This window comes from Pseudomonas sp. AS2.8, assembly GCF_014190935.1.
Lineage (GTDB): Bacteria > Pseudomonadota > Gammaproteobacteria > Pseudomonadales > Pseudomonadaceae > Chryseomonas.
Map to the genome: position 1 here is coordinate 1,014,260 of NZ_JACHVV010000002.1, position 55,661 is coordinate 1,069,920.

Below are 55,661 nucleotides of genomic sequence, written 5' to 3' on the forward strand. Positions count from 1 at the left end.
CTGCCGGTGGGCCCGACGATGCCGAGGAAGGTGCCCGGAGGGATGTCCAGGTCGATGCCGTGCAGGGTGTCGTGGCCAGCGCCGGCATGGCGGAAGCGCACCGCATCGAGGTGGAAGTGCGCGGTCACGATGGGCCGGTCGTCTTCGCCACTCAACGCCGGCTTCTCTTCCAGCAGGTGCAGCAGGCGGGTACCGGCCACCGTGGCCTGCTGAAACAGGTTGAATCTCTGAGTGATGTCCATCAGCGGCTCGGTCACCCGGCCCAGGTAGGTGACGAAGGCGTAGAGCACGCCGATCTCGGCGCCGCCTTGCAGATGGCCCATCCCGTAGACCAGCAGCAGCACCGCCAGCACCGCCACGCTGACCAGGTCCAGCGCCGAACGCAGCAGCAACCCGGAGACGCGGATGGTGCGCATGCGAGCGCCGTACTGGGCCTGGTTGAGGCGCTGGAAATCCTGGCGGAAGCGCTCGGTCTGGTTGAAGGCCTGCAACAGGCCCATGCCGCCGATGGCCTCGCCCAGGCGGGCGCTCTGCTCGGCGCGCAGCATCCGCACCTCCATGGCCGCCGCCCCGCTGTATCGCTGATAGGCCCAGACGATCAGCACTGCCGCCGGGATCAGCAGCACGGCGATGGCCATCAGCCGTACGTCGAGCAGCGCCATGGCCACCAGGATGCCGATCAGCAGCACGATGTTGCCGACCATGTTGCCGAGAAAGGCCACATAGAGTTCGCGCAGGGCATCGGTGTCGTTGGTGACCCGCGCCACCAGTTCGCCGGTGGCGGTACGGTCGTGGAAGCTCTGCGGCAGGCTCAGCACGTGGCGGAACAGCCGGCGCCGCTGCAGGAGCACCACGTCCATGGCGATCTCGGCGAATCTCAGCGATTGCAGGTAGCGGCCGTAGGCGGCCAGGCCCTGGGAGACCACATAGGCCGCCACCAGGCCCACCAGCGGCCAGAGGCGCAGATCGTGGGGCACCAGGTAGTTGTCCAGGTAGTGCTTGGTCAGCCAGGGCCCCAGCACATCGAACAGGGTCGCCGTGACCAGGATCGCCAGGGTGCCGGCCAGCTTGCGCGGATTGGCCAGTACCGGCTTGAGCAGCAGCGAGAGTACGCGGGTCCTGGTCATTGGCTGGCCTCCTCCGCCTGTTGCAGATTCCACAGTCGGGCATAGAGGCCACCGGCGGCGAGCAGCTCGCCGTGACGGCCCCGCTCCACCAGGCTGCCCTGGTCGAGCACGATGATCTCGTCGGCGTGCTGCACGGCCGAGAGCCGGTGGCTGACGATCAGGGTGGTACGCCCCTGCAGCCCGGCCAGCGTCTTCAGCAGGCGGGCTTCGGTGGCGGTATCCACTGCCGAGAGGGTGTCGTCCAGCAGCAGGATGGGCGCCGGCGAGAGCAGCGCCCGCGCCAGGGCCACCCGCTGGCGCTGACCACCGGAGAGGGTCAGGCCGCGCTCCCCCACCGGCGTATCCAGCCCTTGCGGCAGGGCCGCCAGGTCGGTGGCGAAGGCGGCGGCGTCCAGGGCTTCGCGGATCTCCCCGGCGGTGGCATCGGGGCGACTGAGGGCGACGTTCTCGCCCAAGGTGCGGGCGAACAGGAAGGGATCCTGGGGCACATAGGCGAACTGGGCGCGCAGATCGCCCAGGCGATATTCCTCCAGCGGCACTCCGCCCAGGCGGATGCAGCCCTGCTCCAGCGGAAACTGGCGCAAGAGCAGGCGCAGCAGGGTGCTCTTGCCGCTGCCGGTGGCGCCGACGATGCCCAGGGTATCGCCAGCGGGTAGATCTATGACCACGTCCTGCAAGGCCGGTTGACGCGCCTGGGGATAGGTGAACGCCGGAATATAGACCGACAGATCGGCCTGGTCCGGTGGCGTCTGGGTGCCCTCGTCACGGATGCGCTCGGTGACGGCGAACACCTCTTCCAGCCGGCGGGCCCCGGCCTCGCCCCGCTGCAGCAGGTTGAAGCACCAGCCGATGGCGAACATCGGCCAGATCAGCTGCACCAGATAGAGGCTGAAGCTGGTCAGCTGGCCGAGGGTGATATGGCCGTCGAGATAGCGCCAGCTGCCCATGACCAGGGTCAGCAGGGTGGCGAGACTCAGGGCGACGAAGATGATCGGCTCGTAGCGCGCCTCGGTGCGCTGCACCTGGTAGTCGGCCTTGGCCACGCTGCGGGCGCGGGCGTCGAAGTCGTCCAGCTCGGCTTCGATCAGGGCGTGCTGGCGCAGCATGCGCAGGCCGCTCAAGGCTTCCTGGGTACGGTCGTTGAGCGCGGAAAAGCCGGCCAGCGCCAGGCCGAAGCGCTGCTGCACCCGCCGCGCCACCCGATAGAAGCCCCAGGCCATGAAGGGAAAGGGCAACAGCGCCAGGGCAGCCAGGGGCGCATCGATGCCGATGAACATGGCCAGCAGTACCAGCAGCAGGGTCAGCATGCCGTCGAAACTGGCCAGCACCCCTTCGCCGGCGGCGGTCTCCACGGCGTCGATGTCCTGGGTCGCGCGGGCCAGCAGGTCACCGGTGCGACTGGACTGGAAGAAGCCGGGGTCCAGCCGCGCCAGCTTGGCGAAGAAGGCGTCGCGCAACTCCACCCCGACCTGGTAGGAGGTGCCGAACAACCGCACCCGCCATTGATAGCGGAGCACATAGAGGCCACAGCCGACCGCCACGATCAGGGCGACGCGCCAGAGCAGGCCGGTCTGATCCAGCTCGCCGGCGCGCAGGGCGTCGATGGCCTTGCCGATCCACCAGGGCAGCGTCAGGTTGAGCAGGCCGACGCCCAGCAGGCAGAGGATGGCAGTCCCGTAGGCACTCCGTTGGCGCAGGAAGAAATCACGCAACAACCGCCACAACGCCATAGAACCGCCTTACCCGAGCAAAGGTGCAGTATATCGGCTACCCAACCGGCAGCGGAGTTCCTTCGTCCCGATCCGGGTCCCATGTCAACGGGTGGCGCAGGGCGCGAGGTCGTTGTAGGGTGCCACTCCCTGCGGCACCCGGCCGCTGCGCCCCTTTTCCCTTTGCTAGGCTGACGCCCATGACCCTCGAACCCCAACGTCCTGTCGTCCTCTGCCTGTCCGGCCACGATCCGAGTGGCGGCGCCGGTCTGCAGGCCGACATCGAAGCCCTGCTCGCCCAGGGCTGCCATGCCGCCCCGGCGGTCACTGCCCTGACCGTGCAGGACACCGTCGACGTGCGCGACTTCCGGGTGCTGGATCGCGAGTGGGTACTGGCCCAGGCCCGGGCGATCATCGCCGACCTGCCGGTGGCGGCGGTCAAGCTGGGCATGCTCGGTTCGGTGGAGATGGTCGAGACGGTTCTGGAGATCATGGAGTCTCTGCCGGGCGTACCCCTGGTCTGCGATCCGGTGCTGCGCGCCGGTGGCGGCGGCGCCCTGGGCAAGGACGAGGTCGGCTACGCCATCCGCGAACGGCTGCTGCCGCGCGCCACCATCGCCACCCCCAATCTGCCCGAGGCGCGCATCCTCGCCGAGTTGCCCGAAGGCACCCCGGAGCAGTGCGCCGAGCGCCTGCTGCCCTTCTGCGCCCACCTGCTGATCACCGGCGGCCATGGCGAGGAACACGAGGTGCACAACCGTCTCTATGACCGTGCCGGCGGCTGCGAGACCCATATTTGCCAACGCCTGCCCGGCAGCTATCACGGCTCCGGCTGCACCCTGGCCAGTACCCTGGCTGGGCGCCTGGCCCTCGGCGAAGCCCTGCCCAGCGCGGTGCGCAGCGCCCTGGACTATACCTGGCGCACCCTGAGGGACGCCGAGCGCCCCGGTCGCGGTCAGTACGTACCGCGCCGCCTGCCGCTGGACTTCTGCTCATGAGCCCCCTGCGCGGCCTCTATGCCATCACCGACAGCGCCCTGCTCGCCGAGGGTCGCCTGCTGCCCTATGTCGAAGCCGCGCTGCAAGGCGGCGCCCGGCTGGTGCAGTACCGCGACAAGTCAGGCGACGCCAGCCGCCGCCAGGACGAAGCCGCTGCCCTGGCCGAGCTCTGCCGCCAGCATGGCGCCCAGCTGATCATCAATGACGACCTCGCCCTGGCTCGCCAGCTGGGCGTCGGCCTGCACCTGGGCCAGGAAGACGGCTCCCTGGCCGCGGCCCGCGCCGAACTGGGGGCGGACGCGCTACTCGGCGGCACCTGCCACGCCAGCCTGGAACTGGCCGAGGCCGCGGCCCAGGCTGGCGTCAGCTATCTGGCCTTCGGTCGTTTCTTCGCCTCCAGCACCAAGCCGAATGCTCCGCCGGCGCCCCTGGAATTGCTCGACCAGGCCCGCAGCCGCTTCGCCCTGCCGGTCTGCGCCATCGGCGGTGTCACCCTGGACAACGCCCCGCACCTGCTCGACCACGGCGTCGATCTGCTCGCCGTCGTCCACAGCCTGTTTTCCGCCGCCAGCGCGGGCGAAGTGGAGCGCCGTGCGCGCGCCTTCGCCCAGCTGTTCGCGGCCTGATCCCGTTCAAGGAGACCCCTATGTCCCGCTCTGCACAACTCTTCGACCAAGCCCAGCGCCACATCCCCGGTGGCGTCAACTCGCCGGTCCGCGCCTTCAAGAGCGTCGGCGGCACGCCGCTGTTCTTCAAGCACGCCCAGGGCGCCTACATCGTCGACGAGGATGACAAGCGCTATGTCGACTACGTCGGTTCCTGGGGTCCGATGATCCTCGGCCACAGTCATCCGGACGTGCTCGACGCCGTGCGCCGCCAGCTGGAACACGGCCTCTCCTATGGCGCGCCGACCGCCCTGGAAACCACCATGGCCGACCTCATCTGCGAGATCGTGCCGTCCATGGAAATGGTGCGCATGGTCAGCTCCGGCACCGAGGCCACCATGAGCGCCATCCGCCTGGCGCGTGGCTACACCGGGCGCGACACCATCATCAAGTTCGAGGGCTGCTACCACGGCCACTCCGACAGCCTGCTGGTCAAGGCCGGCTCCGGCGCCCTGACCCTGGGCGTGCCCAGCTCCCCCGGCGTGCCGGCGGCCTTCGCCCAGCACACCCTGACCCTGGCCTACAACGACCTGGGCGAAGTGGAGGAAACCCTGGCGAACGTCGGCGACCAGATCGCCTGCATCATCGTCGAGCCGGTGGCCGGCAACATGAACTGCGTGCCGCCGGCGCCGGGTTTCCTGGAAGGACTGCGCAGCCTCTGTGATCGCTATGGCGTGGTGCTGATCTTCGATGAGGTCATGACCGGCTTCCGCGTCGCCCTGGGTGGCGCCCAGGCGCACTACGGCATCCGTCCGGACCTCACCACCTTCGGCAAGATCGTCGGTGGCGGCATGCCGGTGGGCTGCTTTGGCGGCAAGCGCGAGATCATGGAAAAGATCGCCCCGCTCGGCCCGGTCTACCAGGCCGGCACCCTCTCGGGCAATCCGCTGGCCATGGCCGCCGGCCTCACCACCCTGCAACTGATCCGCCGCCCCGGCTTCCACGCCGAGCTGACCGACTACACCACGCGCATGCTGCAGGGCCTGCAGGACCGCGCCGACGCCGCGGGCGTGCCCTTCGTCACCACCCAGGCGGGCGGGATGTTCGGTCTCTACTTCAGCGGCGCCGAAGACATCGTCACCTTCAGCGATGTCATGTCCAGCGACAGCGAGAGGTTCAAGCGCTTCTTCCACCTGATGCTGGACGGTGGCGTCTACCTGGCGCCCAGCGCCTTCGAGGCCGGCTTCACCTCCATCGCCCATGGCGACGAGGAATTGCGCATCACCCTGGACGCCGCCGAGCGCGCCTTCGCCACCTTCAAGGACTAGGTGTCATTCGTCTCGCTTGCGGAACCTCTCTGCCACGCCGGCCTCACACCTAGTTGAGTGGCCGGCGTCACAGGTAAAAAAGTTCCGCCGTTGCGCGTAAAGGTTTTGAAAGCGTGCGTCGGCTTGACCCATAATGAGATGTCGGCGCGTTTCGCCGACCGGGTTCTCTGAACCTGCCTCGCTTGTGGAGGCGCTTCATGCACCGCGCTGGCCGTACCCTGTGCGCAGCCCTGATTCTGATGCCCCTGGTCGCCCTGGCCGGAGGCAATTCGCTGCTCGTCCCCAGCACCAGCCGTTGCAACCTGAATCTGGCCAACGAAGCCCTGGCGCAGGCGATCGCCCGCTGCCAGCAGATCGCCCACGACGGCGATTCCCAGGCGCAGTACGAACTCGGCGACTTCTACTACGAAGGCAAGCAGACGCCCAAAGATCTCAACCAGGCGCGCCAGTGGTTCGAGCAGGCTTCGCTCAAGGGCAATGCCGATGCGCAGAATCGCCTCGGCAACATGTTCTTTCGTGGCGAGGGCGTACCGCCCAACAACATCCAGGCCTACATCGTGCTGAAGATGGCCGCCATCAATGGCAACGACGAAGCCATGGACACCGCCGATCTGGTCAGCGCCCAGATGCGCCGTGACGAGCTGGAGATGGCCACCCAGGTGCTGGGCCAGATCTTCCGCGACTATCTGCAGGACATGCAGACCGCGGGCAACCTCAATCCCTTCCAGCCGCCGCAGAACTGACGACGTACGCGGTCAGGGCTTGTCGGGCATCGGCATGGGAAACGGCATGACATTGGTGCCGCCCTTGGCCTCGCTGATCTTGGGCTGGCCCAGACGCTCCACCTCGTCGATGCGGATGATCGAATGCATGGGCACGAAGCTGCGCACCACGCCTTCGAATTGCGCCTTGAGCTTTTCCTCGCTCGGATCCACCACCACCTGGGTGCGCTCGCCGAACACCAGCTCCTCGATCTCCAGGAAGCCCCAGAGATCGCTCTGGAAGATCTGCTTGGCGTAGATCTCGAAGACCTGACCCTGGTTGACGAAGATGACCTTGTAGATGGCCGGCTTGCTGGGGGATGAGCTCATGGCGGAGGCGGGTTTCGACGGTGAAAAGAGGGCGGCGAGCATAGCATGCCGGCCGCGATTCCCGTCAGCCGTCGCCAGGGGTTTCCAGCCAGGCGCGCTCGGCGACCACCGCGCTCACCCAGTCGATGAAGACCCGCAACTTGGCGCTGACGTGACGGTTGGGCGCGAAGGCCAGATACAGCGGCATGGGTGCCACCTGCCAGTCCGCAAACAGCCTGACCAGTTCGCCACGGGCGATGGCCGCCACCGCGAGATAGTGCGGCAGGCAGACTACCCCGAGCCCGGCCTGCCCCGCCGCCAGGCAGGCGTTGCCGTCGTCCACCTCCAGGCTGTGCCGGCTCTGCAGTTCCAGGCGCTCGGCGCCGCGCTGCAGGGCATAGGGAAAGCCCTTGCCCGCCCCCCAGAGAAACCGCACCACCCGGTGCGGCGCCTCGGCCAGCTCGGCGGGATGAACCGGCGTGCCCTGGGCGGCGAGATAGGCCGGCGCGGCATAGCAGCCCAGCCGCAGCGCCCCCAATGGCCGAGCCACCAGATACTGCTCGCGGATGCGCCCGCCGCGGATCACGCAATCGACGTTGTCGCCGATCAGATCCACCTGGCGATCGCTGACGCCCAGCTCGAGCTGGATGTCCGGATAGCGCTGGAGAAAGTCCGGCAGGGCCGGGATCAGGATCAGCCGCGCCAGCGGACTGGGCACGTCCACCCGCAGGCGCCCGCGGGGCGTGCGGGTGGCCACCGAAAGCCCCGTCTCGGCATCGTCCACCGCCGCCAGCACGCCCAGGCACCGCTCGTAGTAGGCCGCACCGTCGGCGGTGACCTGCACCTGCCGGGTGGTGCGATTGAGCAGGCGCACCTGCAGGTGCGCTTCGAGCTGCTGCACCTGCTGGGTGACGCGGGTGCGGCTGCTGCCGAGGGTCTCGGCTGCGCGAGTGAAGCTGCCGGCTTCCACTACCCGCACGAAGGTCTGCATCGCGGCGAACAGATCCATGCCGATTCCTCCACAGGGGATTGTTTGGATTGTACAAACAATGCTGACCGCCGGACCGGGTTTATCCCCTGGCGGGCGACGCCTAAGGTGGCCCCACCCATTTCCACCGGAGCCCCACCATGACCCGCGACGTCGTCTTTCCCGCCCAGCGCCACGCCCTCTACGAACAGCACCGCTATTCGCCGGCCATCCGTTCCAACGGCTTTCTCTTCGTCTCCGGGCAGGTCGGCAGCCGCGCCGATGGCTCTCCCGAGCCGGAGTTGGAAAACCAGGTCCGCCTGGCCTTCGCCAACCTCGACGCCGTCCTCGCCGCGGCCGGCGCTTCCTTCGCCGACGTGGTGGACGTCACCCTGTTCATGGTCGATGCCGAAGCCAGCTTCGAACGCATCTGGCCGGTGCTGCTGGAGCACTGGGGCACGGCGCCCTACCCCACGGTAACCGCGGTCGGCGCCACCTGGCTGGCCGGCTTTCGCTTCGAGATCAAGGTCATCGCCCGGCTGCCGGAGGGCGCCGCCCAGGCCTAGACCGACCGCCTTCCGGGCGGCTCTTCCCCGTCCCGAAGGCCATCATTATAATGCGCGGTCCACTCGCCACCGACTCCCTGCCGCGCATGTCCAAGAAGCTCTATATCGAAACCCATGGCTGCCAGATGAACGAATACGATTCGTCGCGCATGGTCGACCTGCTCGGCGAACGGGAGCCGCTGGAAGTCACCCAGAATCCGGCCGAGGCCGATGTCATCCTGCTCAACACCTGCTCGATCCGCGAGAAGGCGCAGGAAAAGGTGTTTTCCCAGCTCGGTCGCTGGCGCGAACTCAAGCTGGAGAATCCCGACCTGGTGATCGGCGTCGGCGGTTGCGTGGCCAGCCAGGAAGGCGCCGCCATCCGTGACCGCGCGCCCTATGTCGACGTGGTCTTCGGGCCCCAGACCCTGCATCGCCTGCCGGAGATGATCGACGCCGCACGCACCACCCGGGCGCCCCAGGTGGACATCTCCTTCCCCGAGATCGAGAAGTTCGATCGCCTGCCCGAGCCGCGCATCGACGGTCCCAGCGCCTTCGTTTCCATCATGGAAGGCTGCAGCAAGTACTGCACCTTCTGCGTGGTGCCCTATACCCGTGGCGAAGAGGTCAGCCGGCCGCTGGACGACGTCCTCGCCGAGATCATCCACCTCGCCGAGCACGGCGTGCGCGAGGTGACCCTGCTGGGCCAGAACGTCAACGGCTATCGCGGCGCCACCGGCGACGGGCGCATCGCCGACTTCGCCGAACTGCTCTATGTGGTGGCGGCTGTGGATGGCATCGACCGCATCCGCTACACCACCTCGCACCCGCTGGAATTCTCCGACGCCCTGATCCAGGCCCACGCCGAGATCCCCGAGCTGGTGAAATTCGTCCACCTGCCGGTGCAGGCCGGTTCGGATCGCATCCTGGCGGCCATGAAGCGCAACCATACGGCGCTGGAATACAAGTCGCGCATCCGCAGGCTCAAGGCGGCGGTGCCCGACATCTGCATCAGCTCGGACTTCATCGTCGGCTTCCCCGGCGAGACCGAGAAGGACTTTGAGCAGACCATGAAGCTGATCGAGGACGTCGGTTTCGACTTTTCCTTCTCCTTCATCTACAGCGCCCGCCCCGGCACCCCGGCGGCGGACCTGGTCGACGACACCCCCGACGAGCTCAAGAAGCAGCGCCTGCAGATCCTGCAGACGCGCATCCACCAGCAGGGCTTCGAGATCAGCCGGCGCATGGCCGGCAGCATCCAGACCATCCTGGTCAGCGATTTCTCCAAGCGCGATCCCGGCATGCTGCAGGGCCGCACCGAGAACAACCGCATCGTCAACTTCCGCTGCAGCGATGCCAGCCTGATCGGCCAGTTCGTCCAGGTGCACATCGACGAGGCCCTGCCGCACTCCCTGCGCGGCACCCTGCTGGCCCCCGTCGCCAGCGGTGCGCGCCCGCCCGTCGCCGTCGCGCTGGCCTGATGGATGGTCGCACGCGCCCTTTGCCAAGGGCGCGACGCAGGTTACTCTCAAGCTACGTCAAGTTTTCGTAAAGCCAATCCAAAGGGTTTCCCAGCACACCTTGAATACCCCCCAGACGCTCCAGCACTTCACCCTCGAACCCTTCGATGCCGACCGTTTCGCCAACCTGTGCGGCCAGCTCGATGAAAATCTGCGCCAGCTCGAACGCCGTCTCGGCATCGAGATCCGCAATCGCGGCAACCAGTTCGAACTGGTCGGCGATCCCGAGCGCACCCGCGCGGCCCAGAACCTCCTGCAGCGCCTCTATCGCGAGACCGCCAGCGGTACCGCGGTGGCCCCGGAACTGGTCCACCTCTACCTGCAGGAATCCGGTCTGGAAGCCCTCCAGGAAGAGCACCGCAGCGGCGGCGACACCAGCGTGGCCCTGCGCACCAAGAAGGGCATGATCCGCCCGCGTGGCGCCAACCAGCAGCGCTACGTCAAGTCGATCCTCGATCACGACATCAACTTCGGCATCGGCCCGGCCGGTACCGGCAAAACCTATCTGGCCGTGGCCTGCGCCGTGGACGCCCTGGAGCGCGAGCAGATCCGCCGCATCCTGCTGGTGCGCCCGGCGGTGGAAGCCGGCGAGAAGCTCGGTTTCCTGCCCGGCGACCTGGCGCAGAAGATCGACCCCTATCTGCGCCCGCTGTACGACGCCCTCTACGAGATGCTCGGCTTCGAGCAGGTGGCCAAGCTCATCGAGCGCCAGGTCATCGAGGTCGCGCCGCTGGCCTACATGCGCGGCCGCACCCTCAACAATAGCTTCATCATTCTCGACGAGAGTCAGAACACCACCCTCGAGCAGATGAAGATGTTCCTGACCCGGATCGGTTTCGGCTCCACCGCGGTGATCACCGGCGACGTCACCCAGGTCGACCTGCCGCGCGGCACCAAGTCGGGCCTCAAGCACGTCATCGAGGTCCTGCGCGATGTGCCCGGCATCGGCTTCACCCACTTCGAATCCAAGGACGTGGTGCGCCACCCGCTGGTGCAGCGCATCGTCGAGGCCTACGACCGCTTCGAGGCGCTGCAGGACAAGCCGCGCGCTCAGGGAGAGGGTCGCCATGGCGATTGAACTGGACGTCCAGGTCGCCAGCGAGGCGGCCGACCTCCCCGAGGAGCCGGACTTACGCCGCTGGTGTGAACTGGCCCTGCGCGCCCGCCAGGGCGACTCGGAACTCACCATCCGCCTGGTGGACGAAGACGAAGGCCGCGAGCTGAATCGCACCTGGCGGCACAAGGACTACGCCACCAACGTGCTGTCCTTTCCGGCCGACGTGCCGGACGAATTCCTCGATATCCCCCTGCTCGGCGATCTGGTGATCTGCGCCCCCGTGGTGGCCCGCGAGGCCGCCGAGCAAGGCAAGCCCGCCGCGGCGCACTGGGCGCACCTGGTCATCCATGGCTGCCTGCACCTGCTCGGCTACGATCATCTGGAAGATGACGAAGCCGAGGAGATGGAAGACCTGGAACGCCAATTGCTCGCTGAACTGGGCTACCCCGATCCCTACGGTGAATGACAGACACATGAACGAAGATCGATCAGGCACTGGGCATCGTTCCTGGCTGGAACGCATCGTCCAGGCCTTTGCCCATGAACCCAAGAGTCGCCAGGAACTGCTGGAGCTGCTGCGCGAGGCGCACGAGAACAAGGTGCTCGACAGCGAGGTGCTGTCCATCGTCGAAGGCGCCATCTCCGTGGCCGACCTGCAGGTGCGCGACATCATGGTGCCGCGCTCGCAGATCATCAGCATCCGTGCCCACCAGACCCCGGCGGAATTCCTGCCGGCGGTGATCGAGGCGGCGCACTCCCGCTATCCAGTGATCGGCGAGGGCCCCGACGACGTGCTCGGCCTGCTGCTGGCCAAGGACCTGCTGCCGCTGCTGCTGGACTCTGCACGGGTCTTCGACTTCAAGACCGCCTTGCGCCCGGCCACCTTCGTGCCCGAGTCCAAGCGCCTCAACGTACTGCTGCGGGAATTTCGTTCGACCCACAGCCACATGGCCATCGTGGTGGACGAATACGGCGGCGTCGCCGGCCTGGTGACCATCGAGGACGTGCTGGAGCAGATCGTCGGCGAGATCGAGGACGAGCATGACGTGGAGGAAGAGAGCTTCATCAAGTCGTTGCCCAATGGCGACTTCGTGGTCAAGGCGCTCACCCCCATCGAGACGCTCAACGAGACCCTGGAAACCCGTTTCGCCGATGCCGAGGCCGACACGGCCGGTGGTCTGGTGATGAATCGCCTGGGCCATTTGCCCAAGCGCAACGAGGAAACGGTGATCGACGACTTCCGCTTCCGCGTGCTCAACGCCGACGGCCGCCGCATCCACCTGCTGCGCGTGACCCCGGTCAACCGCTAGCCGCTCTTGCCCCCTCTCCCTCCGGGAGAGGGCTGGGGTGAGGGTCGGTCTCAACCTACGGCCCCCCGTAGGCTCGGTTGAGCGCAGCGAAGCCCAACAGGCCTTGCTTCGAGGTCGATACTGTTGGGCTTCGACGAGGGAGCCGTCTCAACCCAACCTACGGGACGCTCGCACCGCGACACGCTCCATTCCCCTCTCCAACTGCGATCCAGCTCGCTCCCCCGCACGCGCCTTTGGCACTCCCTCGCGGCGACGAGTAAGCTTGCGCAGCCTCGATCGGACCAAGGATTTTCGATGCGCTGGATCTCTCAACCCGGCTGGAAGGGCAACCTTCTGGCGCTCTTCGCCGGTGCCCTCACGCCCCTGGCGCTGGCCCCCTTCAACATCTGGCCGCTGGCACTGCTGTCCGCCGGCCTCTTCTACCTGGGCCTCAAGGGTCTCGGTGCCTGGCGCGCCCTGCTGCGCGGCTGGTGCTATGGCTTCGGCGCCTTTCTCGCCGGCACCAGCTGGATCTACGTCAGCATCCACACCTATGGCGCCGCGCCGGTCCCCCTGGCGCTCTTTCTCACCGTGGGCTTCTGCGCCGGCATCGCGCTGTTCTTCGCCCTGCCCGCCGGACTCTGGGCACTGTGCCTGAGACGCAACCAGGCACCGCTGGGTGACGCCCTGACCTTTGCCGGCCTCTGGTTCGCCCTAGAGCTGTTCCGCAGCTGGGCGCTGACCGGCTTTCCCTGGCTGCTGCTCGGCTACAGCCAGCTCAACGGCCCCCTGCAGGGCCTGGCGCCGCTGGGTGGCGTCTGGCTGATCTCGGCCGCGCTGGCCTTTACCGCGGCGCTGCTGGTCAACGCCCCGCGCCTGATCATGCGGCCGCTCGCCCTGGTCGCGAGCCTGGTGCTGTTGGCCCTGCCGTGGGTGGCCGGTGATGTCTTCAAGGGCCAGGTCTGGACGCAACCCGCCGGCACGCCGCTCAAGGTCGCCGGGGTCCAGGGCAACATCGCCCAGGAACTCAAGTGGAATCCCGACCACGCCCGCGCCACCCTGGCGCTCTACCGGGACCGCACCGCCGAGCAAGGCGATGCCGACCTAGTGGTCTGGCCGGAAAATGCCATTCCCGTGCTGCGCGAATACGTCGGTGACTTCCTCGCCGCCGAAGGTGCCCAGGTGGCGGCCCATGGCGGCGCCCTGGTGACCGGCCTGCCCGCGCGGGAACGCGACGCCGACGGCGATTCGCGTTACTTCAACAGCATCACCGCGGTCGGCAACGGCTCGGGCACCTACTACAAGCAGAAGCTGGTGCCCTTTGGCGAATACGTGCCGCTGCAGGAATACCTGCGCGGCCTGATCGGCTTCTTCGATCTGCCCATGTCCGACTTCGTCCGTGGCCCCGAGCACCAGCAGCCGCTCCTGGTGAAGGGCTACCGCGTGGCGCCCTACATCTGCTACGAGGTGGTCTATCCGGAATTCGTCGCCGACCTGGCGGCCCAGAGTCAACTGCTGCTCACCATCAGCAACGACACCTGGTTCGGCAAGTCCATCGGTCCCAAGCAACACCTGCAGATGGCGCAGATGCGTGCCCTGGAAAGCGGTCGCTGGATGGTCAGGGTCACCAACGACGGCATCACCGCCCTGGTCGACCCCTTCGGTCGCATCAGCCGGCAGATCCCGGCCTTCGAGGTCGGCGTGCTGCAGGGCACCGTGGTCCCCATGGATGGCCTGACGCCCTATCTGCACTACCGACTCTGGCCGCTGGCGATCTTTTCCGCCCTGGTGCTGCTGTGGGGCCTGCTGCTGCGTCGGCAGGATAGTCCGGAAGAGGCGCCGCTGGTGGTCACCCAGAGCTAGGCGAGCATTAGCGATAGGCGAGCGGATAGAGCAACAGCCCAGCGGCCTCGTTGAGTAGCTGGGCGGTCTGCTCGACCGCCTTGGCTTCCGGCAGCCAGCCACCAAAGGGCCGGGCATTGGCGACGCCGATGAAGCCCATGGGCGCGGCCACCACCACGAAGCCCTGCCGTTCGAAACACCAGCGTGAACGCGCCATGTGATAGGCCTGGGTCACCAGCACCACCCGCTTCACCCCGGCCTCGCGCAGCAGTGGCGCACTGAGGGTGGCGTTTTCCCAGGTGGTGCGACTGGCACCTTCCTGCCAGCGCACCGGCACCCCCAGGTCGCGTTCCATCACCTCGGTCATCAGCGCCGCCTCGCTCAGCGGGCGGTCATGGGGCGAACCCCCGGTGATCAGCACCGGCAGGCCGCTGGCCTTGGCCAGCCGCGCCGCATAGCGCAGTCGTTCCACCGCCAGGTGACTGGCGGCATCGCCCGCCCAGCCCGGATCGTCCACCTCGCGACCGGCCCCCAGCACCACGATGGCGTCGGCCTGCTGCGCGAGGTCCGCCCAGCGCGCCTCGGGCAGCGCGGCATCGCGCTCCAGCAGGCGCCCACCCGTTTCCACCACGGCCGGCAGGGTGCTGGCCCAGAGGCCCAGCAGACCACCCAGGAAGCAGGCCAGGCCCAGGCGCGGATAACGACGACGCAACCACCAGCCCAGCAGCAGGAGCAGCAGCAGGCCGCCCGGGGGCAGCAGCAATTGCTTGAAGAAATAGCGCAGACCCATGGTCCCTCCGGTCGGGGGCGACCTCCGGGTCGCGGCGGCGCCTAGTGTAGGGGAGCGCCGACCGGGGCAGAAGGACTCTCGGCCAGCAGTTGCCGACCCTGGCACAGGGAGCAGAAGGCACCCGCCGGCTGGACCCGGCCACAACCCAGGCAGCAGGCCAGGGCGGCATCGGTCGTCTGATGGCGCGCCAGCCAGCGCTTGACCAGGGCATATTCGGCCGGACTCAGGCCTTGCACCTCGACTTCCCCGTTGGCGCTGTCATAGAGGCGTTCCTGGGTAACCGCCTCATCCAGCGCCAGCGCCAGGCGTCGTTGCAGGCGCACGTCGACGGGCAGCTTTTCGGACTCGCGTCGAAACTTTCCCATGATGGCGGTCATCCTCCCGGGTAATTGAACGGACGTTTGAACAGCCTAGTACGGCCCTTCCAACCCTGCCTCCCCCAGAGTGCGAAACAAGCGGCGGACCGGGACATTTCCCCGCGCTCGGGGGGTCATGTATGCTTGGCGGCTCGATCAAACGCCTCTGCAGCCCTCGACACGCCCATGCACGAACACTATCAGCCCCGCGAAATAGAAGCCGCCGCCCAGTCCTTCTGGGACCAGAATCTGTCCTTCAAGGCCACCATGCGCCCGGGCCAGGAGAAGTTCTACTGCCTGTCGATGTTCCCCTACCCCAGCGGCAAGCTGCACATGGGGCACGTGCGCAACTACACCATCGGCGACGTCATCGCCCGCTACCAGCGGATGCTGGGCAAGAACGTCCTGCAGCCCATGGGCTGGGACGCCTTCGGCATGCCCGCCGAAAACGCCGCCATGAAGAATGGCGTGGCCCCGGCCAAGTGGACCTACGAGAACATCGCCTACATGAAGTCCCAGCTGCAGAGCCTGGGTCTGGCGATCGACTGGTCCCGCGAGGTCACCACCTGCAAGCCCGACTACTATCGCTGGGAGCAGTGGTTGTTCACCCAGCTGTTCGAGAAGGGCATCATCTACCGCAAGAACGGCACGGTGAACTGGGACCCGGTGGACCAGACCGTACTGGCCAACGAGCAGGTCATCGACGGCCGCGGCTGGCGCAGCGGTGCGCTGATCGAGAAGCGCGAGATCCCCATGTACTACTTCCGCATCACCGATTATGCGGAAGAGTTGCTGACCTCCCTCGACGGCCTGCCCGGCTGGCCCGAGCAGGTCAAGACCATGCAGCGCAACTGGATCGGCAAATCCCGCGGCATGGAGGTGCAATTCCCCTATGACCAGGACAGCATCGGCGCCGAAGGCACCCTGAAGGTCTTCACCACCCGCCCCGACACCCTGCTCGGCGCCACCTATGTCGCCGTGGCCGCCGAACACCCGCTGGCCACCCAGGCCGCCCAGGGCAATGCCGAGCTGCAGGCCTTCATCGACGAGTGCAAGCGCGGCGGCGTCGCCGAAGCCGACATCGCCACCCAAGAGAAGAAGGGCCTGGACACCGGCCTGTTCGTCCGCCATCCGCTGACCGACGCGCGCCTGCCGGTGTGGGTCGCCAACTATGTGCTGATGCACTACGGCGACGGCGCGGTCATGGCCGTGCCCGGTCACGACGAGCGTGACTTCGAATTCGCCAACAAGTACCAGCTGCCCATCGTCCAGGTGGTGGATACCGCCGAGGCCACCCGCGTGCTGGCCAACCCGGACGACTACAGCCCCGCGGAATACGAGCGCTACCAGTTCGACCCGGTGCAGTGGAAGGACTGGTACGGCAGCAAGGAAGGCTTCCTGATCAATTCCGGCGCCTACGACAACCTCGCCTACGACGCCGCCTTCGACGCGATTGGCGCCGACCTGCAGGCCAAGGGCCTGGGTCAGCCGCGCACTCAGTTCCGCCTGCGCGACTGGGGCATCAGCCGCCAGCGCTACTGGGGCTGCCCGATCCCGATCATCCACGGTGACGACGGCATCGACATCCCGGTCCCGGCCGACCTGCTGCCGGTGGTGCTGCCCGAGGACGTGGTGCCGGACGGCGCCGGCTCGCCCCTGGCGCGCATGCCGGAATTCTACGAGACCGTCGATCCGCGCAACGGCCAGCCGGCGCGTCGCGAAACCGACACCATGGACACCTTCGTCGAAAGCTCCTGGTACTTCGCCCGCTATGCCTCGCCGAACTTCACCGGCGGCATGCTGGACAAGGAAGAAGCCAACTACTGGCTGCCCGTCGACCAGTACATCGGCGGCATCGAACACGCCATCCTGCACCTGCTCTACTCGCGCTTCTTCCACAAGCTGATGCGCGACCAGGGCCTGATCGATTCCGACGAGCCCTTCGAGAATCTGCTGACCCAGGGCATGGTGGTGGCCGAGACCTACTACCGCACCCTGCCCAACGGCAGCAAGGACTGGTTCAACCCGGCCGATGTCGAGGTGGAGCGCGATGCCAAGGCCAAGGTGATCGGGGCGCGCCTGAAGAGCGACGGCCAGCCGGTGGAAATCGGCGGCGTCGAGAAGATGTCCAAGTCGAAGAATAACGGCGTCGATCCCCAGGCGATGATCGACCAGTACGGCGCCGATACCTGCCGGCTGTTCATGATGTTCGCCTCGCCGCCGGACATGAGCCTGGAATGGTCCGACTCCGGCGTCGAGGGCGCGAGCCGCTTCCTGCGCCGCGTCTGGCGTCTGGCCCAGGCCCACGTCACCCAGGGCCTGCCGAGCGCCGGCGCCCTCGGCGAGCTGTCGCCGGCCCAGAAGGAGGTGCGTCGCGCCATCCACCTGGCCATCCGCCAGGCCAGCCAGGATATCGGTCAGCATCACAAATTCAACACCGCCATCGCCGCGGTCATGACCCTGATGAACGTGCTGGAAAAGGCCGCCCAGGACAGCGACACCGATCGCCGTCTGCTACAGGAGGGCCTGGAGGCCGTCACCCTACTGCTGGCGCCCATCACCCCGCACATCGCCCACGGTCTCTGGCAGCAGCTGGGCCACAGCGATGCGGTCATCGATGCCCGCTGGCCGCAGGTGGACGAAAGCGCCCTGGTGCAGGACAGCCTGCAGATCGTCATCCAGGTGAACGGCAAGCTGCGCGGCCAGATCGAAGTACCGGCCGACGCCAGCCGCGAGGCCATCGAGGCCGCCGCCCGCGCCAACGAGAACGTGGCACGCTTCACCGAGGGTCTGACCATCCGCAAGGTCGTCGTGGTCCCGGGTAAACTGGTCAACATCGTCGCCAACTAAGACACGCGAACGGAGCAGACAACAGATGAAGAAACGGATTCTCCCCGGCCTTGCGGTAGTCGGCCTGGCGACCCTGCTGACCGCCTGCGGCTTCCAGCTGCGCGGCACCGGCGAAACCCGCCTGAGCCTCACCGAACTGAACCTCACGGCGCGCGATGCCTACGGCCAGACCATCAAGGACGTCCGCGACATGCTGGACGACGCCCATGTGCGGGTCACCTCGGGCGCACCCTACACCCTGGACCTGGGCGGCGAAGCCCAGAGCGAGCGCACCGCCAGCTACACCAGCGGCGCCCGCAGTGCCGAGGTCGAGCTGACCACCCGTCAGCCCTATACCATCATCGGCAAGAACCAGGCGGTACTGGTCAGCGACTACCTGGAAACCCAGCGCTACTACGTGACCGACCAGAACAACATCGTCGGTTCCGAACAGCAGAAGGACCAGCTGCGCCGCGAGATGCGCCGCGAACTGGTACAGCAGCTGGCCGCCCGCCTGCAGGCCCTGACTCCCGAGCGCCTGGAAAAGCTGCAGCGTGACGCCGATGCCCGCGCCGCCGCCAAGGCCGACGCCGACCGCCGCGCCCGCGAGTCCGCCCCGCCGCAGCAGTCGCCGATCGAAATCCCCACCCCCGCGCGCTAAGCGCCGCACCTGGAGCCGCAAGGCTCCGGTTTGCCATTCCGGTTCAGCATGAAACTCAACGCCAACCAGCTCGGTAAGCAGCTCCAGGGCTCGCTGGCCGCCGTCTATGCGGTCAGCGGCGATGAGCCCCTGCTCTGCCAAGAAGCCAGCGATGCGATTCGCGGCGCGGCCCGCGCCCAGGGCTTCGACGAGCGCGAGGTCTTCGACGTCGATGCCGGTTTCGACTGGGGTCGTCTCTACGAGGCCGGCGCCAGCCTCTCGCTGTTCGCCCAGAAACGCATCCTCGAATTGCGCCTGCCCACCGGCAAGCCGGGCGACAAGGGCTCCGCCGCCCTGCTCGACTACCTGGCCCGCCCGGCCGAAGACACCCTGCTGCTGATCAGCCTGCCGCGCCTCGATGCCGCCGCCCAGAAGACCAAATGGGCCAAGGCCCTGCTGGAGCACCCGCAGGCGCAATTCGTGCAGATCTGGCCGGTGGAACTGGCGCAGCTGCCGCAGTGGATCAACCAGCGCCTGGCGCGCCTGGGGCTGGCCGCCACCCCCGAAGCGGTCGAACTGATCGCCGAGCGGGTGGAAGGCAATCTGCTGGCCGCGGCCCAGGAGATCGAAAAGCTCCGCCTGCTCATCGAAGGCTCCCAGGTGGATGCCGAGACCGTACGCGCCTCGGTGGCCGACAGTGCCCGTTACGACGTCTTCGGCCTGCTGGATGCCGCCCTGGCCGGCGATGCGGAGCATGCCCTGCGCATCCTCGAAGGCCTGCGCGGCGAAGGCGTGGAAGCCGCCGTGGTGCTCTGGGCTCTGGCCCGGGAACTGCGCCTGCTGGCCAACCTGGCCCATCTGCAGGAAAGCGGCACGCCGCTGGAACGCGCCTTCACCCAGGTCAAGCCGCCGGTGTGGGACAAGCGGCGCCCACTGGTCAGCCGCGCCCTGCAGCGCCAGGGGGCACGTCGGCTGGAAGCCCTGCTGCGCGAGGCCCAGGTCGCCGACGAACAGATCAAGGGCCAGGCGCCTGGCGAGGTCTGGCTGACCCTGGCCAGCCTGGCGCTGACGCTCGCCGGCAAGCGGCTGGCCCTGCCCAGGTCCTAGCGCTGGCCGGTGCTTGCAATGCCCGGCCCTTGCAATAGACTGGCGCGCCCCCATCAAGGGGGAATCCCCAACCCCAGGAGCACGCACGCATGGCCAAGAAGTACAGTCGCGGCCCCAACAAGGCCAAGGTCCTCGTCAGCGATCCCCGCTATCGCCCTCGCCAGGAAAAACCCGCCAAGGGCAAAGGCAGCTACCGCCGCGAAGCCTTCTCGTTGCAAGACGAGAAGGCTTCGGTCTTTCTGGCCGCCTGAAAGCTGCACGCAGACGCCTGACAGACGTCGGGACCCGGGCCGTGCTAAGGTGAGCCTTCCTGCCTAGACGTCCGGTGGAGACAGATGCAATTCGGGAAAACCCGCGGATTCAAGACCGGCGGCCTCCTCGCCGGAACCCTGGTCACCCTGCTGACCGCCGCCCTGGCCGCCTGCGCCCAGACTCCGACGACGCCCACCGCGGCGCCCTCTTCGCCCTCCTCGTCCAAACCCGCACCCGCGGCGAACGCCCCCGCCTCGACGGCTGAGGCCATGCCGCAGCCGGACGAAAGCTTCGAGCAATGGCGCAGCCGTTTCCGCGCCCTGGCCCTGGGCCGGGGCATATCCGCCGCCACCTTCGACCAGGCCTTCGCTGGCGTGCAACCCGATCCGGCGGTGATCGCCGCCGATCGCAGCCAGCCGGAATTCACCAAGCCGGTCTGGGAATACCTGGAATCCGCCGTCTCGCCCCTGCGGGTGCGCAATGGCAAGAGTCTGCTGATCCAGCAGGCCGGGCTGCTGGCCTCCCTGGAAGCCCGCTATGGCATCGAGCCCGCGCGTCTGGTGGCCTTCTGGGGCATGGAGAGCAACTACGGCAACAACATGGGCAACAAGGGCGTCATCCGCTCCCTGGCCACCCTCGCCTACGAAGGTCGCCGCCCGGACTTCGCCCAGGACCAGCTCATCGCCGCGCTCGGCATCCTGCAGCACGGTGACGTCACCGCCGACCGCATGATCGGTTCCTGGGCCGGCGCCATGGGCCAGACCCAGTTCATCCCCACCACCTACGACCAGTACGCGGTGGACTTCGACGGCGACGGTCGCCGCGACATCTGGGGCTCCACCGCCGATGCCCTGGCTTCCACCGCCAACTACCTCAAGGCCTCCGGCTGGCAGGACGGCAAGCCCTGGGGCTACGAAGTCCGGGTACCGGCCAACTTCGACTACAGCCTGGCCGATATGGGCGTGCGCAAGAGCCTGGCCGAGTGGAACGCCCTGGGCATCCAGGGCCTCGGCCTGCCGCAACCGGCCGCCCAGCCGAGCGACAGCGCCTCGCTGCTGCTGCCCGCCGGCCATCGCGGCCCGGCCTTCCTGGTGTTCAACAACTTCCGCACCATCCTCAAGTACAATAACTCCAGCTCCTATGCCCTGGGCGTGGCGCTGCTCTCGGAGCGCTATCGCGACGCCGGCCAGATCGCCGGCAGCTGGCCCACCGATGACCTGCCGCTGAGCCGCAGCGAGCGCGTCGAACTGCAGCAGCGCCTGGCCGCCCTGGGCCTGGATCCGGGCAGCGCCGACGGCATCATCGGCGCCAACACCCGCAAAGCCATCCGCGCCTACCAGCAGTCCCAGGGCTGGCCGGCCGACGGCTATCCCAATCATCAGTTGCTGGACAAACTGCGCGGCTGACGCCTGCTGGCGACCCGTATCTCAACCGAGACCGGGTCGCCGATCAGCACGCTTCGACACCCTACCTTCCGACCTGCTCCAGCACCTCCAGCAAGGCTGCCGCCGCCGGCGACAGCTCGTTGAAATCCCGGCAACCCACCACCAGGTCACGACGCGCCCAGGCATCGTTCAGCGGATGACAGGCCAGCGCCAGGCCCGGTCCTGCGCGGAGCAGACTCGCGGCCGGCAGGATGGCCACGCCCAGGCCACGGGCGACCAGGGCACAGGCCTGGATCGGACTCGGTACCCGAATGCGGATCGCCAGTTCCCGGCCCCACTGCGCCGCCTGGGCTTCCACATGGAGCTGCAAGGCATTGCCGCGAGACAGGCCGACGAAGGGCTGCTCGAGCAATCGCGCGAAATCGACCCGCTCGCCATCCTTCAAAGGCACGCTACCCGGCGCCGCGACCAGCACCAGAGGATCATCGCGGAAGGGCCGGACCTGCAGATCCTCCAAACCCGGCGCCGCCATGAAAATTCCCAGGTCGGCGCGACCTTCGCGGAGCGCCAGCACAATGCGTGAGCTAGGCAGTTCCTCGACGTCCACGTCCACCCTGGGCTGCGCCTGGAGGAAATCGGCCAGGGGTTCATCCAGATGCTCCATCACCGCGGCACCGTTGCCCAACAGCCGTACCCAGGTACGGCTGTCCGCCACTGCGCCAGTGAGGTCCTGGTCCATTTCCTCCAGCCGCAACAGGACCGCCCGGGCATGGCGCTCCAGGGTCAGGCCGGCCGGGGTGGGACGGACGCCACGCGCGTGGCGGATCAGGAGCCGCGTTCCCAGGCGGTCTTCCAGCGCCTTGATGCGGGCACTGGCGGAAGGGAGCGCCAGGTGACTCCGCTCGGCGCCCAGGGTGATGCTGCGCGCCGCCACGACGTGGAGAAACAGACGCAGGTCGAGCAGGTCGTAGCGCATCGCCGGAGAGCCTCTGTGCCGACCGTAGGCAGCCTTCGCCAATCCCGGCTTCTCACCTGCGGTCCTGAAATCCATGGTAACGCCTCCACCCGAGGAGGCGACCATGACCCTGCTGCTCTGTATCCTGATCTTCGTGCTCGCGGGGCTGACCAAGGGCGTGCTCGGCCTGGGCCTGCCCACCGTCGCCATGAGTCTGCTGGCACTGCTGATGACACCCGCCGAAGCCGCCGCCCTGCTGCTGATTCCCTCCCTGCTCACCAACGTCTGGCAATTCTGCGCCGGCCCCTCGCCCTGGCGGACGTTCAAACGTCTGTTGCCGCTGCAACTGGCCCTGGTGCCGGGCACCCTGCTCAGCATCCCGCTGCTGACCGGGGGCGATGGCGCCGGACTCGCTGCCGCGCTGGGCGCGGTGCTGGTCGCCTATGGCCTGATCGGCTGGGCGGGCTGGCGCCTGCCCGCGCCAGGTTGTCATGAGGGCAAGGTCGCTCTGCTGGTGGGTTTCGTCACGGGTCTGATCACCGGCATGACCGGTGTCTTCGTGCTGCCGGCGGTGCCCTATCTGCAGAGTCTGGCGCTGGACAAGGAACAGCTGATCGAGGCCCTGGGGCTGAGCTTCACCGTCGCCACCCTGGCCCTGCTGATGGGCCTCTGGTGGCAGGAGGCGCTGGCGGTCGAGCGCCTGGGTGCTTCCAGCCTGCTACTGCTACCCGCTCTCGCCGGCATGTGGCTAGGCCAGCGCGTGCGTCAGCGCCTCAAGGAGCATCTGTTTCGCCGCTTGTTCTTTGGCGGGTTGCTGCTGCTGGGGGCCTACGCCGTCCTGCATTATCTGCTGCGCTTGGGCTATCTTGGCTGAACCCGTCACAGTGCTGCCAGGTCCAGCCGGTGTAGGCTGCACCTTCGACGGGCAGCACGGTCTATGGGCGTAATTGAAGGGTCGCCGTGCCACGGTGACCCTTCAGACCCGGGCCTGTGCCCGACCGCTGCCTCTTTCCGACGTATACAGGACGCTTTCATGACGCTCGCTCCCAACGCAGGACGCCTCCCCGACGAGAACACCCTGACCCACCTGCCGCGCCTGGTGGCGCGCTACTACAGCGATCGCCCCGACCCCAGCGATCCGGGTCAGCAGGTGGCCTTTGGCACCTCCGGGCACCGCGGTTCCTCGCTCAAGGGCAGCTTCAACGAGTGGCACATCCTCGCCATCACCCAGGCCATCTGCGAATACCGTAAGGCCCAGGGCGTCGACGGCCCGCTGTTCATGGGCATGGACACCCACGCGCTGTCCGAGCCGGCCTTCATCTCCGCCCTGGAAGTGCTCGCCGCCAACGGCGTGGAAGTCCGTATCGACGCCGGTTGCGCCGAGACCAACGGCGAGCCGGGCTATACCCCCACGCCGGCGCTGTCCAATGCCATCCTCGAATACAACGCCGGCCGCAGCTCGGGCCTGGCCGACGGCATCGTCATCACCCCGTCGCACAATCCGCCGGCCGATGGCGGCTTCAAGTACAACCCTACCAATGGTGGGCCAGCCGACACCAACGTCACCAAGAGCATTCAGGACCGCGCCAACGCCCTGCTGGTGGCCGGTCTCGACGGCGTCAAGCGGATGGATTACCGCCAGGCGCTCAAGGCCGCCACCACCCATAAATTCGATTTCCTCGACAGCTATGTCGGCGGCCTGGGCCAGGTCATCGACCTGGACGCCATCCGCGGCTCCGGCCTGACCTTTGGCGTCGACCCCCTCGGCGGCGCCGGGGTGCACTACTGGCCGCGCATCGCTGAGCGCTATGGCCTGCCGCTGGAGGTGCTGTCGACCCGCGTCGACCAGACCTTCCGCTTCATGCGCCTGGACTGGGACGGCAAGATCCGCATGGACTGCAGCTCGCCCCACGCCATGGCCGGCCTGATCGAGAACAAGGACAGATTCGACGTCTCCTTCGCCTGCGACACCGACCATGACCGCCACGGCATCGTCGCCCGCTCGGTGGGGCTGCTCAATCCCAACCACTACCTGGCAGTGGCCATCGAATACCTCTTCACCCATCGTCCGCAGTGGAGCCAGCAGGCCGGCATCGGCAAGACCCTGGTGTCCTCCTCGATGATCGACCGCGTCGCCCACGGCATTGGCCGCCAGGTGGTGGAAGTGCCGGTAGGCTTCAAGTGGTTCGTCGACGGCCTGCTGGATGGCAGCCTGGGCTTTGGTGGCGAGGAATCCGCCGGGGCTTCCTTCCTGCGCAAGGCAGGCGGCGCCTGGTCCACCGACAAGGACGGCCTCATCCTCGGCCTGCTGGCCGCGGAAATCACCGCCGTGACCGGCAAGGACCCGGGCGAGCGTTACCAGGCCCTGACCGAACGCTTCGGTGCTCCGGTCTACCAGCGCATCGACGCCGCCGCCGACCGTGAGCAGAAGGCTCGGCTGAGCAAGCTGTCCGCCGCCCAGGTCACCGCCAAGGAGCTGGCCGGCCAGCCGATCACCGCCATCCTCACCGAGGCACCCGGCAACGGCGCCGCCATCGGTGGCCTCAAGGTGGTCACCGAGAACGGCTGGTTCGCCGCCCGTCCCTCCGGTACCGAAGACGTCTACAAGATCTACGCCGAGAGCTTCGAGGGCGAAGCCCACCTGGGTCGTATCCAGGAAGAAGCCAAGGCGCTGGTGGACGGCGTGCTGCGCGGCTGAAGGCGCACCCTCACCCCAACCTTCTCCCAAAGGGAGAGGGAGCTGCAAGCGGATCGGCGGGGGTGAAGGTGCCTATCCACAAAAAAGGCAGCCCATGGCTGCCCTTTTTTATTGCGACGCGAGGATCAGCTGATCTTCTTGGCGCCGTGCGCCTGCTGGTCGGCATGGTACGAGGAGCGCACCAGCGGACCCGAGGCGACGTTCTTGAAGCCCATCTTGGCGCCTTCCTCGGCGTACCAGGCGAAGGTATCCGGGTGGACGAAGCGCTGCACCGGCAGGTGGTTGCGCGAGGGCTGCAGGTACTGCCCGAGGGTCAGCATGTCGATCTCGTGCTCGCGCATGCGCTGCATGACCTCGATGACTTCCTCGTCGGTCTCGCCCAGGCCCAGCATCAGGCCGGACTTGGTCGGCACGTGGGGCACGCGCTTCTTGAAGTTCTGCAGCAGGTCCAGCGACCACTCGAAGTCCGAACCCGGGCGCGCGGCCTTGTACAGGCGCGGGACGGTCTCCAGGTTGTGGTTGAAGACATCCGGCGGCTCCTGCTCGGTGATGGCCAGGGCGACGTCCATGCGACCGCGATAGTCCGGCACCAGGGTCTCCAGCTGGATGCCGGGGGTCAGCTTGCGGATCTCGCGCAGGCAGTCGACGAAGTGCTGGGCACCGCCGTCGCGCAGGTCGTCGCGGTCCACCGAGGTGATCACCACGTACTTCAGACCCAGGTCGGCGATGGCTACCGCCAGGTTCTTCGGCTCGTCCACGTCCAGCGGCTTCGGCCGGCCATGGCCGACGTCGCAGAAGGGGCAGCGACGGGTGCAGATGTCACCCATGATCATGAAGGTGGCGGTGCCGCCGGAGAAGCACTCGCCCAGGTTGGGGCAGGACGCCTCTTCGCAGACACTGTGGAGCTTGTGCTTGCGCAGCAGCTGCTTGATGCGCTCGACCTCGGGGGTGACCGGGATGCGCACGCGGATCCAGTCCGGCTTGCGCGGCAGCTCCTCGGTGGGAATGATCTTTACCGGGATGCGCGCGACCTTTTCGGCGCCGCGCAGCTTGACGCCGGCTTCCACCTTGCTGGGGCGGGCGGGCGGGGTAAGGGTCTGGACGCTGTCTTGTACTGTAGTGGTCATGTCAATCCGATTCCAGGGTGATCGGTTCGGGGTAGCCCAGGCGCAGACTCAGGTGACGGACCAGAGACTCGCGGACCTCGTCGAAAGCTAGTGGCCCGGTCACCAGATCGCGGAGCTGGGTCATGGCCAGGCCGGCATAACCGCAGGGGTTGATCCGGCGGAAGGGTGCCAGATCCATGTCAACGTTGAGCGCCAGGCCGTGGAAGGACCGGCCATTGCGGATGCGCAGGCCCAGGGAGGCGATCTTGGCGCCGTCCACGTAGACACCCGGCGCATCGGCCCGGGCCGCGGCCTGCACGCCCCAATCGGCGAGCAGCGCGATCAGGCTGTCTTCCATGGCGCTGACCAATTCTCGCACGCCCAGGCCCTTGCGGCGAACATCCAGCAGCACATAGGCGATGAGCTGACCGGGCCCATGGTACGTGACCTGACCGCCGCGATCGACCTGCACCACCGGAATGTCGCCCACGGCGAGCAGGTGCTCGGGCTTGCCGGCCTGCCCCTGGGTGAAGACCGCGGGATGCTGCAGCAGCCAGAGTTCGTCGGGGGTGGCCGGGCCGCGCTCGTCGGTGAAGCGGCGCATGGCCTCCAGGGTCGCCTCGTAGGGCCGCAGGCCCCAGCGGCGCACGCCCAGGCTGGCCGGGGCGGGAGTGCTCATCAGATCACCATGTGCACGCGGCCGGTGGCGCGCAGGTCCTGGTGGATGGCCTGCAGCTGGTCCACGCCGGTGGCGGTGATTAGCACCTGCACGGAGAGGAAACGGCCGTTGCGACTGTCGCGGGTCACCAGGGTGCCGCGGTCCAGATCCGGCGCGTGGCGCTGGACGATGTCGAGCACCAGCTCGGCGAAATCGGCACCGGCATCGCCGATCACCTTGATCGGATAGCGCGGGCAGGGAAATTCGATCTTGGGGGGTTGAACGTCTTCGGTCATGCGGACTTCCAGGCCGACCGGTGTCGGCAGGGGGTGAAAGGCCCGCAGATGCGGGCCTTTGCAGGGTGACGGATCAGTTGAACAATCCGTAGAAGAACAGGCGAATGCTATCCCACAGGCGACGGAAGAGGCCACCCTCCTCGACCGGTTGCAGGGCGACCAGGTCGGCGGTGTGCACCACCTTGTCATCCAGCTTCACCTCGACCTTGCCGATCACCTGGCCCTGGGCGATGGGCGCGATCAGCTGCGGATTGAGCACCATCTCGGCGTGCAGCTTCTTGGCCTGGCCGCGCGGCAGGGTCATGGTCAGGTCGTTGGCCAGACCGGCCTGGACTTCGCGGGTGTCGCCCTTCCATACCGGCGCCTTGGCCAGTTCGGTGCCCTTCTTGTAGAAGGACTGGGTCTCGAAGAAGCGGAAGCCGTAGGTCAGCAGCTTCTGGGTCTCGGCGGCGCGAGCCTGTTCGCTGTTGGTACCGAACACCACGGCGACCAGGCGCATGCCGTCGCGCACGGCCGAGGCCACCAGGCAGTAGCCGGCTTCGTCGGTGTGGCCGGTCTTCAGGCCGTCGACGGTCTTGTCGCGCCACAGCAGCAGGTTGCGGTTCGGCTGCTTGATGTTGTTCCAGAAGAATTCCTTCTGGGAGTAGATGGCGTAGTGCTGGGCATCGGCGTTGATGATGGCGCGCGCCAGGATGGCCATGTCGTGGGCCGAGGAATAGTGGTTCGGATCCGGCAGGCCGGTGGCGTCCATGAAGTGGGTGTTCTGCATGCCCAGCTTCTGCGCGGTGGTGTTCATCATGTCGGCGAAGGCGTCTTCGCTGCCGGCGATGTGCTCGGCCAGGGCGACGCTGGCGTCGTTGCCGGACTGGATGATGATGCCGTGCAGCAGGTCACCGACCGACACCTGGGTGCCGACCTTGATGAACATCCGCGAACCGCCGGTACGCCAGGCGTGCTCGCTGACGGTGACCATGTCCGATTCCTTGATGCGACCCCGGTTGATTTCCAGGGTGGCGATGTAGGCGGTCATCAGCTTGGTCAGGCTGGCTGGCGGCAGGCGCTGGTCGGAGTTGGATTCGGTGAGCACGGCGCCGCTGTTGGCATCCATGAGAATCCAGGCCTTGGCGGCCAGCTGGGGCGCCGCCGGAACCATTGTCTCGGCCGCCCAGACGGCCGGGACACAGGCGATCGTTACTAGGAGGAGCAGGCGTCGAGCGAGTTTTGCGATTGTCATCCGAATCTCTGAAAGGTTGGGGTATGGCAGGAGCAGCGGACCCAGACCGCTCGGTCCACGTCGATCCGCGCGAGGCGGATCACGACGGCTGGGGCCGGCGACTGGGCGTCATGAAGCATCCCTGCTTCAATCCGGTTGCACGAGAGACGCCTGGCCCAGACGGGCCACGCGTACGCTGTTCTGGAGCTGGGAGACCTCAGCCGGCTGGACCGGTCCGAGGCGGACCCGATGCAAGGTCTGCTGGTTGCGCACCGTCGAACTGATGAACACCGGGGCACCGGTCAGGTCGCTGAGCTTGTCCTTGAGCAATTCCGCAGCGTCCGGATTGGCGAAGGCCGCCACCTGCAGATAGAGCCCAGCGGCTGGGGCAGAAACGTTTTTTTTTGCGTCGACGGCCGCGGGCGTCACCGGCTCGGCATGCTGGTTGACCGGCGGCGTATAGGTCTCGATGGCGCCGAAGGTCTGGGTCTCGGTGGTCTTCTGGGCCACCGGCGCCTGGCGCGGCTGGGCCAGCACCATGGGCACAGCCTGGCCGCGCTGGGCCCAGTATTGCTGCGGATCTATGCCTTCGACGCTGACCCGGGCGGTGCCGATCTCGGCATAGCCGAGTTTCTTGGCGGCGGCAAAGGACAGGTCGATGACCCGGTCGGAATAGAAGGGGCCGCGGTCGTTGACGCGCAGGATCACGCTGCGGCCGTTGTCCAGGTTGGTGACCCGCACGTAGCTGGGCAGCGGCAGGGTCTTGTGCGCCGCGGTCATGCCGTAGAGGTCGTAGGTCTCGCCGTTGGCGGTGGCCTGGCCGTGGAACTTGGTGCCGTACCAGGAGGCGGTGCCGGTCACGCGGTAGTTGCGCGAATCGGTCAGCGGGAAATAGGTCTTGCCCAGCACGGTGTAGGGATTGTTCTTCAGCGGCCCGTTGTAGGGCATGGGTACGGCGTCGGGGATCCGGCTGACGTCCACGTCCCACCAGGGCGCGCCGTCACGGTGCGGACGCAGGTAGCCACCCGGCCCGGCCACGCCCTTGCTGGTCGGCTTGGGCGCCTGGCTGGAGCAGCTCACCAGCAGCAGGCCGAGGCCCAGGCAACCGGCCAGGCGCGCCAGGGCAGTCAGGCGCATCACGGCTTGGCACCCTCGGCGGCATGGCGCTCGGCGATGGCATTGGCCAGATCGGTCACCGCCATGGCGTACATGACGCTGCGGTTGTATCGGGTAATGGCGTAGAAATTGGGCAGGCCCATCCAGTACTCCGGTCCCTTGTCTCCGTCGAGGCGGAACGAGGTTACACGCAAATCGTCACGCAGGGCAGGGTCTTGGGCGTTCCAGCCCAGGGCACGCAACTCGGCGACGCTCTTGACCGGCTCGATGCCGGCCACCACGCCCTCCTCCACCCGCTCGCCACTGACCTGGGCGCGGATGGCGGTCGGCCCGCGACCGGACCAGCCGTGGCGCTTGAAGTAGTTGGCCACGCTGCCAATGGCGTCGGTGGGATCGGACCAGATATTGATGTGGCCGTCGCCGTCGAAGTCCACCGCATAGGCGCGGAAGCTGCCCGGCATGAATTGCGGCAGGCCCATGGCGCCGGCATAGGAACCGGTCAGGCTGAGCGGATCGACCTGCTGCTCGCGGGCCAGCAGCAGGAATTCGCGCAACTGGCTGCGGAAGAAGGGCGCGCGCGGCGGATAGTCGAAGGCCAGGGTCGAGAGCGCATCCAGCACCCGGTAGTTGCCGGTGTTGCGGCCATAGAAGGTTTCCACGCCGATGATGGCGACGATGAACTGGGCCGGCACGTCGTATTCGCGCTCGGCACGGGCCAGGGCTTCTTCGTGGGCCTTCCAGAACTCGACGCCCTGGGCGATGCGCCGATCGGTGATGAAGATGGGGCGGTATTCGCTCCAGGGCTTGACCCGCTCGGCCGGTCGCGAGATGGCATCGAGGATGGCCTGCTTGCGCTCGACCTCGCCGAACAGCGCCTGCAGCTGTTCCGGGGCGAAGCCATAGCTCTGACTCATCTCGGCGATGAAGTCGCGCGCCAGCGGTGCCGCGTCGTAGTCACCCGCGACGACGCCGGTCGTCACGCCCATCGTACCCGCGAGCCCGAGGCTCAGCAGGCAGCGATGCATCCATCCCATTGTCGGCATCTAACCCTTCTTTGTTGCGTGTTAAACCTGGGCGATCCACTTGCGGTGCGTGTGGATCGACATCAAAACTCCGAACCCGGTGAACAAGGTGACCACCGAGGTGCCGCCATAGCTGATGAATGGCAGCGGTACGCCCACCACGGGGAGCAGGCCGCTGACCATGCCGATGTTGACGAAGACATAGACGAAGAAGGTCATGGTCACGCCGCCGGCGAGCAACTTGCCGAACAGCGTCTGGGCCTGCACCGTGATGGTCAGGCCGCGACCGATCAGCAGCAGATAGAGCACCAGCAGCAGGCAGACGCCGACCATGCCGAACTCTTCGCCGAGGACGGCAATGATAAAGTCCGTGTGACTTTCCGGCAAAAAATCCAGATGAGACTGGGTACCCAGCAGCCAGCCCTTGCCGAACACCCCGCCCGAGCCGATCGCGGCCTTGGACTGGATGATGTTCCAGCCGGCGCCCAGCGGATCCATCTCCGGATCGAGGAAGGTCAGGATCCGGCGCTTCTGGTAGTCGTGCAGGACAAAGAACCACATGGCCACGGCCATGGGCACCGCGGCGCTCACCGCGCCGATCAGCCAGCGCCACTGCAGGCCGCCGACGAACAGCACGAAACCGCCCGAGGCCAGCACCAGCATGGCGGTGCCGAGGTCGGGCTGGTCGAGGATCAGCACGAAGGGCACCACCACCAGCGACAGGCTGATCAGGCTGTGCTTGAAGTTGGGCGGCAGGCTGCGCTTGGACAGGTACCAGGCCATCATCATGGGCATCAGCAGCTTCATGAATTCCGACGGCTGGAAGCGGATGACCCCGGGAATGTTGATCCAGCGAGTGGCGCCCATGGCGTTGTGGCCCATGACGTCCACCACCACCAGCAGGGCCACACCGATCACGTAGCCCAGGGGCACCCAGCGCGCCATGAAGCGCGGTTCGAGCTGGGCGACGACGGCCATGGCCACCAGCCCGAGGCCGAAGGAGCTGGCCTGCTTGAACAGCAGGTCGAGATTGCGCCCGCCCGCTGAATAGAGGACGAACAGGCCGGTCGCCCCCAGCATCAGCAGCAGGATCAGCAGCGGGCCATCGATGTGCAGGCGCTGCAGCAGGGTGGCGCGCCGCTTCATCACGTCCCCTTCGGGGATGGTGCGATCGAAGTTGGGAGCAAGACTCATGGCTGCACCTTGGTCGCGGCGGCGGTCGCCCCGGCGGTAGTCGGCTTGGCGTACTCGGCCTTGAGACGGCCCTGGTCATCGAGCAGCCAGGCGTCGAGCACCTGACGCGCGACCGGTCCGGCCACGGCGCCACCCGACTCGCCGTTCTCGACCATCACCGCCACGGCGATCTGCGGATTGTCCACCGGGGCGAAGGCGACGAACAGGGCGTGGTCGCGGTGGCGTTCCTTGAGCGCCGCCGAGTTGTACTTCTCGTTCTGGCGAATGGCGACCACCTGGGCGGTACCGCTCTTGCCGGCGATGCGGTACTGGGCGCCGACGTTGAGCTTGTGGGCGGTGCCGCGCGGATTCTGTACCACCATTTCCATGCCGTGGATGGCCCTGTCCCAGTAGCTCGGATCCTTGAGGTCGATGTCGGGCATGGGATTGGGGTCCGCCGGCGGCTGACCGTCGAGGGTCCTGGCCAGGTGCGGACGGATCCACTGGCCATGGCTGGCGATCAGCGAGGTGACCTGGGCCAGTTGCAGCGGAGTCACCTGCATGTAGCCCTGACCGATCCCGAGGATCAGCGTCTCGCCGGGGAACCAGGCCTGGCGGCGGGTGGCACGCTTCCACTGCCGCGACGGCATCAGCCCCGGCGCTTCCTCGAACATGTCCAGGGCGACCTTCTGGCCGAGACCGAACTTGCCCATGTACTCGGAGAGGCGATCGATGCCGATCTTGTGGGCGAGGTCGTAGAAATAGGTGTCGTTGGACCTCATCAGGGCCGTATCCATGTCCACGTAGCCGTCGCCGCCGTGGTTCCAGTTACGGTACTTGTGATCGTAGTTGGGCAGCTCGTAGTAGCCCGGATCGAAGACCTTGGCCTGGGGCGTGGTGGCACCGCTGTCGAGACCGGCGATGGCCACCGCCGGCTTGATGGTCGAACCGGGCGGATAGAGGCCACGCAGGACCCGGTTGTAGAGCGGGCGATCGATGGAGTCGCGCAGCTCGGAATATTCCTTGAAGCTGATCCCGGTGACGAAGGGATTGGGGTCGTAGCTCGGCTGGCTGACCATGGCCAGCACCTCGCCGGTCTTGGGCTGGATGGCGACGATGGCGCCACGGCGCCCGCCCAGGGCGGCTTCGGCGGCGGCCTGCAGGCGCGAGTCGATGGTCAGGACGATGTCCTTGCCCGGCTTGGGGTCGGTGCGATTGAGCACCCGCAACACCCGGCCGCGGGCGTTGGTCTCCACCTCTTCGTAGCCCACCTCGCCGTGCAGCTCGGGCTCGTAGAAGCGCTCCACGCCGGTCTTGCCGATGTGGTGGGTGCCGCTGTAGTTGACCGGATCCAGGCGCTTGAGCTCCTGTTCGTTGATCCGCCCGACATAGCCCACCGAATGGGCGAAGTGCTCGCCCATGGGATAGTGGCGCACCAGCTGCGCCGTCACCTCGACCCCGGGCAGGCGGAACTGGTTGACGGCGATCTTGGCGATCTGCTCCTCGGTCAGCTCGAACAGCACCGGCACCGGCTCGAACGGCCGCCGGCCCTGCTTCATGCGCTTTTCGAACAGCTCGCGGTCTTCCTCGGTCAGGCCCAGCACCTGCACCAGGGTATCGAGGGTCTGCCGCCAGTTGTCGGCCCGCTCGCGGGTGATGGTCAGGCTGAAGCTGGGGCGGTTGTCGGCGACGATGATGCCGTTGCGGTCGTAGATCAGGCCGCGGGTGGGCGGGATCGGCTGGACATGGACCCGGTTGTTTTCCGACAGGGTCGAGTGGTAGTCGTGCTGGATGACCTGCAGGTAGTACATGCGCGCCACCAGTACGCAGGCGAGCACGAGAAACAGCACCGCCCCGACCGTCACGCGGGCGCGGACGAGCTGGGCGTCTTTCTCGTGGTCCTTGAGGCGTATGGGTTGCGACATCGCAGGTACGGACTACTTGTGATACGGATGGCCGGCCAGTACGGTCCAGGCGCGATAGAGCTGCTCACCGACGAGGATGCGCACCAGCGGATGCGGCAGGGTCAGCGGCGAGAGCGACCAGCGCTGTTCACTGCGCGCCTGCACCTCGGGAGCGAGACCCTCGGGACCGCCGACCATGAGGTTGACGGTGCGGGCTTCCAGGCGCCACTGCTGGAGTGTTTCAGCCAGTTGCTCGGTGCTCCAGGGCTTGCCGGTGACCTCCAGGGTCACCACGCGCTCACCCGGTTGCACTTTGGCCAGCATGGCCTCACCTTCCTGGCGGATCAGCCGGGCGACGTCGGCGTTCTTGCCACGGGTCTGCAGCGGGATCTCGACGAGCTCCAGCGGCAGTTCCGGCGGCAGACGCTTGACGTACTCGTGCCAGCCCTCTTCGACCCAGCGCGGCATGCGCGAGCCGACGGCGATGAGACGCAGGCGCACCGGCGTTATTCGCCGTGGGCGGCGCGGCTCTGCTCGGCACCGCGCCAGAGGCGCTCGAGGTCATAGAACTCGCGGGTGGTCGGCAGCATCACGTGGACGACCACGTCACCCAGGTCCAGCAGCGCCCATTCGCCGCCTTCCAGGCCTTCGCTGCCCAGCGGGCGCACGCCCTGCTGCTTGACCTTTTCCAGCACGTTGTCGGCCAGCGACTTGACGTGGCGGCTGGAGGTGCCGCTGGCGATGACCATGATGTCGGTCACGCTGGTCTTCTCGCGTACGTCCAGGGAGATGATGTCCTGGGCCTTCATGTCTTCCAGGGCGGCGATGGCCACCTGGACGAGTTGTTCGCTTTGCATGGTGTAACTCTTACCTCGGTTCGGAGGACGCCGGATAGAGGCCGTGCGTCCGGATGTAGTCAAGCACGGCATCGGGCACCAGGAAGCGGATGGACTTCCCGGTGGCCAAGAGGCCGCGGATCTGGGTGGCGGACACCGCGAGCGGGTTCTGCCAGATAAAGGTGATCTGCCCGCCCGGCCCCTTCAGGGCCTGGGGATCGGGCTGACTGCGCGCCGCCAGGAAATCGCGCAATTCCTGGCAGGGCTCGCTGTCGGCGTCGGGTCGTTGCAGGACCAGGATGTGGCACAGCTCCAGCAATTCGCGCCAGCGGTGCCAGCCCGGCAGGCCGCAGAAGGCGTCCCAGCCCAGCATGAGCAACAGCTGCACCTCATCGCCGAGTTCGGCGCGCAGGCTTTCCAGGGTCTCTATGGTATAGGAGTGGCGCGTCCGGCGCAGTTCCCGGTCATCGACCACCAGGGTCGCGATGTCGGCCACCGCCAGTCGCACCATCGCCAGGCGATCCTCGGCGGAGACGCTGGGCGCCTCGCGATGGGGCGGCCGGGCGCTGGGGATCAGCCGCAGTTCGTCCAGCGCCAGTGCCTCGGCCACCTCCAGCGCAGCGCGCAGGTGGCCGATGTGCACGGGATCGAAGGTACCGCCGAACAAGCCGATGCGGGTGGGCAGGCTGCTCATCAGCTACGGACGTGACCGTCGCCGAAGACCACGTATTTCTCGCTGGTCAGCCCTTCCAGGCCCACCGGCCCGCGGGCGTGCAGCTTGTCGGTGGAGATGCCGATCTCGGCGCCCAGGCCGTATTCGAAGCCGTCGGCGAAGCAGGTCGGCGCGTTGACCATGACCGAACTGGAATCGACTTCGGCCAGGAAGCGCCGCGAACGGCCAAGGCTTTCCGTCACGATCGCATCGGTGTGATGGGAACCGTAGTGGTTGATGTGCTCGATCGCCTGGTCCAGACCCTCGACGATGCGGATCGACAGGATGGGCGCCAGATATTCGGTGGACCAGTCGGCCTCCGTGGCAGGCACGGCCTGGATCAGATCACGCACTCGCTCGCAGCCCCGCAGCTCCACGCCCTGTTCTTCGAAGCGGCGTGCCATGGCCGGCAGGAAGGCCTCGGCCACCTTGGCATCGACCAGCAGCGTTTCCATGGCACCGCAGATGCCATAGCGGTAGCACTTGGCGTTGAAGGCGATGGACTCGGCCTTGGCAAGGTCAGCGGCCTCGTCGACATAGACGTGGCAGATACCGTCGAGGTGCTTGATCACCGGGACGCGGGCATCGTTGCTGATGCGCTCGATCAGATTCTTGCCACCCCGCGGCACGATGACGTCGACGAACTCGGGCATGGTGATCAGGGCGCCGACGGCAGCCCGGTCGGTGGTCTCCACTACCTGGACTGCAGCGGCGGGCAAGCCGACCTTGGCCAGTCCTTGCTGAATGCAGGCAGCGATGGCGCGATTGGAGCGAATGGCCTCGGAACCGCCGCGCAGGATGGTGGCGTTGCCCGACTTCAGGCAGAGACTGGCCGCATCGATCGTCACGTTGGGCCGGGATTCATAGATGATGCCGATGACCCCGAGCGGCACACGCATCTTGCCGATCTGGATCCCGGACGGCCGAGCGCTCAGGTCACGAACGGCGCCTACCGGATCCGGCAAGGCGGCAACCTGCTTGAGGCCGTTGATCATCGAGTCGATACGCGCCGGCGTCAGCGTCAGTCGATCCAGCAGCGCCGCTTCGAGTCCAGCAGCCGTGGCGGCCGCGACATCCTCGGCATTGGCCGCGACTAGCGCTTCGCGATCAGCGCCCAGGGCCTCTGCAATGGCGTTCAGCGCCAGGTTCTTCTGGCCGGTGGACGTACGCGCGAGGACCCGCGACGCGGCACGGGCAGCCTGGCCAAGACGGGTCATGTAGGCGGAGACGGACTCGGTCATGGTCGGCGGCCTGCGAAAGACGGTGGGAAAGCCGCAGAGTATAGCGTCGCCGGGCCCTGCGCGGCCAGCGCCGAGGGGCCTGGCGGTGGCATTCGCCTGCTCGATTTGGTTGACTCGCCACGGCCTGTCGGGAATCATCCGCGGCTGTATTTGCCGTTCAGCTTGCGTTCAGCTATTCCCTAATAGCCGAAATCGTTCCAGCTCTGCGCCAGGTGCTGCAGCGACGCCTACCAGCCTTCACGGAAAGAACCATGCCCAAGCACCTCACCTTGTCCCTTGGTCTGCTCGCCCTGCTGATCCATGCCGACGCGACCTGGGCCGCCGCTGCCGACGCCGCGCCGACCGCGGCCGCCGTCCAGGCGCTGGAAGCCCAGCTGAAGAAGACGCCCCAGGATCCGGATGCCCTGGGCAAGCTGGGCAGTGCCCGCCTGGCGCAGCAGCGCTGGACCGATGCCGAGCAGCTGCTGACCCAGGCCGTGCAGAAAGGCGGCAAGACCTGGCAGCCGGCGCTGGACGAGGCGCGCTACCACCACCTGCTGGAACGCGCCCACGCGGCCGAGAACAAGCGCGAGCTGGACCAGGCGCGGGATCTCAGCGTGGAAGCTATCCGCCTGAAGCCCGAAGCGGTCGAGGCGCAGCTGTTCCTCGCCGGCATCCAGAGCCAGAAGCGCCAATGGGAACTGGCCGAGGCCACCTACCGCCAGGTGCTGATGCGCGAGCCGGCCAACGTCGACGCCTACTATGGGCGCATCGCCGCGCTCAACGAGCTGGGCCGCACCGAAGAAGCCCTGCAACTCACCAAGAATCTGCAGCCGAGCGCCAAGAACCCGGTCAAGGGCCTGGATCGCCTGCGCGCCGGCCAGGCCATGCAGGAAGCCGAAGCCGCCGAGGCGCGGGGCGACCTGCAGGGTGCCTCGCGCCTGCTGGAACAGGCACGCCAGGAGTCCCCGGAGGATCCCTGGCTACGCCTGGCCCAGGCCCGCCTGGAGGTCCGTCAGGGCCGGCCGCGCGCCGCCCGCGACCTGGTGGACAGCCTGGTCAAGGATGGCGCCCAGCGCCCCGAGGTGCTCTATGCGAGCGCCCTGCTGTCCAACGAGCTGGGTGAATACCCGCGCGCCATGCAGACCCTGATGCGCATTCCCCAGGCGCAGCGTTCGCCCGACATGAACGCCCTGGCCGCGCGCATCACCTTCAACGAACAACTGGCCGAGACCGTGGCCCTGGCCAAGCAGGGTCGCCGCGAGGAAGCGCGCAGCCTGATGCAGCGCTTGGAAGCCCGCGCCGGTCGCAATCCGGATCTGATCGGCGACCTGGCCGAGGCCTTCGCCACCGCCGGCGATCCCGAGCACGGCCTGGCCCTGCTCAAGCCGATGATCACCGGCGATACCCGCCCGGCGCCCGCCATGCAGCTGCACTACGCCAGCATCCAGCTGCAGCTGAACCAGGACCAGACCGTGGGCAACGTCCTGCGCGACCTGCAGGGCGTGGTGCTCGACAGCGGCGAGAAGCAGCAGTACGACGACCTCCTCGCCCGCTACCGCATCCGCCAGGCCGATCGCCTCACCGACCAGGGCAAGCTGGCCGCCGCCTACGACACCCTGGCCCCGGCGCTTAAGGCCCGTCCCGACGACAAGGCCGCCCAGGCCGCCCTGGCGCGCATGTACCTGGCCAGCGGCGACACCCAGAAGGCCCGCCAGCTCTATCGCGACGTGCTCAGCGACCAGCCGAAGGACGCCGAGCTCTATCTGGGCGCCGCCGAAATCGCCGCCAAGTCCCAGGACAGCGTCACCGCCCGCCAGTATCTGGACCAGGCGGTCAAGCTCGGCCAGAGCGATCCCCTGGTGCTGCGCCGCGCCGCCCTGCTCTACCGCGACATCGGCATGGCCGGCACTGCCACCGGCCTGCTGGAACAGGTGGTGCAGGTGGAGCGCAAGGATCGCGAATCCGCGGCCCGCGCCGCCGGCGCCAGCGACAACCCCTTTGCCGCCCTGCCCGGGCAGACCCGCAGCGATGACGCCCTGGCCGCCGTTCCGGCCGCCGCGGGTGGCAACGCCGGCGGCGCCGACTACGCCTGGAGCGATCCGCTGCAGGCGCAGAAGGCCGCCAACAACCCCTTCAACGACCTGTCCGTGGTGCCCGCCCGCAGCCTGTCGAGCAGTCTGGCCACCGAGCAGATCCTCGGCCAGCTGCAGCGCGAGCGCAGCATCCGCATCACCCAGGGCCTCAGCGTACGCAGCTACGATCCCAGTGGCAGTTCGCGCCAGACTACCGTCAGCGCGCCGCTGGAGATCTCCTTTCCGGCCGGCGACCAGCGCCTGGCCGTGCGCGTCACCCCGACGCGGATCAACGACAGCAGCAGCGACGGCAGCCAGAAGGAAAACGGCGTGGCGGCGTCCATCGTCGTGGAAGACGCCGGGCGCGGACTCAAGGGCGACATCGGCGTCTCGCCGGTGGGCCTGAGATACAGTACCGTGGTTGGCGGCGCGACCCTGGAGCGCCCGCTGAGCAGCCTCAGCGAGAACCTGCTCTATGCCCTGAGCGTATCGCGCCGTTCGGTGACCGATTCCCTGGCGTCCTACGGCGGCATCCGCGATCCGCGTACCGGCCAGGAGTGGGGCGGCGTCACCGCCAACGGCGGCCTGGCGCGGCTGAGATACGACGACGGTCGCTACGGCTCCTACATCTATGGCGCGGCCCATCGCCTGACCGGCCACGACGTCAAGGACAACGACCGCTTCGAGATCGGCACCGGCGTCTACTACTACCTGCGCAATGGCCCGGACAGCCTGTTCACCGTGGGCCTCTCGGCCACCGCGATCGGCTACGACAACAACCAGAACCACCTGACCTACGGTCATGGCGGCTACTTCAGTCCGCAGCGCTACTTCGCCATCGGCGTGCCTCTGGTGTGGGCGCAGCGGGGCGATCTCTGGGCCTACCAGGTGCAGGGCATGCTGGGCGTGCAGACCATTCGCCAGGACGCCGCGGATCGCTATCCGGACGACGCTGCCCTGCAGGCCGCCGCAGAAGCCGCCGGCGAAGGCCAGTACGGCAGCAAGAGCAAGACCGGCGTGGCCTACAGCCTCTCCGCCAATGGCGAATACCGCCTCAGCGGGCAGTTCGCCCTGGGCGGTCGCCTGGGCCTGGACAATTCCCAGGACGAGCGCGACGTCAACGGCAACCTCTATCTGCGCTACTTCTTCGAAGAGCAGGAAGGCCGACCGCAACTCTCGCGGCCGCAGCCCTACCGCTCGCGCAACGAGGAATAAGCAAGAGGCCCGCACCCGCGGGCCTTTTTTCTTGGTCTGCGGATGTCGGCCAGTCACCCTCCCGCCTTTCGACAAACCCCGCCACAGTTATGGGTCTGGGAAATTCCCGAGCGCGATTTACAATCCCCCAGCCCCGAGGCGTTGCGTCTCGATCCGCGTCCTTGAGGCAACCAAGGCTTTCCCCATGGGTCTGAGGACGCAACCCCCAGCCCCCAGGAAGCCTTTCGATGACGGAACTGCTAGACGGCCTGACCCAGTGGATCAACCAGCACCACCAGTGGCTGGGCGTGGCCATCTTCATCATCTCCTTTCTCGAGTGCCTGGCCCTGGCCGGGCTGGTGGTACCCGGCACGGTGATCCTGTTCGCCGTGGCCGTCGCCGCCGGCAATGGCGCGCTCAACCTCTTCGATACCCTGCTGCTGGGCTTTCTCGGCGGCATCCTTGGCGATGCAGTGTCCTATTTCATCGGTCGGCGCTTCCATGAAGGCATCCGCCGCCTGCCCGGACTGCGCAGCCATCCGGAATGGATCGGCTCGGCCGAGGGTTTCATCCACAGATACGGCATAGCCAGTCTGCTGGTGGGTCGCTTCATCGGTCCGCTGCGCCCGCTGCTGCCGCTGATCGCCGGCATGCTCGACATGCCCCTGGTCAAATTCGTCAGCGTCAGCCTGGTGGCCGCCGCGGGCTGGTCCATCGCCTATCTCGGCCCGGGCTGGGTGACCGGCGCGGCCTTCCGCCTGCCGCTGCCGGAGGGCTTCTGGCAACAGGCCGGCATCGTCTTCGGTGGCGCGGCGGTGCTGCTGACGGTGGTGGCCCATGGCGCCTGGCGCGAGCGCGCCGGCACCACCCTGATCAGCGGCGCCCTCTGCCTGGCCGGGCTGCTGGCCCTGCTGTTCGGCTGGCACCATCTGCGCGCCTTCGACGAAGGCCTGATGGCGCTGGTCCAGGAGCATCGCGAAGGCTGGCTCAACCTGGTCGCCGTGGTCATCACCCGCATGGGCGATTTCCGCACCCAGCTGATCCTCGCCGCCGTGCTGATCCTGGTACTGGCCGCCTACCGCCAGTGGCGCCCGCTGCTGTTCGCCCTGGGCACCACCCTGGGGACCGCCCTGGCCAACGGCCAGTTGAAGAATCTGCTGGCCCGCGCCCGCCCCGACGTGCTCGCCGAGCCGCTGACCACCTACAGCCTGCCCAGCGGCCACAGCTCGGCCTCCTTCGCCTTCTTCCTGACCCTGGGCATCCTTGTCGGCCGCCGCTATGGTCCGCGCGGGCGCCTCGCCTGGCTGGTGATCGCCGCGCTGCCGGCGATACTGATCGCCCTCAGCCGCGTCTACCTGGGCGTGCACTGGCCCACCGACATCCTCGCCGGTGCCCTGCTCGCCGGCGGTTTCTGCGGCCTGAGCCTGGCGCTGTTGCAGAAGACCGGTGGCAATCGCCTGGAGCCGATCCCGACGCGGACCTGGTGGGTGCTGCTGCCGCTGGTGGTGCTGGTGCTGGCCTTCGCCGCCGGCTGGGCCCTGCCAGAGGCCATCGAGCGCTATGCGCCCCGGCTGTAAGGGCGTGGCGAACCAAAAAATCCGCTCAGGGTCCTGCAGTTCCGCGTCCCTTGTGGTCTGAACGCCTGGGATTGCAGAAGTGGCCGGGGGAGGCACGATAGATGGCAGCGCAGATTGCCGACTGGAACGAACTGGACTTTCTCGCCGGCGGCGGCGAGATGGGCGCCCGGTTGCGCACCCACGACTGGTCGGATTCGCCCCTGGGCCCGCCGTCGCAGTGGCCGCAATCGCTGCGCTCGGCACTGAGCATCTGCCTGAATTCCAGCTTTCCCACCGCCATCTACTGGGGCCCCGACCTGCTGCTGCTCTACAACGACGCCTGGGCACCGATTCCTGCGGAGCGGCACCCCTGGGCCCTCGGCCGTCCCGCCCAGGAGGTCTGGGAGGACATCTGGCCGGTGGTCGGACCGCAGTTCGGGCAGGTTCTGAGCAGCGGCCAGGGCTTTTCGGTGTTCGACCAGTTGCTGCCGATGGTGCGCCAGGGTGTGGTCAGCGAGACCTACTGGAACTACAGCTTCACGCCGATTCGCGGTGAAGGCGGCGAGATCGCCGGGATCTTCAACCAGGGCCACGAGACCACCCAGCGCATCCTCGACGAGCGCCGGCGCGCCGCCGAGGCCGCGCGTCAGCGGCGGATGTTCGAGCAGGCGCCCGGCTTCGTCGCCATCGTGCGCGGGCCGGAGCATGTCTTCGACTTCGTCAACGTCGCCTACAGCCGCCTGTTCGATGGCCGGCCCCGCGAAGGCCTCACGGTGCGCGAGGTCTTTCCCGAGTTGCAGAATCAGGGCTATTTCGAGTGGCTGGAGCAGGTCTATCGCAGCGGTCGCCGCTTCGTCGCCGAGCACCAGCCCCTGCGTCTGGAGACCGCGGGCGAACCGGTCCGCACCCTGTACCTGGATTTCATCTACGAACCCCTGACCGACGAAGCCGGCCAGGTGATCGGCATCTTCTGCCAGGGGCAAGACGTCACCGAAGCCCATCTGGCCCGGGCCGCCCTGGAAGCGAGCGAGCGGCGCTTTCGCACCGCGCTGGAAATCGAAACGGTGGGCGCCCTCTGCTTCGATGCCGAGGGCAGGCTGATCGACGCCAATGACGCCTTCCTGCGCATGAGCGGCCATGACCGCGGTGATCTGGCCGCCGGGCGCATCGCCTGGCCCGCACCGCTGCTGCCCCGCGCCGACGCTCAGGTGCCGCCCGAGGAACGCAGCTATCGGCGCCGCGACGGCTCGACCGGCTGGGCCCTGGTGGCCGCCAAGCGCCTGCCGGATGGCAGCGCCTTCGAATTCCTGGTCGACATCAGCGACCGCAAGCAGGCCGAAGCCGAGTTGCGCGAGGAAACCCGCACCCTGGAGGCTCTCAAGCGCATCGATACGGAACTGGCCAGCCAGCTGGATCTGGCACACCTGGTGCAGACCGTGACCGATGCCGGCGTGGAACTGACCGGAGCGGCTTTCGGCGCCTACTTCCATCAACGCCATGAAGAAGGTGGCGGACGCCTGCAGCGCTTCACCCTGTCCGGCGTCGAGCGGGACCTTTTCGAGCAGATTGGAGAATCCGCCGCCACCGCCCTGTTCGTCACCACCCTGGGCAGCGCGGGCGTGGTCCGCAGTGATGACCTGACGAGCGATCCCCAGCTCGGCCACGCCCTGGCGCCGCAAGGCAGCCGCGCGGGCCAACTGCCGGTGCGCAGCTATCTAGCCGTCGCGGTGGTGGCCCGTAGCGGCGCGGTGCTGGGCGGACTGGGCTTCGGCCATCCCGAACCGGGCCGCTTCAACGCCCGCCATGAACGCCTGATGGTCGCCCTGGCCGCTCGCGCGGCCATCGCCATCGAGCAGGCGCAGTTGTTCCAGGCGGTGCGTACCGCCAACGAGACCCTCGAACAGCGCGTCATCGAACGCACCGCCGAACTGACCCAGGCGCAGCAGGCGCTGCATCAGGCGCAGAAGATGGAGGCCATCGGCCAGTTGACCGGCGGCATCGCCCATGACTTCAACAACCTGCTGGCCGGCATCATCGGCAGCCTGGAGCTGATCGAGCTCCGTCTGCAGCAGCAGCGGACCGACCAGCTCGACCGGCTGCTCGGTGGCGCCCAGGCCTACGCCGCCCGCGCCGCCTCCCTGACCCAGCGCCTGCTGGCCTTTTCCCGGCGGCAGACGCTGGAACCCAAGCCCACCGACGTCAACGAGCTGATGCTGGCCATGGAAGAGCTGATCCGCCGCAGCGTCGGCCCGGCGATCGAGGTCCAGGCCGAACCGGCGGAGCCGCTCTGGCCGACGGTGATCGATGCGGTGCAACTGGAAAGCGCCCTGCTCAACCTGGCGATCAATGCCCGGGATGCCATGCCCCAGGGGGGGCGGCTGCGGCTGTCCACGGCCAATCTGCCCAAGGACGCGCCCGAGCGACCGGACGATCTGCCTGCCGGAGACTATGTGAGGGTCAAGGTGAGCGACACCGGGACCGGCATCGCGCCGGAGATCCTGGAGCGGATCTTCGATCCCTTCTTCACCACCAAGCCGCCGGGTCAGGGCACCGGACTGGGCCTGTCGATGGTGCATGGCTTCGTGCACCAGTCGGGTGGCGAGATCCAGGTCGACACCACGCCGGGCGTGGGTACCTGCATCTCGCTCTATCTGCCACGGGCGCCGGAGGGTGACACCCGCACGTCCTGAGCAACGCCTGGCGGCGCCGCTCGGCCGACCTCAGAGGCCGGCGCCATGGGGCGTGGTGCCGCCCTTCATCTGCGATTGCAGGTAGTTCTGCAGGCCGATCTTGTCGATCAGGCCCAGCTGCTGCTCCAGCCAGTAGGCGTGGTCTTCCTCGGTGTCTTCCAGCTGCACCACCAGGATCTCGCGGGTCACGAAGTCCTTGTGCTGGTTGCACAGGGCCACGCCCTGGGCCAGGGCTTCCCGCACCTCGTACTCCAGCGCCAAGTCGGCGCGCAGCATCTCCGGCACGGTCTGGCCGACGGTGATGGCGTTGGGACGCATGTCCGGCGTGCCTTCGAGGAACAGGATGCGGCGCAGCAGCGCATCGGCGTGCTGGGTCTCCTCTTCCATCTCGTGGCCGATCCGCTCGTACAGGCGCATCAGGCCCCAGTCCTCGTACATCCGCGAGTGGATGAAGTACTGGTCGCGCGCCGCCAGCTCGCCGCGCAGCAGCTGGTTGAGGTAGTTGATGACGTCCGGATGGCCTTGCATGAAAAGAGTCCTGTGCTGTTCAGTGCCCAGTTTAGCGCGCTGGCGCCCAGAGGACGCCGTTCATCGCCCGACCACTGGGGCCGTTCGTCTCATCGCAGCGCTAATCGTTCTGCTTCACGATCAGCTTAGCCAGGGCGGCGGCGGCTCCTCCCGCACGCTGGGTTCGTCCTGTTCACGGCGCGCCGCCTGGCGGCGCTCCTCGTCACGCCGGGCCGCCTCGATCTCGCGCATCACCGCATGGACATCGGCCTGGTCTTCGCGCTCGACGAATTCGCCGGTCAGGCGGGTATTGGCGAACAACTCGCCCTTCTCGAACAGCGCCCACATTTCCGGCGCATAGCGGGTGTTGCGCAATTCCGGGGCGAAGCGGCCGAAATACAGCGCCATGTTTTCCACGTCCCGCGCCAGCAGGCGGAAGGCGTGGTTGTTGCCGGCGGCATCCACCGCCTGGGGCAGGTCGATGATGACCGGACCGTCCTCGGCCAGCAGCACGTTGAATTCGGAAAGGTCGCCGTGGACCAGGCCGGCGCAGAGCATGCGCACGATCTGCCCGATCATCAGCTCGTGATAGCGCAGCGCTTCCTCGGCAGTGAGGGTCACGTCATTGAGCCGCGGGGCGGCTTCGCCATTGCCATCGGTGACCAGGTCCATCAGCAGCACGCCGTCGAGGAAGTCGTGGGGCTTGGGCACCCGTACCCCGGCGTCGGCCAGGCGATAAAGCGCCGTCACCTCGGCGTTCTGCCAGTTGTCCTCGCGCTCGCGCCGACCGAACTTGGAGCCCTTGGCCATGGCGCGGTTTTCCCGACTGCCACGCACCTTGCGCCCCTCCTGGTACTCGGCGGCCTGCCGGAAGCTGCGCTTGTCGGCCTCCTTGTAGACCTTGGCGCAGCGTACCTGGCTGCCGCAGCGCACCACGTAGACCGCCGCTTCCTTGCCACTCATCAGGGGCCGTATCACCTCATCGACCAAGCCGTCCTCGATCAGCGGCTCGATGCGTTTGGGAGTTTTCATCGCCGGTTCCAGCTCCTTCTTGTCGGTCGTCACAGCGGACGTGTGACGCAAGTTTCAAGCCAGACGCCGAGAAAGGGAAGTCGGCGTCGTCCTTGAGCGTGCGACTCATCGAAGCGGACAAGATTCCTCGGCCGTGACCGACTGCGTGCTCAACCCCCGAAGAAGGCCAGGAAACGCCGCCACTCGGCCTGGGCGACGGCCAGCTCCACCGGGGCGAAACGTACCTCGTGATGGGCCGGACACTGGGCCAGGCGGGCCAGGTCCAGCGGATGGATGAAGCCCAGCAGCGGATAGCCGCCCATGGTCTGGCGATCGGCCATGAGCACGATGGGCTGGCCATCGGGCGGCACCTGGATGGCTCCGGTCACCACCCCCAGCGACCATTGGCGACGTGGGGGTGCCAGGGACACCTCCCCGGCCAGGCGGATGCCCATGCGATCGGATTGCGGACTGATCCGCCAGGGCTGCGTGAAGAACGCCTGCTGCTGCGCCGGTCCGAAGGCCTCGGCGTCGCCGCCGAGGATCACCCGCAGCGTCGGCACCGCGCGATAGTCCGGCACGAAGCGCGCGGCCGGACCGCACCCCTGGGCATGCAGCGCGCTCACCGCCGCGCAGGCCAGCCGCTGACCGGCTGCCAGGGGCGCGCCGCTGCCCTCCAGCCCGCCCAGGCCTTCGCGTCGATTGCTGGCCACGCTACCCAGGGTCGCCGGCGCCTGGAAACCGCCACCGGCGGCGGCCAGGTAGGCGCGCTGCCCGGCCTGGGCGAAGCCCAGGCGCAGCCGCGCGCCAGCCTGCACCGGAAAGCACGACCAGGCCGGCAGGGGCTCGCCGTCCAGGCGGGCGTCCAGCGGCGCGCCGGTCAGCGCCAGCCAGGTAGCGGTCTCGATCTCGAATTCGGCACCGCCCAGGGCGATCTCCAGCAGCGGCGCCGTTACCGGATTGCCCACCAGGCGATTGGCCCAGCGCGCGGCATGGCCGTCCATGGGTCCCGAAGGGGCCACGCCCAGGTGTTGCCAGCCCTGGCGTCCCAGGTCCTGCAACAGGGTCAGGGGACCGGACTTGATGACCTGCAACCCTGTCATGGCTGACCTCCCTGGGCGCGAAAGGCCGCTTCGTCGACGGGCACGAAGCGCACCCGATCACCGGGTGCCAGCAGGCACGGCGGCTCGGCCTGGGCGTCGAAGACCGTCCACAGGCAGCGACCGATGAGATTCCAGCCGCCCGGCGAGGCCTGCGGATAGACCGCGGTCTGGCGCTCGGCGATGGCCAGGCTGCCGGCGGGCACGCCGGTGCGCGGCGTGCTGCGCCGAGGCAGCGCCAGGCGCTCGTCCAGCTCGCCGAGAAAGGCGAAGCCGGGCATGAAGCCGATGGCGCCCACCTGATAGTCGTGACCGCTGTGCAGGGCGATGACCTCGCGCTCGCTCAGGCCACAGCGCTCGGCCACCTCAGCCAGATCGGGCCCGGCATAGAGGGTCGGCACCTGGTGCAGCCGCCCGCCCTCGCCCGCCTGAGCGGCGCCCGGCCAGTCGGCCAGCAGGGGGTCGAGGCCGGCCTGCAACTCGGTCAGGGTCAGTTGCAAGGGATCATAGTGCACCAGCAGGCTGGTCCAGCCCGCCACCAGATCGGTCACCGCCGGACCGAAGCGCCGGCGAATCCGTTCGCCCAGGCGGGCGATACGCGGGGGCAGCTCGGCATCGGGATGTTCGGCCAGTTCGAGCAGCAGCGCCGCGACGCCAAAGGGTTTGCCGACGATCATAGGGCGTCCAGCGCGGCGCGCAGCCGCCGCAGCACCGCCAGGGATTCGGCATTGTCGCCATGCACGCAGAGGCTGTCGGCCTGCAGCCGCATGGGTTGGCCATCGAAGCCGGGAAAGTCTTCGCCACGGGCGATGGCGACGGCCTGGGCGAGGATGCGTTCGGGATCGTGATGGACGGCGCCGGCCTGGCCACGCGGAGCCAGGGAGCCGTCGGCCAGATAGGCGCGATCGGCGAAGGCTTCCAGCAGCAGCGGCACCCCGGCGGCCTCGGCCAGCCGGCGCTCGCGGTCATTGTCGGCCTTGGCCAGCACCATCAGCGGCAGTCCCTGGCGATAGCGAGCGCAGGCGGAGAGCGCGGCGCTCAGCAGGGCATCGTCCTTGACCAGGGCGTTGTAGAGGGCGCCATGGGGCTTCACGTACTCGACGCGCACGTCGGCGGCGCGGCAGAAGGCGTCCAGGGCGCCGATCTGGTAGAGGATCATGGCTTCCACCTCGGCCGGGGTGCAGGCCATGGGCCGCCGGCCGAAGCCCACCAGATCGGGATAGGCCGGGTGGGCGCCGATCTGCACGCCGTTGGCCACCGCCAGGGTCACGGCGCGCTGCATGGTCAGGGGATCGGCGGCGTGGAAGCCGCAGGCCAGGTTGGCCTGGTCGACCAGGGGAATGGCATGGGCATCGTCGCCCATGGACCAGGCACCGTAGCTTTCACCGGAATCGCAATTGAGCAGCAGGCGAGCGGGCATGACAGGATCCTCTGAGAAGGTAGCTCGAGTGTCGGAAAGCCGGAGCGCCGCTGTCCAACAAAAGATTCCGGGCGCTGGCGATAAGAAGCTGTAGCAACATCGGGGCTAGACCAGCACCGGCAAGGCGCGCTCCGGGCCCAGGCGGGTGCACCAGTCGGCCACCACCGTCTGGCTCAGGGCCACCACCGCCTCGCTCAGCGCGAGGCCGGCGCCACCGTGCCAGCTGGCCTGGACATCGAAGGGCGGCGGGCCGGCCAGCGGCAAGGGCATGAGACTGCCGCGGGCCAATTCCTCGATCACCAGGGCCGGCGGCAGGGCGCCGATGCCGAAGCCCTCGCCCATCAGCTTGATGATGGCCGCCACCGAATTGATGCAGCAGACCCGCGGCTCGGCGATGCCCTCGCGCTGCAAGAGGCCGAGGATGTCCTGGTGCGGGCGCGAATGGCGGGAAAAGGTGATCAGGCGCTCGCCCGCCAGTTCGGCGAGATTGGCATAGGGCCGCGCCAGATGGCTGTCGCTGGCCACCAGCCAGCGCACCGGATAGCTGGCGAGGTGCAGGTTGCGGATGCCCTCGGCGCGCAGGAGATCGGTCTGGAAGATCAGGTCGAGCTGCCCCCGCGCCAGTTGCTCGGCCAGATTCAGTGCCGTGTCGGCAGTCAGCTCCAGCTCGATGGCCGGATAGGTCTGGGTGACCGCGGCGATCAGCTGGTCCAGCCAGCTGTGGATCACCGTATCCATCACCCCGATGCGCAGGCGACCCTCCAGGGTCTGGCCATGGCCCAGGGCCTCGTGCAGCTCGCGCTGGGTGGCCAGCATCCGCTCGGCGTAGCCCAGTACCCGATGGCCCTCGGCGGTCAGGCTCACGCCGCGGGAATCGCGCAGGAACAGTTGCACGCCCAGTTCGCTCTCCAGCACGGCGATGCGACTGGAAATGGCCGCCTGGGTGGTGGACAGCTTTTCCGCCGTCAGGCGGAAACTGCCCAGGCGGGCGACCCAGACGAAGGTATCGAGAAAGCGCAGATTCATGGGGACCTCGACAAGGCTATCCTGCCACTTTACCCCCACCAGCAGCCTTGTCTGCCCCGCTTTTCCCTATCGGCGGCGAACAGTTTTATTTGCTGGACGCCACCTCCACCGGCGGCGAAAGATGCCAGCCGGCGCCACGTCAAAGGACGCCCGACAACAATAACGAGCCGTGCCACGGGCACTGCCTGGATCAGCCGAAGCCGCTCGCGGCTTCCCATTGTCCGCCGCACCGTCTGCCCGGAGCGCGGTGGACCCGCTGGAGACATCCACCTATGCAAACCACCGTCAACCTCTGGCCGCTGCTGGGCGTGCTGGTCATCGTGGTCGGCTTCGTGCTGAGGTTCAATCCGCTGCTGGTGGTCGCCCTGGCCGCCGTGGCCACCGGGATCGCCGCCCAGTTCAGCCCCGAGGCGCTGCTCGCCGCCATCGGCACCGGCTTCATCAAGGCGCGCGCCCTGCCGCTGATCATCCTGCTGCCGCTGGCGGTGATCGGCCTGCTCGAACGCCATGGCCTGCGCCTGCATGCGCAGAACTGGATCGCGCGCTTTCGCAACGCCACCGTGGGCCGCCTGCTGATCTTCTACCTCTTCGTCCGCGAGACCACCGCCGCCCTGGGGCTGACCAGCCTCGGCGGCCATCCGCAGATGGTGCGGCCGCTGCTGGCGCCCATGGCCGAAGGCACAGCCGAAAAACGCCATGGCCGCCTGCCCGAGGCCCTGCGCCAGCGGCTGCTGGCCTTTTGCGCCGCCACCGACAATGTCGGTCTGTTCTTTGGCGAGGATATCTTCGTCGCCTTTGGCGCCATCGCCCTGATGCACACCTTCCTGCTCGGCGCCGGACTCGATGTCGAACCCCTGCACATCGCCCTCTGGGGCATTCCCACCGCGCTTTGTGCCTTCTTCATCCACGCCCTGCGCCTGCACCGCTTCGATCGCCAGCTCTATCGCGAGCTGACCGCGAACCGGGAGGTACGGCCATGATCCTGTCGATCCAGTACCTGTTCTGGCTGGCCGGCGCCATCCTGGCGCTGACCGCGGTCATGACTCTGGCCGATCGTCAGCATCCTAAGCGCTGGACCAGCGGCCTGTTCTGGGGCCTGTTCAGCCTGGTGTTCCTGATCGGCGATCGCCTGCCGCCGGCCTGGGTGGGCGCCGGGGTGCTGCTGATGGCGGTGCTGGCCGGCTGCGGCGCGGTGGGCAGCGGGCATCACGTGACTCGTCCCGAACGCGAAACCCGCGCCAGCGCCGGCCGCCTGGGCAATCGCCTGTTCATTCCGGCCCTCGCCATTCCGGTGGTGACGGTGATCGGCAGCGTGCTGCTCAAGGACGTGCAGATCGCCGGCCTGCCGCTGCTCGACCCCAAGAACGTCACCTTCGTCTCCCTCGGCCTGGGCGCCCTGGTGGCCCTGGCGCTGGCCTGCTGGCTGACCCGTGACACGCCGATCCAGGCGATGCGCGAATCGCGCCGCCTGACCGATGCCCTGGGCTGGTCGCTGGTGCTGCCCCAGGCCCTGGCCATGCTCGGCCTGGTCTTCACCGACGCCGGCGTCGGCAAGGCGGTGGCGCACCTGGCCACCGCCTACGTGGCCCTCGACCTGCGCCTGGTGGCGGTGGTGGTTTATGTGGTGGGCATGGCCGCCTTCACCGTCATCATGGGCAACGGATTCGCCGCCTTCCCGGTGATGACCGGCGGCATCGGCGTGCCGGTGCTGGTGGGCGTCTACCACGCCGATCCGGCGGTGATGGCCGCCATCGGCATGTTCTCCGGCTACTGCGGCACCCTGATGACGCCCATGGCGGCCAACTTCAACATCGTCCCGGCGGCCCTGCTGGAACTGGATGACAAGAACGCCGTGATCAAGGCCCAGGTCCCCACCGCCCTGGCGGTGCTGGCCTGCAACGTGGTGCTGCTCTATCTGCTGATGTGAGGTATCCCATGACCCTGCTGCTCACCGGTTTCGCACCCTTTGGCGGCGAGACCCTCAACCCCTCCTGGGAAGCCGTGCGCCAGCTGGATGGCGAGCGCCTCGGCGACCTGACCGTGGTCGCGGCGCAGCTGCCGACCGAATTCGGCGCCGCGCTCCGGGTGCTGGATGAGCTGCTCGAGCGGCATCGCCCGACCCTGGTGGTGGCGGTCGGCCAGGCCGGTGGGCGGGCCGAACTGTCGCTGGAGCGCATCGCCATCAACGTCGACGATGCCCGCATCCCCGACAATGCCGGACGCCAGCCGATCGACGAGCCGGTGGTGGCCGGCGGCCCCGCCGCCTACTTCAGCACCCTGCCGATCAAGGCCATGACCCGGGTCCTGCGCGACGCCGGCATCCCCGCGGCGGTGTCCCAGACCGCTGGCACCTTCGTCTGCAACCACGTCTTCTATGGCCTGCAGCATCGCCTGCAGGGCAGCGGGGTACGCGGCGGCTTCATCCACATCCCCTACCTGCCGGCCCAGGCCGCACACCAGCCCGGGGCGCCGTCCATGGCGCTGGAGACCCTGGTCGCCGGCCTGCGCCTGGCGCTCACCTGCGCGGCGACCACCCAGGCGGACCTGCGCGAAGGCGGCGGCCAACTGGACTGACACCCGCAGGCGCTGCGGCGGAGGACCAGTCAGTCCGGCTGGCCTACAATGCGCCCTCCGCCGCCGCTGCGATTAGCCCATGTCCACCCTGCTTGCCGACTGGCGTCATCCCCTGCTGCACCGCCGCGTCTGGGCCCTGGCCGCGCCGATGATCCTGTCCAATCTCAGCGTGCCGCTGGTGACCCTAGTCGACAGCGCCATCGCCGGCCATCTGCCGGAGGCCCGCCAGCTCGCCGCGGTGGCCATGGGCGGCGCCTTCTACACCGCCCTGCTCGGCATCCTCGGCTTCCTGCGCATGGGCACCACCGGCTTCGCCGCCCAGGCCAGCGGCCGCCGCGACGGCGCCGCGCTGCGCCAGATCCTCCTGCAGGCCGGCTTGCTGGGGCTGGGGTTGTCGGTGCTCCTGCTGCTGGCCGCCAGCCTGGCGCTGGAGCCGTTGCTCGCCTGGCTCGGCCTGGATCCCGCCTTCGCCGACCTGGCCGCGCGCTTCCTGCACCTGCGCCTGCTCGGCCTGCCCGCGGCGCTGCTCAGCTACGCGGTGATCGGCTGGCTGCTCGGTACCCAGGATGCGCGCACGCCGCTGGTGCTGCTGCTCACCACCAATGTCCTGAACCTGCTGCTGGTGACCGGCTTCGTACTCGGCCTCGGCGCCGGGGTGCAGGGCATCGCCCTGGCCTCGGTGCTGGCGGAATGGAGCGGCATGCTGCTCGGCCTCTGGCTGGTGCTGCGTCGCCTGCGGCTGTGGCCGGGCCGGATCGACCGCCCGGCGCTGCGCCGCCTCGCCAGCTGGCAACCGCTGCTGGCGGTCAATCGCGACATCTTCATCCGCTCCCTGGCGCTGCAGGCGGTGTTCCTGCTGTTCGCCGCCCAGGGCGCCCAGCTGGGCGAGACCACGGTGGCGGTCAACGCCCTGCTGCTCAACGGCCTGCTGGTCACTGCCTTCGCCCTCGACGGCCTCGCCCATGCGGTGGAGGCCCTGGCCGGCCATGCCCTGGGCGCCCGCGAGGGCGCCACCCTGCGCCGGGTGCTGGTGATCGCCGGCGGCTGGTCGCTGCTGGCCAGCCTCGGCTTCGCCGTGGCCTTCGCCCTGGGCGGCGATCTCTTCGTCGCCCTGCAGAGCGACATTGCCGCGGTACGCCAGGAGGCTCACGCCTACCTGCCCTATCTGGCCGTGCTGCCGCTGATCGCCATGGTCAGCTACCTGCTGGATGGCCTCTTCATCGGCGCCACCCGCGCCCGGGAGATGCGCAACTCGATGCTGCTGGCCCTGCTGCTGGCGCTGCCGCTCGGCGGCTTGCTGCGCGGCCTCGGCAATCACGGCCTGTGGCTGGCCTTTCTTGCCTTCATGGCCCTGCGCGGCCTGATCTCTGCACTGCTCGCCTGGCGCCTGGCCCGCCGCGAAGGCTGGCTCAGCGACACCAGCGCCTGACGGTGCGGAACCGCCGGGTCGGCGCTCCCCTCAAAGTCGGACATCCCCTGCCGAGAGCGCTGCCATGAGCGAAGACACCCGCGATCAGGAACCCCTGGACACCCCTACCGACGGCGACGACGTCCCCGAGCACCAGAAGCCGGAAAATCTGGAAAAGCTCAAGGATTACGGCAAGGACCAGATTCCGCCCGGCATCGCCTGACGCCAACCCTGAACCTCTCGACAAAAGCCGTCGACAGCGGTGGCAAAGCCCCGGCGGAGCTCTTAGCATCCGTCGGGTTGAGTGGGCCTGCGGGCCTTCGTGAAGGGAATCCGGATCACCATGACCGTCAGGTCCTACCTGTCGCCTCTCCTTGCGCCCCTGTTGGCGCTGCTGGTGCTCGTCCCCGCGCCGGCCCACGCCGTGGACGGCTACGCCGGGATCGCCTTCGGCACCGACCAGAAAGCCTTTCTGGCGAAAAAGCTCTGCACCTTCCAGCCGCGCAAGATCGATGTGGTCGGCGTCGAGTATTTCGAATGCGCTGACCTGACCTTCGCCGGTGAAAAGGTCGAGGCCGGCGCCTTCTTCATCGATGGCCGCTTCCTACGCCTGTCCATCGTCACGCCCCTGGCGCAATCCTTCCTGATCGCCGAAGGCCTAACCCAGAAGTACGGCAAACCCTCCTCCCAGTCGTCGGCCGCCGCCTTCGAGCGTCTGACCCAGGACGACGACGCCCAGGCCTATCTGGCCTTCGATCACGACACCGTCTTCTACAAGTTCAGCGCCCAGGCGGCGCGCAAGAAGCAGGTCCTGCTGATCTATACCTCGCCGCGCTACGAGCCCCTGCTCAAGGAGAAGCAGCTGCAGTTCGTCAAAGATTCTCTCTAAATATCCGGTTACAGCTCGTCGGACAATTGCCCCTCGGGCGGCCAAAGTGTTGTCCCGTTCACGTATGGCCGGAAACAAGCCATGAACAATGGCAGATAGCCACGGTCAGAACGCGGGCAAGGAGCCCCTTCCTGTAACCGGCTACTTACGGACGTCGTTCCTTCGGGAGTCCTACCATGACCGAACCTGTCGCAACGCGCGCCCTGGCGCCGCAGCGTCCCTGCTTTCGTTTGCCCCAGTGCTTTGGCCTCAGCTGCACAGGTTCTCTTTTGAAAAGGATCATTCAATGAACACTCGCAATCTCTGGGTCGACTATGCCAAAGCCATAGGCATCGTGCTGGTCGTCTATGGCCATGTCGTCCGCGGCCTGCTCAACGCCGGCATCCTGCAGGACGCCGAATTCCACGGCCTGGTGGACAGCGTCATCTACAGCTTCCACATGCCGCTGTTCTTCTTCCTCTCCGGCCTGTTCTTCTACAACTCCTTCGTCAAGCGCGGCACCGGCGGCCTGCTGGTCAACAAGATCGACACCATCGTCTATCCCTTCCTGGTCTGGTCGCTGCTGCAGGGTTCGGTGGAGGCGCTGATGTCGCGCTACACCAATGGCGGTGTCAGCTTCAGCGAAGTCCTGACGGTCTGGGAGCCACGCCAGCAGTTCTGGTTCCTCTATGCACTGTTCCTGGTGTTCTGCCTGGCCATGCTCGCCTATCGCTGGGCCAAGCCGCTGGCCTTCTTTGCCGTGTTCGCCTTTGGCGCCCTGGTCTATCTGTTCCAGAACGCCGGCCCGGAAGACTTCTTCTTCACCTTTACCGCGCAGAACTTCGTGTTCTTCGCCTTCGGTGTCTGGTTCAACAACTTCAAGCAGGCCATCGAGGAGCAGGCCGGTCGCGTGATGCTGGGCTCGGGTCTGCTGTTCGTGGTGCTCGAATACTGGTTCCACGGCCTGCTGGGCCTGGTCTACACCGATCGTGGCCTGGCCACCCTGGTCCTGGCGCTGAACGGCATCGTCTTCGTCAGCGCCACCTGCATGGTGCTGGCGCAGCGGCCGCTGCAGTGGGTACTCACCCTGGGGGCGCTGTCCATGCCGATCTATGTGATGCACGTGCTGAGCGGCAGTGGCGCCCGCATCATCCTCAGCAAGGGTCTGCACATCAACGACGGCCTGCTGCACATCGTCGCCGGTTGCGCCTTCGGCATCCTGGTGCCGGTGGCCATCGCCAAGCTGCTGGAAGCCCGCGGCATCAACGGTCTGTTCGAGGCGCCGGCGTGGATCTCCGCCCGGCGGTGGCTTCGGCCCAAAGCGGAAACCCCCCGTCCCGCCGTCTGAGTGACGGCGCCGGCCGGGGCGCTTCGTACGCCCGGCCGGAGCGACGGAGCGCTCGGAGTACCACGCAAGAGCCAACAAAAAACCCGCTACCAGTCACCTGGTAGCGGGTTTTTTTGGCTGAAGCCCTGGGGCTTCAGCCGCTGACGCGGATCACTGGCTGGCCAGCACCTGGCCGTTCTTCACTTCCAGTTGCTTGCCCGGCTCGTGGTCCATGCGGACCTGGCCGATCTTGCCATCCAGCAGGTACTTGACGTCATAGCCGACCACCTTGTCGCTGCTGTCGTTGACCGTGCTGCAGCGGGTCTGGCTGGTGGTGTAGGTGTCGCGGTTCTGCATGTATTCCTGACCCTTGTTGCCGGCGTAACCACCGCCGACGGCACCGGCGATGGTTGCCAGGGTCTTGCCGCTGCCATTGCCGACCTGGTTGCCCAGCAGACCACCAACGACCGCGCCTACGGCGGTCCCGGCGATCTGGTGTTGGTCCTGAACCGGCCGACGGTGAGTCACCGCGACCTCCTTGCAGACCTCGCGCGGGGTCTTGACCGTTTCCTTGACCGGC

The 55,661-nt window shown here is 67.6% G+C and carries 53 protein-coding genes (2 of these 53 running past the window's edge); 27 read left to right on the forward strand and 26 right to left on the reverse strand.

Annotated elements, in window-relative coordinates:
* Both FHR73_RS11600 and FHR73_RS11605 read right to left on the reverse strand, forming a co-directional pair.
* On the reverse strand, positions 1–1,127 hold the 5' portion of the coding sequence (locus FHR73_RS11600; RefSeq protein ID WP_183631233.1) for an ABC transporter ATP-binding protein. The gene continues 619 nt to the left of window position 1, outside the view; the window shows 1,127 of its 1,746 coding nt (coding positions 1–1,127); its start codon is at positions 1,125–1,127; its stop codon lies beyond the left edge, outside the window.
* Positions 1,124–2,857, reverse strand: coding sequence for an ABC transporter ATP-binding protein (locus FHR73_RS11605; RefSeq protein WP_183631235.1), 1,734 nt, complete (start codon positions 2,855–2,857; stop codon positions 1,124–1,126). The genes FHR73_RS11600 and FHR73_RS11605 overlap by 4 nt, the downstream gene beginning before the upstream one ends.
* Positions 2,858–3,036: 179 nt before the next feature.
* Here FHR73_RS11605 and FHR73_RS11610 point away from each other — a divergent pair, with 179 nt between their 5' ends.
* The 4 genes from FHR73_RS11610 to FHR73_RS11625 all read left to right on the forward strand — a co-directional run bounded on the left by FHR73_RS11610 (position 3,037) and on the right by FHR73_RS11625 (position 6,510).
* Positions 3,037–3,834 carry a hydroxymethylpyrimidine/phosphomethylpyrimidine kinase gene (locus FHR73_RS11610; RefSeq protein ID WP_183631237.1) on the forward strand — a complete coding sequence of 266 codons (798 nt, stop codon included), beginning with the start codon at positions 3,037–3,039 and terminating at the stop codon, positions 3,832–3,834.
* Positions 3,831–4,460, forward strand: a complete 630-nt coding sequence (thiE, locus tag FHR73_RS11615; protein ID WP_183631239.1) for a thiamine phosphate synthase — start codon at positions 3,831–3,833, stop codon at positions 4,458–4,460. Before FHR73_RS11610 ends, thiE begins: the two co-directional genes overlap by 4 nt.
* Before the next feature lie 20 nt (positions 4,461–4,480).
* Positions 4,481–5,767, forward strand: coding sequence for a glutamate-1-semialdehyde 2,1-aminomutase (gene hemL / locus FHR73_RS11620; protein ID WP_183631241.1), 1,287 nt, complete (start codon positions 4,481–4,483; stop codon positions 5,765–5,767).
* A 197-nt stretch (positions 5,768–5,964) separates the two neighbouring features.
* Complete coding sequence (locus FHR73_RS11625; RefSeq protein ID WP_027597185.1) at positions 5,965–6,510, forward strand: tetratricopeptide repeat protein; 546 nt, start codon at positions 5,965–5,967, stop codon at positions 6,508–6,510.
* 12 nt (positions 6,511–6,522) lie between these two features.
* On the opposite strand, the gene FHR73_RS11630 is transcribed toward FHR73_RS11625, so the two are convergent.
* Together FHR73_RS11630 and FHR73_RS11635 are read right to left on the reverse strand one after the other, a co-directional pair.
* Complete coding sequence (locus FHR73_RS11630) at positions 6,523–6,858, reverse strand: DUF1820 family protein (protein ID WP_007159644.1); 336 nt, start codon at positions 6,856–6,858, stop codon at positions 6,523–6,525.
* Positions 6,859–6,922: 64 nt separating this feature from the next.
* Entirely contained in the window at positions 6,923–7,846 is a 924-nt protein-coding gene (locus tag FHR73_RS11635) for a LysR family transcriptional regulator (protein WP_183631243.1), read from the reverse strand.
* A gap of 119 nt (positions 7,847–7,965) precedes the next feature.
* On the opposite strand from FHR73_RS11635, the gene FHR73_RS11640 reads away from it, so the two are divergent.
* The 6 genes from FHR73_RS11640 to lnt all read left to right on the forward strand — a co-directional run bounded on the left by FHR73_RS11640 (position 7,966) and on the right by lnt (position 14,078).
* Positions 7,966–8,370: a RidA family protein gene (locus FHR73_RS11640; protein ID WP_183631245.1), complete on the forward strand. Its 405-nt coding sequence runs from the start codon at positions 7,966–7,968 to the stop codon at positions 8,368–8,370.
* Between the two features lie 86 nt (positions 8,371–8,456).
* The gene (gene miaB, locus FHR73_RS11645) at positions 8,457–9,830 is read left to right on the forward strand and encodes a tRNA (N6-isopentenyl adenosine(37)-C2)-methylthiotransferase MiaB (protein WP_183631570.1); all 1,374 of its coding nucleotides are present in this window, start codon (positions 8,457–8,459) and stop codon (positions 9,828–9,830) included.
* 100 nt (positions 9,831–9,930) lie between these two features.
* Positions 9,931–10,947 (forward strand): PhoH family protein, encoded by a 1,017-nt coding sequence (locus FHR73_RS11650; RefSeq protein ID WP_183631247.1) that lies wholly within the window; start codon positions 9,931–9,933, stop codon positions 10,945–10,947.
* Complete coding sequence (ybeY, locus tag FHR73_RS11655) at positions 10,937–11,392, forward strand: rRNA maturation RNase YbeY (protein ID WP_183631249.1); 456 nt, start codon at positions 10,937–10,939, stop codon at positions 11,390–11,392. The genes FHR73_RS11650 and ybeY overlap by 11 nt, the downstream gene beginning before the upstream one ends.
* Before the next feature lie 7 nt (positions 11,393–11,399).
* Positions 11,400–12,236: an HlyC/CorC family transporter gene (locus tag FHR73_RS11660; protein ID WP_183631256.1), complete on the forward strand. Its 837-nt coding sequence runs from the start codon at positions 11,400–11,402 to the stop codon at positions 12,234–12,236.
* A gap of 294 nt (positions 12,237–12,530) precedes the next feature.
* A complete protein-coding gene (gene lnt, locus FHR73_RS11665) occupies positions 12,531–14,078 on the forward strand; it encodes an apolipoprotein N-acyltransferase (protein WP_183631258.1) in 1,548 nt (515 codons plus the stop codon).
* 7 nt (positions 14,079–14,085) lie between these two features.
* Here the strand turns inward: lnt and FHR73_RS11670 are convergent, their stop codons facing one another.
* Both FHR73_RS11670 and FHR73_RS11675 read right to left on the reverse strand, forming a co-directional pair.
* Positions 14,086–14,847, reverse strand: a complete 762-nt coding sequence (locus FHR73_RS11670) for a YdcF family protein (protein WP_183631260.1) — start codon at positions 14,845–14,847, stop codon at positions 14,086–14,088.
* Between the two features lie 41 nt (positions 14,848–14,888).
* Complete coding sequence (locus tag FHR73_RS11675) at positions 14,889–15,212, reverse strand: hypothetical protein (protein WP_260175677.1); 324 nt, start codon at positions 15,210–15,212, stop codon at positions 14,889–14,891.
* 177 nt (positions 15,213–15,389) lie between these two features.
* Here FHR73_RS11675 and leuS point away from each other — a divergent pair, with 177 nt between their 5' ends.
* From leuS to FHR73_RS11700, 5 genes are all read left to right on the forward strand, one after another.
* A complete protein-coding gene (gene leuS, locus FHR73_RS11680) occupies positions 15,390–18,053 on the forward strand; it encodes a leucine--tRNA ligase (RefSeq protein ID WP_183631264.1) in 2,664 nt (887 codons plus the stop codon).
* 25 nt (positions 18,054–18,078) lie between these two features.
* Positions 18,079–18,693 (forward strand): LPS assembly lipoprotein LptE, encoded by a 615-nt coding sequence (gene lptE, locus FHR73_RS11685; RefSeq protein ID WP_183631266.1) that lies wholly within the window; start codon positions 18,079–18,081, stop codon positions 18,691–18,693.
* Between the two features lie 48 nt (positions 18,694–18,741).
* Entirely contained in the window at positions 18,742–19,779 is a 1,038-nt protein-coding gene (gene holA, locus FHR73_RS11690) for a DNA polymerase III subunit delta (protein WP_183631268.1), read from the forward strand.
* Between the two features lie 89 nt (positions 19,780–19,868).
* Entirely contained in the window at positions 19,869–20,030 is a 162-nt protein-coding gene (arfA, locus tag FHR73_RS11695; protein ID WP_158896189.1) for an alternative ribosome rescue factor ArfA, read from the forward strand.
* Between the two features lie 84 nt (positions 20,031–20,114).
* A complete protein-coding gene (locus FHR73_RS11700) occupies positions 20,115–21,437 on the forward strand; it encodes a lytic murein transglycosylase (protein WP_183631270.1) in 1,323 nt (440 codons plus the stop codon).
* Positions 21,438–21,498: 61 nt separating this feature from the next.
* Here the strand turns inward: FHR73_RS11700 and FHR73_RS11705 are convergent, their stop codons facing one another.
* Positions 21,499–22,392 carry a LysR family transcriptional regulator gene (locus FHR73_RS11705; RefSeq protein ID WP_183631272.1) on the reverse strand — a complete coding sequence of 298 codons (894 nt, stop codon included), beginning with the start codon at positions 22,390–22,392 and terminating at the stop codon, positions 21,499–21,501.
* A 103-nt stretch (positions 22,393–22,495) separates the two neighbouring features.
* On the opposite strand from FHR73_RS11705, the gene FHR73_RS11710 reads away from it, so the two are divergent.
* Positions 22,496–23,245: a sulfite exporter TauE/SafE family protein gene (locus tag FHR73_RS11710; RefSeq protein ID WP_183631274.1), complete on the forward strand. Its 750-nt coding sequence runs from the start codon at positions 22,496–22,498 to the stop codon at positions 23,243–23,245.
* A gap of 159 nt (positions 23,246–23,404) precedes the next feature.
* On the forward strand, positions 23,405–25,069 hold the full coding sequence (gene pgm / locus FHR73_RS11715) for a phosphoglucomutase (alpha-D-glucose-1,6-bisphosphate-dependent) (RefSeq protein WP_183631276.1): 1,665 nt from the start codon (positions 23,405–23,407) through the stop codon (positions 25,067–25,069).
* A gap of 125 nt (positions 25,070–25,194) precedes the next feature.
* On the opposite strand, the gene lipA is transcribed toward pgm, so the two are convergent.
* The 12 genes from lipA to FHR73_RS11775 form a co-directional block, all read right to left on the reverse strand.
* Positions 25,195–26,196 carry a lipoyl synthase gene (gene lipA / locus FHR73_RS11720; RefSeq protein ID WP_183631278.1) on the reverse strand — a complete coding sequence of 334 codons (1,002 nt, stop codon included), beginning with the start codon at positions 26,194–26,196 and terminating at the stop codon, positions 25,195–25,197.
* Position 26,197: 1 nt separating this feature from the next.
* On the reverse strand, positions 26,198–26,854 hold the full coding sequence (lipB, locus tag FHR73_RS11725) for a lipoyl(octanoyl) transferase LipB (protein ID WP_183631280.1): 657 nt from the start codon (positions 26,852–26,854) through the stop codon (positions 26,198–26,200).
* The gene (locus FHR73_RS11730) at positions 26,854–27,129 is read right to left on the reverse strand and encodes a DUF493 domain-containing protein (RefSeq protein ID WP_183631282.1); all 276 of its coding nucleotides are present in this window, start codon (positions 27,127–27,129) and stop codon (positions 26,854–26,856) included. The genes lipB and FHR73_RS11730 overlap by 1 nt, the downstream gene beginning before the upstream one ends.
* 73 nt (positions 27,130–27,202) lie before the next feature.
* Positions 27,203–28,363, reverse strand: coding sequence for a D-alanyl-D-alanine carboxypeptidase family protein (locus FHR73_RS11735; protein ID WP_133863156.1), 1,161 nt, complete (start codon positions 28,361–28,363; stop codon positions 27,203–27,205).
* A gap of 126 nt (positions 28,364–28,489) precedes the next feature.
* A complete protein-coding gene (locus FHR73_RS11740; protein WP_160923786.1) occupies positions 28,490–29,479 on the reverse strand; it encodes a septal ring lytic transglycosylase RlpA family protein in 990 nt (329 codons plus the stop codon).
* The gene (mltB, locus tag FHR73_RS11745) at positions 29,479–30,501 is read right to left on the reverse strand and encodes a lytic murein transglycosylase B (RefSeq protein WP_183631284.1); all 1,023 of its coding nucleotides are present in this window, start codon (positions 30,499–30,501) and stop codon (positions 29,479–29,481) included. Before mltB ends, FHR73_RS11740 begins: the two co-directional genes overlap by 1 nt.
* A gap of 21 nt (positions 30,502–30,522) precedes the next feature.
* Positions 30,523–31,626 carry a rod shape-determining protein RodA gene (rodA, locus tag FHR73_RS11750; protein WP_133863160.1) on the reverse strand — a complete coding sequence of 368 codons (1,104 nt, stop codon included), beginning with the start codon at positions 31,624–31,626 and terminating at the stop codon, positions 30,523–30,525.
* Between the two features lie 44 nt (positions 31,627–31,670).
* Positions 31,671–33,578, reverse strand: a complete 1,908-nt coding sequence (mrdA, locus tag FHR73_RS11755) for a penicillin-binding protein 2 (protein ID WP_183631286.1) — start codon at positions 33,576–33,578, stop codon at positions 31,671–31,673.
* Between the two features lie 12 nt (positions 33,579–33,590).
* A complete protein-coding gene (gene rlmH / locus FHR73_RS11760) occupies positions 33,591–34,058 on the reverse strand; it encodes a 23S rRNA (pseudouridine(1915)-N(3))-methyltransferase RlmH (protein WP_007159668.1) in 468 nt (155 codons plus the stop codon).
* Between the two features lie 5 nt (positions 34,059–34,063).
* Complete coding sequence (rsfS, locus tag FHR73_RS11765) at positions 34,064–34,414, reverse strand: ribosome silencing factor (RefSeq protein ID WP_007159669.1); 351 nt, start codon at positions 34,412–34,414, stop codon at positions 34,064–34,066.
* Between the two features lie 10 nt (positions 34,415–34,424).
* Complete coding sequence (gene nadD, locus FHR73_RS11770; protein ID WP_183631288.1) at positions 34,425–35,087, reverse strand: nicotinate-nucleotide adenylyltransferase; 663 nt, start codon at positions 35,085–35,087, stop codon at positions 34,425–34,427.
* On the reverse strand, positions 35,087–36,346 hold the full coding sequence (locus FHR73_RS11775) for a glutamate-5-semialdehyde dehydrogenase (RefSeq protein ID WP_183631290.1): 1,260 nt from the start codon (positions 36,344–36,346) through the stop codon (positions 35,087–35,089). Before FHR73_RS11775 ends, nadD begins: the two co-directional genes overlap by 1 nt.
* A gap of 251 nt (positions 36,347–36,597) precedes the next feature.
* Between FHR73_RS11775 and FHR73_RS11780 the strand changes: the two genes are divergently transcribed.
* The 3 genes from FHR73_RS11780 (at position 36,598) to FHR73_RS11790 (ending at position 43,840) form a co-directional block, all read left to right on the forward strand.
* Entirely contained in the window at positions 36,598–39,615 is a 3,018-nt protein-coding gene (locus FHR73_RS11780) for a cellulose biosynthesis protein BcsC (RefSeq protein ID WP_183631292.1), read from the forward strand.
* Between the two features lie 227 nt (positions 39,616–39,842).
* On the forward strand, positions 39,843–41,171 hold the full coding sequence (locus tag FHR73_RS11785) for a bifunctional DedA family/phosphatase PAP2 family protein (RefSeq protein WP_183631294.1): 1,329 nt from the start codon (positions 39,843–39,845) through the stop codon (positions 41,169–41,171).
* Between the two features lie 101 nt (positions 41,172–41,272).
* Entirely contained in the window at positions 41,273–43,840 is a 2,568-nt protein-coding gene (locus FHR73_RS11790; protein WP_183631296.1) for an ATP-binding protein, read from the forward strand.
* Between the two features lie 30 nt (positions 43,841–43,870).
* Here the strand turns inward: FHR73_RS11790 and bfr are convergent, their stop codons facing one another.
* The 6 genes from bfr to FHR73_RS11820 all read right to left on the reverse strand — a co-directional run bounded on the left by bfr (position 43,871) and on the right by FHR73_RS11820 (position 48,904).
* On the reverse strand, positions 43,871–44,368 hold the full coding sequence (gene bfr / locus FHR73_RS11795; RefSeq protein ID WP_007159675.1) for a bacterioferritin: 498 nt from the start codon (positions 44,366–44,368) through the stop codon (positions 43,871–43,873).
* Between the two features lie 120 nt (positions 44,369–44,488).
* Positions 44,489–45,379, reverse strand: a complete 891-nt coding sequence (locus FHR73_RS11800) for a PA4780 family RIO1-like protein kinase (protein ID WP_183631298.1) — start codon at positions 45,377–45,379, stop codon at positions 44,489–44,491.
* A 149-nt stretch (positions 45,380–45,528) separates the two neighbouring features.
* Entirely contained in the window at positions 45,529–46,461 is a 933-nt protein-coding gene (locus tag FHR73_RS11805) for a biotin-dependent carboxyltransferase family protein (protein WP_183631300.1), read from the reverse strand.
* Positions 46,458–47,135: a 5-oxoprolinase subunit PxpB gene (gene pxpB / locus FHR73_RS11810; protein ID WP_183631307.1), complete on the reverse strand. Its 678-nt coding sequence runs from the start codon at positions 47,133–47,135 to the stop codon at positions 46,458–46,460. Before pxpB ends, FHR73_RS11805 begins: the two co-directional genes overlap by 4 nt.
* Entirely contained in the window at positions 47,132–47,878 is a 747-nt protein-coding gene (locus FHR73_RS11815; RefSeq protein ID WP_183631309.1) for a 5-oxoprolinase subunit PxpA, read from the reverse strand. The genes pxpB and FHR73_RS11815 overlap by 4 nt, the downstream gene beginning before the upstream one ends.
* A gap of 105 nt (positions 47,879–47,983) precedes the next feature.
* The gene (locus FHR73_RS11820; RefSeq protein WP_027597217.1) at positions 47,984–48,904 is read right to left on the reverse strand and encodes a LysR family transcriptional regulator; all 921 of its coding nucleotides are present in this window, start codon (positions 48,902–48,904) and stop codon (positions 47,984–47,986) included.
* Between the two features lie 272 nt (positions 48,905–49,176).
* Here FHR73_RS11820 and FHR73_RS11825 point away from each other — a divergent pair, with 272 nt between their 5' ends.
* From FHR73_RS11825 to FHR73_RS11855, 7 genes are all read left to right on the forward strand, one after another.
* Positions 49,177–49,884 carry a DUF969 domain-containing protein gene (locus FHR73_RS11825; RefSeq protein WP_183631311.1) on the forward strand — a complete coding sequence of 236 codons (708 nt, stop codon included), beginning with the start codon at positions 49,177–49,179 and terminating at the stop codon, positions 49,882–49,884.
* Positions 49,881–50,831, forward strand: coding sequence for a DUF979 domain-containing protein (locus FHR73_RS11830; protein WP_007159682.1), 951 nt, complete (start codon positions 49,881–49,883; stop codon positions 50,829–50,831). The genes FHR73_RS11825 and FHR73_RS11830 overlap by 4 nt, the downstream gene beginning before the upstream one ends.
* Positions 50,832–50,839: 8 nt before the next feature.
* Positions 50,840–51,478, forward strand: a complete 639-nt coding sequence (pcp, locus tag FHR73_RS11835; protein ID WP_183631313.1) for a pyroglutamyl-peptidase I — start codon at positions 50,840–50,842, stop codon at positions 51,476–51,478.
* A 79-nt stretch (positions 51,479–51,557) separates the two neighbouring features.
* A complete protein-coding gene (locus FHR73_RS11840; RefSeq protein ID WP_183631315.1) occupies positions 51,558–52,907 on the forward strand; it encodes an MATE family efflux transporter in 1,350 nt (449 codons plus the stop codon).
* A 64-nt stretch (positions 52,908–52,971) separates the two neighbouring features.
* Positions 52,972–53,109 carry a hypothetical protein gene (locus FHR73_RS11845; protein WP_183631317.1) on the forward strand — a complete coding sequence of 46 codons (138 nt, stop codon included), beginning with the start codon at positions 52,972–52,974 and terminating at the stop codon, positions 53,107–53,109.
* Positions 53,110–53,229: 120 nt separating this feature from the next.
* Complete coding sequence (locus FHR73_RS11850) at positions 53,230–53,775, forward strand: hypothetical protein (protein WP_183631319.1); 546 nt, start codon at positions 53,230–53,232, stop codon at positions 53,773–53,775.
* Between the two features lie 286 nt (positions 53,776–54,061).
* A complete protein-coding gene (locus tag FHR73_RS11855) occupies positions 54,062–55,102 on the forward strand; it encodes an acyltransferase (RefSeq protein WP_133863140.1) in 1,041 nt (346 codons plus the stop codon).
* Between the two features lie 150 nt (positions 55,103–55,252).
* On the opposite strand, the gene FHR73_RS11860 is transcribed toward FHR73_RS11855, so the two are convergent.
* Positions 55,253–55,661 carry the 3' portion of a glycine zipper 2TM domain-containing protein gene (locus FHR73_RS11860; RefSeq protein ID WP_183631321.1) on the reverse strand. The gene runs 119 nt beyond the window's last position, so 409 of the gene's 528 nt are visible here — the last part of the coding sequence; its start codon lies beyond the right edge, outside the window — the gene reads right to left on this strand; it ends in the stop codon at positions 55,253–55,255.

What these genes read in the sequence shown, in the direction of transcription:
- FHR73_RS11625 (WP_027597185.1), top strand. Translation starts at nt 5,965, where the DNA reads ATGCACCGCGCTGGCCGTACCCTGTGCGCAGCCCTGATTCTGATGCCC.
- FHR73_RS11855 (WP_133863140.1), top strand. Translation starts at nt 54,062, where the DNA reads ATGAACACTCGCAATCTCTGGGTCGACTATGCCAAAGCCATAGGCATC.
- arfA (WP_158896189.1), top strand. Translation starts at nt 19,869, where the DNA reads ATGGCCAAGAAGTACAGTCGCGGCCCCAACAAGGCCAAGGTCCTCGTC.
- lipB (WP_183631280.1), bottom strand. Translation starts at nt 26,854, where the DNA reads ATGAGCACTCCCGCCCCGGCCAGCCTGGGCGTGCGCCGCTGGGGCCTG.
- FHR73_RS11825 (WP_183631311.1), top strand. Translation starts at nt 49,177, where the DNA reads ATGCAAACCACCGTCAACCTCTGGCCGCTGCTGGGCGTGCTGGTCATC.
- mltB (WP_183631284.1), bottom strand. Translation starts at nt 30,501, where the DNA reads ATGCCGACAATGGGATGGATGCATCGCTGCCTGCTGAGCCTCGGGCTC.
- FHR73_RS11785 (WP_183631294.1), top strand. Translation starts at nt 39,843, where the DNA reads ATGACGGAACTGCTAGACGGCCTGACCCAGTGGATCAACCAGCACCAC.
- thiE (WP_183631239.1), top strand. Translation starts at nt 3,831, where the DNA reads ATGAGCCCCCTGCGCGGCCTCTATGCCATCACCGACAGCGCCCTGCTC.
- FHR73_RS11850 (WP_183631319.1), top strand. Translation starts at nt 53,230, where the DNA reads ATGACCGTCAGGTCCTACCTGTCGCCTCTCCTTGCGCCCCTGTTGGCG.
- FHR73_RS11830 (WP_007159682.1), top strand. Translation starts at nt 49,881, where the DNA reads ATGATCCTGTCGATCCAGTACCTGTTCTGGCTGGCCGGCGCCATCCTG.
- FHR73_RS11775 (WP_183631290.1), bottom strand. Translation starts at nt 36,346, where the DNA reads ATGACCGAGTCCGTCTCCGCCTACATGACCCGTCTTGGCCAGGCTGCC.
- FHR73_RS11735 (WP_133863156.1), bottom strand. Translation starts at nt 28,363, where the DNA reads ATGACAATCGCAAAACTCGCTCGACGCCTGCTCCTCCTAGTAACGATC.
- FHR73_RS11660 (WP_183631256.1), top strand. Translation starts at nt 11,400, where the DNA reads ATGAACGAAGATCGATCAGGCACTGGGCATCGTTCCTGGCTGGAACGC.
- FHR73_RS11710 (WP_183631274.1), top strand. Translation starts at nt 22,496, where the DNA reads ATGACCCTGCTGCTCTGTATCCTGATCTTCGTGCTCGCGGGGCTGACC.
- FHR73_RS11675 (WP_260175677.1), bottom strand. Translation starts at nt 15,212, where the DNA reads ATGGGAAAGTTTCGACGCGAGTCCGAAAAGCTGCCCGTCGACGTGCGC.
- FHR73_RS11700 (WP_183631270.1), top strand. Translation starts at nt 20,115, where the DNA reads ATGCAATTCGGGAAAACCCGCGGATTCAAGACCGGCGGCCTCCTCGCC.
- lptE (WP_183631266.1), top strand. Translation starts at nt 18,079, where the DNA reads ATGAAGAAACGGATTCTCCCCGGCCTTGCGGTAGTCGGCCTGGCGACC.
- FHR73_RS11635 (WP_183631243.1), bottom strand. Translation starts at nt 7,846, where the DNA reads ATGGATCTGTTCGCCGCGATGCAGACCTTCGTGCGGGTAGTGGAAGCC.
- FHR73_RS11790 (WP_183631296.1), top strand. Translation starts at nt 41,273, where the DNA reads ATGGCAGCGCAGATTGCCGACTGGAACGAACTGGACTTTCTCGCCGGC.
- FHR73_RS11705 (WP_183631272.1), bottom strand. Translation starts at nt 22,392, where the DNA reads ATGCGCTACGACCTGCTCGACCTGCGTCTGTTTCTCCACGTCGTGGCG.
- FHR73_RS11840 (WP_183631315.1), top strand. Translation starts at nt 51,558, where the DNA reads ATGTCCACCCTGCTTGCCGACTGGCGTCATCCCCTGCTGCACCGCCGC.
- mrdA (WP_183631286.1), bottom strand. Translation starts at nt 33,578, where the DNA reads ATGTCGCAACCCATACGCCTCAAGGACCACGAGAAAGACGCCCAGCTC.
- FHR73_RS11730 (WP_183631282.1), bottom strand. Translation starts at nt 27,129, where the DNA reads ATGACCGAAGACGTTCAACCCCCCAAGATCGAATTTCCCTGCCCGCGC.
- FHR73_RS11780 (WP_183631292.1), top strand. Translation starts at nt 36,598, where the DNA reads ATGCCCAAGCACCTCACCTTGTCCCTTGGTCTGCTCGCCCTGCTGATC.
- bfr (WP_007159675.1), bottom strand. Translation starts at nt 44,368, where the DNA reads ATGCAAGGCCATCCGGACGTCATCAACTACCTCAACCAGCTGCTGCGC.
- FHR73_RS11605 (WP_183631235.1), bottom strand. Translation starts at nt 2,857, where the DNA reads ATGGCGTTGTGGCGGTTGTTGCGTGATTTCTTCCTGCGCCAACGGAGT.
- lnt (WP_183631258.1), top strand. Translation starts at nt 12,531, where the DNA reads ATGCGCTGGATCTCTCAACCCGGCTGGAAGGGCAACCTTCTGGCGCTC.
- rsfS (WP_007159669.1), bottom strand. Translation starts at nt 34,414, where the DNA reads ATGCAAAGCGAACAACTCGTCCAGGTGGCCATCGCCGCCCTGGAAGAC.
- FHR73_RS11815 (WP_183631309.1), bottom strand. Translation starts at nt 47,878, where the DNA reads ATGCCCGCTCGCCTGCTGCTCAATTGCGATTCCGGTGAAAGCTACGGT.
- nadD (WP_183631288.1), bottom strand. Translation starts at nt 35,087, where the DNA reads ATGAGCAGCCTGCCCACCCGCATCGGCTTGTTCGGCGGTACCTTCGAT.
- rodA (WP_133863160.1), bottom strand. Translation starts at nt 31,626, where the DNA reads ATGAAGCGGCGCGCCACCCTGCTGCAGCGCCTGCACATCGATGGCCCG.
- ybeY (WP_183631249.1), top strand. Translation starts at nt 10,937, where the DNA reads ATGGCGATTGAACTGGACGTCCAGGTCGCCAGCGAGGCGGCCGACCTC.
- FHR73_RS11845 (WP_183631317.1), top strand. Translation starts at nt 52,972, where the DNA reads ATGAGCGAAGACACCCGCGATCAGGAACCCCTGGACACCCCTACCGAC.
- FHR73_RS11805 (WP_183631300.1), bottom strand. Translation starts at nt 46,461, where the DNA reads ATGACAGGGTTGCAGGTCATCAAGTCCGGTCCCCTGACCCTGTTGCAG.
- FHR73_RS11820 (WP_027597217.1), bottom strand. Translation starts at nt 48,904, where the DNA reads ATGAATCTGCGCTTTCTCGATACCTTCGTCTGGGTCGCCCGCCTGGGC.
- pxpB (WP_183631307.1), bottom strand. Translation starts at nt 47,135, where the DNA reads ATGATCGTCGGCAAACCCTTTGGCGTCGCGGCGCTGCTGCTCGAACTG.
- lipA (WP_183631278.1), bottom strand. Translation starts at nt 26,196, where the DNA reads ATGACCACTACAGTACAAGACAGCGTCCAGACCCTTACCCCGCCCGCC.
- FHR73_RS11740 (WP_160923786.1), bottom strand. Translation starts at nt 29,479, where the DNA reads ATGCGCCTGACTGCCCTGGCGCGCCTGGCCGGTTGCCTGGGCCTCGGC.
- FHR73_RS11630 (WP_007159644.1), bottom strand. Translation starts at nt 6,858, where the DNA reads ATGAGCTCATCCCCCAGCAAGCCGGCCATCTACAAGGTCATCTTCGTC.
- pcp (WP_183631313.1), top strand. Translation starts at nt 50,840, where the DNA reads ATGACCCTGCTGCTCACCGGTTTCGCACCCTTTGGCGGCGAGACCCTC.
- pgm (WP_183631276.1), top strand. Translation starts at nt 23,405, where the DNA reads ATGACGCTCGCTCCCAACGCAGGACGCCTCCCCGACGAGAACACCCTG.
- miaB (WP_183631570.1), top strand. Translation starts at nt 8,457, where the DNA reads ATGTCCAAGAAGCTCTATATCGAAACCCATGGCTGCCAGATGAACGAA.
- FHR73_RS11610 (WP_183631237.1), top strand. Translation starts at nt 3,037, where the DNA reads ATGACCCTCGAACCCCAACGTCCTGTCGTCCTCTGCCTGTCCGGCCAC.
- leuS (WP_183631264.1), top strand. Translation starts at nt 15,390, where the DNA reads ATGCACGAACACTATCAGCCCCGCGAAATAGAAGCCGCCGCCCAGTCC.
- hemL (WP_183631241.1), top strand. Translation starts at nt 4,481, where the DNA reads ATGTCCCGCTCTGCACAACTCTTCGACCAAGCCCAGCGCCACATCCCC.
- FHR73_RS11800 (WP_183631298.1), bottom strand. Translation starts at nt 45,379, where the DNA reads ATGAAAACTCCCAAACGCATCGAGCCGCTGATCGAGGACGGCTTGGTC.
- FHR73_RS11670 (WP_183631260.1), bottom strand. Translation starts at nt 14,847, where the DNA reads ATGGGTCTGCGCTATTTCTTCAAGCAATTGCTGCTGCCCCCGGGCGGC.
- holA (WP_183631268.1), top strand. Translation starts at nt 18,742, where the DNA reads ATGAAACTCAACGCCAACCAGCTCGGTAAGCAGCTCCAGGGCTCGCTG.
- FHR73_RS11640 (WP_183631245.1), top strand. Translation starts at nt 7,966, where the DNA reads ATGACCCGCGACGTCGTCTTTCCCGCCCAGCGCCACGCCCTCTACGAA.